The organism is Paenibacillus dendrobii (genome assembly GCF_009807035.1).
Classification (GTDB): Bacteria; Bacillota; Bacilli; order Paenibacillales; family Paenibacillaceae; genus Paenibacillus_AQ; species Paenibacillus_AQ dendrobii.
This window is the reverse complement of sequence record NZ_WUBI01000002.1, coordinates 57,672-115,013: the sequence shown is the minus strand read 5'-3', so window position 1 is coordinate 115,013 and position 57,342 is coordinate 57,672. Positions and strand designations below refer to the sequence as shown.

Sequence of the window (57,342 nt, the reverse complement as noted above, 5' to 3'; positions counted from 1 at the left end):
GACCGGCGAAGGCGGCAAGCCATATCTGCAGGCGCTCGCCAATGTTCCGGCCAACGTGGACATCATGTGGACGGGAAAAGGGGTCGTAGCCCCTGTAAATACGACGGATATGCAATGGGTGAAGAACCTTACCGGACGCGATCCTTTCATGTGGCTCAACTGGCCCGTAAACGATTATAAGGATTCGCGGCTCATGCTTGGCAAAGGAGAAGTGCTTGTTCCGGGTACGCACAACATTTCAGGCGTCGTATCCAACCCGATGGGCTGGGCGGAGCTGTCGAAAGTGGCTTTGTTCGCGGTAGCGGATTACACCTGGAACGTGGATGATTTCCAACAGGACAGCAGCTGGCTGAATTCCTTCAAATACGTCGCTCCCGAATCTGCATCCGAGCTGAACACGATTTCCTATCATTTGAGCGATCCCTCGCCGAGCGGCCATGGACTTCAGGTGGGCGAGTCCGAGAATATCCGCGCGGATTTGGAGGATTTCCTGGGCAAATATGCGAGCGGCCAGCCGCTTCAGGCAAGCGGCACGAAGCTGATCAACGACTTTGACCAAATTTTGGGCGCGATCCAGGGCTTTACGGCCAAATCGCAAAATCCGAAAATGCTGCAGGAGATCGATCCCTGGCTTAAAAGCCTGAAAGGCGTAGCCTCTTCCGGCCAGGCGGCCGTTCGTTCCGCAATGGCTCTGGAGGGCGGAAATACGGCGGCAGCCTGGGAGGAGTTGTCTAAAGCCTCCTCAGAGCTGGCGGATTCCAGGACGTATACGATCAAAAAGCTCAACTCTCCGGATGTCACAGTAGAGGCAGGCGCCAAACGGCTCGTGCCATTTGCACAGCAGCTGATCAACAAGCTTGATGCCCAAATCTATACTTCAATGGATCCCGATTACGCTATCCCGGTTCCGGTAACCTCTTATGGCTCGCCTTCCGACATCGGACGGATGATCGACGGCGATCCGGCGACCTACATGTATGTACAGACCGTTCAGAAAAACGGCGACTGGTATGGCCTTGATTTAGGTAAAACGGTGAAAATCCGCGATGTCTCCATCCTTCAAGGCAGAAACGATACCGATCATGATATTTTCCAGAAGGGAATGCTTGAAACTTCGGTAAACGGCGCCGATTGGATGCCGATTGGCGAAGAGCGTTCCGGCTTCAACATTGCGGCAGCCGGTCTGGACGTCGAGGCGCGGTATATCCGTTACCGCTTAACGCATGCGGGCATCCCTGGCGGGAAGCCGGATCTGTGGACCGCGGTGAGGGAGTTTACGGTCAATGCATCTATGGGCAAGGCCGGAATCTACACGAATGTCGCGGAGCTGCAAAACCGGACAGTCTCGGCGTCTGATACTTCGGCCGAGCTAAGCGGACTGACCCAAATTACTTTAAAGCCCGGGCAGTATGTCGGTATCCGTTTGAAGTCGATCGAGCAAATTGACGAAATGACGATTGCACACTCCGGCACGGGGATCGCTGTGGAGTCATCACCGAATGGCACAGAATGGGAGGCTGTACAGACAGGCGGGCCATATGGAAGCGCTGCTTACATTCGGCTCATCAACAACGGGGCGGCCGATACCACCTTTGATTTAAGCCGATTATTCGTCAAATTGGCCAAATTTGTTCCGGCATCGGTCAGCCATAACTATGCGAGCGTCTATTCCGGCGCAGCCGGCAATCTTTATGACGGCAAGCTCGATACGAAAACCTGGTTCGGGGACGGGCAGGCCAAGGGAAAATATGTGCAGGTGGATCTCGGAGGCATGGTTGACGTTCAGAATGTTGCTGTCGTCATCGGAGACGGCGAGGGAGATTATTTCCGCAAGGGCGATTTGCAGCTCTCCCGCGACGGTCAGATTTGGGAAACGATCCACACGTTCAACAATCCGGGAGACCGGACCTTGAGCTTCCCGGATCATGAAGTTCCTTACCGTTATAAAAGAGTGGCGCTCACAAACGTCAAGCAGGCCCGGTATATCCGGTTAATCTCCACCGAAAATAACAATGCCTGGCTCGCATTAAATGAGATCATCGTGAATGAAGGCATGGAAAAGCCGGGAAGCGGCAGTCCGGCCATCGGTTCTCAGCCTTCCGGCAAAAGCGGTTTTGAAGCCGGCATGGCCATCGACCGCAAGCTGTCCACCTTCTTCATGCCTGCTGCTGAGGGGGCTGGTTCCTTGACTTACAAGCTTGCGTCAGGTTCGAAGCTGGAGAAGTTGATCATTCTGCAGGGCCCTTCGAATATCTCAAATGCCGAGGTGCTAGTGAGGGATGAGAAAGGCTGGCATACGGCAGGCACGCTTTCGCAATCATACAATGTAGTGGACATGACGGGCTTTGGCCGCATTTTGGAAGCGAAACTTCAGTGGAACGGCAGCGTGCTACCCCGGATCCACGAGATGATTCCCGTTTTGTCGGGCACAGGCGGGGAAGTGGAGCCTGCGGAGGAGAACGCTACGTCGCTTGCCGGACCGGCTTCATTGAAAGCGGGGCAATCGTTTTCCGCAGATCTTGGCGTCAAAAATGTGAAGGGAAGCATGTATGCTGCAGATCTGAAGCTGACGTACGACCCTGCCCTTGTCGAGTTTGAGTCTGCAGCTTCTTCGAAAGACGGCTTTGAGATATTGGAATCCACACACGATATACCGGGGGAATTCCGGATGATCGCGGCAAGCTCCGGAACTGATCATGCGGTTACCGGTGATATGCAGCTGCTGACCTTAGCATTCAAGGCCAAGGACGTGCAACAGTCCTCGGCAGGCAGCATCAAGTTGATACGATCGGTCCTTGGCGATGCCGAGGGGAAGGAGTTAGAGGCTTTGCCTTCCACCTATTCGTTTGAAGTTACTCCAGGCAGTTCGGAGCCTGGCGTGCCCGGCGACGTGAACAAGGACGGCAAAATTTCGATCGGAGACCTGGCGATTATCGCGGCCAACTATGGCAAAAACGCGCAGAGCCCGGATTGGCACCAGGCTATGAGAGCTGACGTGAATGGTGACGGCACGATCGACCTGCTGGATCTGGCGTTCGTGGCCCGCAAAATCGTCGGATAATAGGGCGGATACGCGACCTGGCTTGACGAAACCGCATAAATCATGCTTATTTAAATGTAGTGCCTTTACACGGGGCACTACATTTTTTTAATATAGTAGTAGTAAAAAGTTTGCGTTTAGAACTGAAGGTGCTTTAACAAAGTGAAGGTAGCGGAGGGGACGGAATCGTTCTGTAGAAGCGTAGCGTTCGCTTTTGTCACCTAAATTCATCATTATAAAACATTCATCTGGGATAGCACCCATGCTTTAGCGCGAAGCCTAAACAAACGATTGCTTATTTTTATGGACGGAGGATAGGCCGTGAACACAGTATTATACAAGCTGGAGACATTTGAAGGTCCGCTCGATCTACTGCTTCACCTCATAGACAAAGCGGAAATCAACATCCAGGATATCCCCGTCAGCGAGATTACGGACCAATACATGGAGTATTTGCACAGCATGCAGGAGCTGGAGCTGGATATTACGAGTGAATTTCTGGTGATGGCTGCCACATTGCTTTCCATTAAATCCAAGCTTCTTTTACCGAAGCCCCCGGTTTTCGTTATGGACGAATTTGATTTTTATGAGGAAGAGGATATTGATCCGCGGGCAGAGCTGATACAGAAACTGATCGAATACCGGAAGTACAAAGGCATTGCCAAACATCTGCAGGAGAAAGAGATGGAGCGAAGCCTGCTCTATGCCAAGGAACCAGAGGATTTGACGCCGTGGGTACCTGCGATGACGGAGAATCCGGTAAAGGGACTTCATGCCGCCGATCTTGTGGCAGCCTTCCAGAAGGCCCTGCGTAAAGCGGTCAAGCGGACGAGCTACACCCGGATACAGCGGGATGAAATATCGGTCAAGGACCGGATCCGGCAAGTCGTGAATGTGCTGGAACAGTCGGGCAAGGGCGGCAAAGTGCTGTTTTCCCGGCTTCTGCACGAAGATATGATGAGGCATGAGATCGTCGTCACGTTCCTGGCTATTTTGGAGCTCATGAAAATGAAGCAAATTTTATGCTACCAGGAGAAGCTGTTCGACGATATCGTAATGGAATGGAAAGGGGGAGAGCAGCTTCATGGACTTTCCGAAGTTGAAATCGATTATTGAGGGGCTGCTGTTTCTTGCGGGCGATGAAGGACTTAGCATCAAACAGATCGCCGAGATCGTGGATCACCGGGCTGAGCTTGTAGCGGACGCGCTGACGGAAATGAAGGAGGACTTTGAACGGCAGCAGCGGGGCATCCAGGTGATGCAAATCGCGGGGAGCTACCAGCTGACGACGCTCGGGGACCATGCGGCATACTACGAGAAACTCGCCTATTCACCTTCCCGTTCCTCTCTTTCGCAGGCTGCGCTTGAAACCTTGGCTATCGTGGCTTACCGCCAGCCGATTACGCGCGTGGAAATCGAGGAGATCCGCGGCGTGAAGTCGGAGCGTGCGATACAGACGCTGGTTCATAAGGATTTGATTGAAGAGACGGGACGGGCAGAGGCGATCGGACGACCGATACTGTACGGCACCACCAAATCCTTCCTTGATTATTTCGGTCTGCCCAATCTTCAGGCGCTTCCGGAACCGCAAATGTTCGAGAGCACGGAAAATCTGGAGGAAGAAACGCAGCTGCTGTTCGAAAAGCTGGATGGCAGACAGCTTACAATCGATGATGTGAACTAATACATGAAATCCCCAAAACCGGTGATCTATTTTGAATAGATCGCCGGTTTTTTATTTCATACCAAACAGGAAAACACATGCGGCAATGGAAATCCGAATCTTTTCCAGCCATGTATGCCATACTATGACCGAAGGTTATATCTGGGGGGCTTTAATGTGTGGATTGCGTTGGCTATTATAGCCGTTATTCTCCTATTGATTGCCGCTGCCGCCATGTCGAACATCATCTGTACCTTCCATTTCAGCAAAGAGGGACGGGATGACAAGGCTTTGGTCGACATCCATATGCTTTTCGGAATGGTCCGGTTTCATTATGAGATGCCCAAGCTCGTATTTGAAAATATGAAAAAAGGCTTCCTTCTCAAACTTGAAAAAAGCAATAATGTTCATCGGAATTCGGGTAGCACGACTCACACGCGTATTAATAAGAAGAAGGCGGAGCTGTGGGTTCATGATGTCCGCATCTTGCTAAAGTCGACGGTTGCCTTTAAAAAATGGCTGCAGCATACGTTCTCCCATGTGCGGATTCACGACTTGAATTGGTCGACGAGTTTCTCAACGGGAGAAGCCGAATGGACAGCCGTCGCGACAGGGGTGCTGTGGAGCCTAAAAACGACATTGGTGGGCTGGTTATCCTTTCAGGTTCGCATGAAGAGCACGCCGCGCCTGTCCATTATTCCTGATTTCCGCGATGAGATGCTTTTTTCCACGGAATTTAACTGCGTTGCCAGGCTTCCTATGGGGTATGCCATGTTTGCATCTTTCATTCTGCTGTTCCGGATATTGAAAGTGGAGGGCGGTCTAAAAAGGTGGTTCCGTTTATATCGTCATATGAAGGGCAAGGGGCAGAAAGTTCCAAGCGTATGACAAGGTGCAGAGTACAACCCTCCTACATACTCGAAATGAATGTGGGTAAACTAATTTGCGAAATGACCTTATTTAGTTTCATGAAGGAGGAAGCAGCATATGTCCGATCATCCAATTCAAGGCCTCATGCAGACCGCTATGGAAAACATCAAAGGCATGGTCGATGTGAATACCATTGTGGGCGATCCCGTTCAAACGCCTGATGGCAGCGTAATTCTTCCGATCAGTAAGGTGGGCTTTGGCTTTGCGGCTGGAGGTAGCGATTTTAATGGCGAATATGCCGGTAAGGACGCGACAGCAGGCGGTCAAAACCATACGGACCTGAAGAACTCCATGCCTTTTGGCGGCGGTAGCGGCGGTGGCGTATCCATTCGCCCAATTGCATTTCTTGTCGTGGGTAAAGAAGGCGTGCATATCGTGCCGCTGGATAATCAAACCCATCTGTTTGAGAAGCTGATTGACTCTGCTCCAATGATGGTGGAGAAAATTCAATCCATGTTCCAAACCGGAACGACGACAGCAGCAGGTATAAAAAGCACCCATGCTGAAGTCGATGATCATCCGAACCCTACGTTTTATTGACACTTGCCCGTCCCCTTCAGCCGGAAGGGGATTTTTTTGCGTGAAAGAACGCAGGGCATATCAAGCGAAAGACAAGCATATACTTGTACAAGATTTTCAGAATACCGGAGGAAAGATAACCATGTGGATAAAATCAATGACCCGCTGGATCGTAGCTGCCGCTATCATGCTGACTTGCTGCGTTCCGGCTTCTGCTCAAAGCAGTCAAACCCGTCCCGAGCTATACACGCACGCGCAGGCTGCAGCCCTGATGGATGTAACCTCCGGGCGATTGCTGTATTCTAGCCATGGCGATGATGAATTGCGTATAGCCAGTTTGACCAAAATTATGACGGCGATCGTAGCTATTGAGCACGGCGATTTCAAAAAGCCGGTCAAAGTCAGCAAGAATGCTTTCGGAAAAGAAGGCTCATCGATTTATTTGAAGATGGGTGAAGAGATGACGCTGGAGAATATGCTGTACGGCTTGATGCTAAGGTCGGGAAATGACGCGGCCACGGCGATTGCTGAGCATGTCGGCGGATCCGAAGAAGGCTTCGTGTATCTGATGAATGAAGAAGCGAAACAGATCGGCATGTCACATTCTCATTTTGCCAATCCTCATGGGCTTGACGCGGAAGGTCATTATTCTTCGGCCAACGATATGGCCAAGCTCACTGCGTACGCGCTCCATAATCCTGTGTTTCGGGATATTGTCAAAACGCCGACCAAAAAGGCTCCGAATCCGAATGAATCCTGGGATTACAAATGGGATAACAAGAACAAGATGCTCAGATTGTACGATGGAGCGGATGGCGTGAAGACCGGTTATACGAAAAAGGCATTCCGTTGCCTGGTCAGCTCGGCAACCCGTAACGGTCAGCAGCTGGTCGCCGTCACACTGAATGATGGGGATGACTGGAACGATCATGGTAAAATGCTGGATTACGGCTTTGAATATTTCCCATTGACTTCATTAATGGAGAAGGGCGAAGCCGTCAAAGGATATGATCTGGTCGTCAGCAATACCTTCCAATATCCATTCAGTAAGGGGGAGCAGGAAGGTGTCGAAAAGAAGCTGGTGCTTCGCCAGCCTGCTAGAGATGGAAGCGCGGATATCAATTTCGGACTGCGCGGGGAAATCCAGATCTATCTAGGGGGCCAGCAAATCGGTACGGTCCCCGTATATCAGAAAGGAAGTTTTCTCCCTGAGGAGAGGGCAAGAAATCCGGTGCAAAATACAATGTCTCCTGTGCATCCATCAACTTTTGCCGGAGCATTGGCTGAAGTGATCAGGGAGCTGTTCCTTCAGCATAACGGATAGCAGGTCATGGGAGATACGGGAGAGGAGCATGTGAAATGATCAATGTCATTTGGCTGGCGCTGATTGTCATCGGATTTGGCTTTGCGGCCGCTCAAGGGAATATCGAGACGGTAACCTCGGCCGCGTTTGACGGGGCCAAAACCGGAGTTACCGTGTGCTTCGGCTTGATCAGCGTGCTGGTATTCTGGCTCGGAATGATGAAATTGGCAGAGGAATCGGGCCTGCTGCAAAAAATAGCAAAATTGATGGGCCCCATTGTCCGATTCCTTTTTCCTGACGTTCCGCGAAACCATCCGGCAATGGGATACATTCTGTCCAATATGAGCGCGAACCTGCTGGGTCTCGGAAATGCGGCTACACCGATGGGGATTAAGGCCATGCAGGAGCTGCAAACGCTGAATCCGGACAAAACAGCAGCCAGCCCGGCCATGTGTACGCTACTGGCCTTGAATACGGCCAGTATTACGTTGATTCCGACAACGTTGATCGCTATAAGGATGAATTATCAGTCAGCGAATCCGACAGAAATTGTAGGTACAACGCTAGCGGCAACCATGGTGGCGACCCTTGCCGCGGTAGCGGCGGACAGGTGGTACCGAAGGAAATTTCTGAACAGGCGTCCCAAACCTCCGATTCCAGCGGGGCCGGCGGCAGCTTTGCAGCCGGACGCGCAGGATATGAAAGGATGATTCCGGATGACTGCCATCATTAATATGATTTCAGCGTGGGCGATCCCTGTATTGATCGCCTTCATTCCGCTTTTTGCCTTTACGAAAAAGGTTCCTGTGTATGAATCCTTTGTCGTGGGTGCAAAAGAAGGATTCCAGACTGCGGTTCAAATTATACCCAATCTTGTGGGTATGATGGTCGCCATTAGTGTATTCAGAGCTTCGGGAGCGCTGGATTTTTTCGTCGGATGGACAGGCCCTTTTTTGCACCGGCTTGGCGTGCCTAGCGAGATTCTTCCCCTCGGACTTTTGCGTCCCTTAACGGGAACGGGTTCACTCGCTTTCGCAACAGACCTGATTTCCGTTTATGGACCTGATTCCATGATTGGCCGCATGGCATCTACGATTCAGGGCAGCACGGATACAACGTTATATGTATTGACCGTATATATGGGAGCTGTGGGCATACGAAACGGCAGATACTCGCTGAAGGTCGGCCTGTTTTCGGATGTCGTTGGTTTCATCGCTTCAATCGCGGTATGTCTTCTCTTTTTCGGTTGACCTGAATCACCGATATATAATCCGTAACGTAATGATGGACACCTCATATACTGTACCACGCATGCATTTGTACAGGGATTGAGGTGAGACCATGACATTTGAAGGCTTTATTATTCATCATTCCTCCTGCACGTCCATCAATGGAGTCGGGTATGATTTCTGGATCAGCGCAGACGGCTTCATAACCTCGGCCCCTTTATTGACGGACCCATCCCACATTCATATTTGTCTGGAAGGCAACTTTAATCGGAGCTACGACCTGCTGGGGGCTGCTGAAAAACAGCAGCTTTTTATTGCCAGCAAACTCATTATGGAGCTGTCCCGACAATATGACATTTCTCCCCTTTTTCTTTATCCGCACACAAACACCTGCCCCGGAAAAGAATTTCCCTGGAATGAACTTGTGATTTACCCTTCTCACGGGTATCATTAGTTTGAGGTGACCTAATAAACAATGGAAAGATTACAGAAAATTTTAGCTCAAGCCGGCATTGCTTCCCGCCGCAAATGCGAGGAATTGATACTGGCCGGCAAGGTGGAAGTTAACGGGGAAACCGTTACTGCGCTCGGAACAAAGGCGGACCCCGAAACAGATATCATCACGGTGCAAGGCAAACCGATTCGAAACGAGAAAAAAATCTACATTATGATGAACAAGCCGAAAGGTGTCATCACAAGCGCATCTGACCCTGCCGGACGTAAGATCGTGACCGATTATATTAAAGGAATTAAGGAACGGATCTATCCGGTAGGGCGTTTGGATTATGATACCGAAGGCCTTCTGCTCCTGACAAATGATGGTGAATTTGCGAATATGCTGACGCATCCGAAACATCATGTGCCTAAGACGTATCTCGCGACCGTAGAGGGCATCCCTCACGGCAGCGAATTGGACAAGCTTCGCGCGGGAATTAAGCTCGATGACGGTATGACTTATCCAGCGGAAGTCGAATATAAGGATATCGATACCGAAAAGAATGAGGCTGTGATCACCATTACGATTCACGAAGGCCGCAATCGGCAGGTTCGGAGAATGTTCGAGGCGATTTCCCATAAAGTCATTCGTCTGAAGCGCATTTCGTTTGGAGATTTGCTGCTCCAGAATCTGAAACGTGGTTTATACCGCCATTTGAGTGCAGATGAAGTGGAAGCCCTGAAAAATATGGCTAAATCCGGCAAAAAGGGTAAAAGATAGATCGGAAGGTCACACAATATTCATAACCAGCCTCCACAAATATGACATGTTTTCGGTATAATTCTTCATAGGATGTTCAAAATCTGGGGTAGAAAACATGAGATTTGTCATAGTAAAGGAGCATTTGGCATGGGTAAATCAAGAAAGAAAATTCAGATAATTATCCTGCTTTTGATCGTTATTCTGGGCGGGTATGCCATTGTTTCACAAGTGTCGGGTTCAGGCGGCAAGCCTACGGAAGGCAGCAAGGCGCCGAATTTTGAACTTCTTGGCCTTGATGGGAAGGCTCATACGCTGGATGAATACAAGGGGAAGGCAATGGTTCTCAATTTTTGGGGAACATGGTGCGGACCTTGCGTAAAGGAAATGCCGGCACTGCAGGCACAGTGGCAAAAATGGAAAGACAAGGACGTAGTTGTGGTCGGAATTAATGCTGGTGAAGACAAGATGGCTGTTGAAAATTTCGTGAACAGCGTTAACGTGGATTTTCCTATACTTCTTGATCAAAACAAGGATTCGATCGCGAAATATGGCATTTCGCCTCTGCCTACCACTTTCTTTGTGTCCAAAGACGGGAAAATCAACAAAATACATCTGGGTCAGCTGGATTTAGCCACCCTCGACAAACAAATTGAAGAGCTGGTGAAATCGTAATGTTACAAGAAGTAATCGCTTTTAAAAACACCAAATGCGAGTGCGGACACCAGAATCCGGTTGGAACTGTGCTTTGTGAGGCATGCGGAAGACCGCTTGATGTAGAGGACCGTGAGTCTAATGAAGTTCTAGAGATGCGTTATGACGGCATGGCACGGAGATCGCAGCGTGCCAATCCGAATTTCATAGACCGCATCTGGAACTTCTTTTCCTCTGTCAAAATTGCGGTGTACATGATTATTCTGACGCTGATCGGGTCCATGCTCGGCACCATATTTCCGCAGGAAAGCACGTTCCTGAACATTGATCCGTCGACGTATTACAAGGAAACTTATGGTACTTGGGGTCTTGTCTATTACAAGCTCGGATTGACGCATACCTATGAATCCTGGTGGTTTATTTTGCTCCTTGTCATGATCGGGGCATCATTGGTCATTTGCAGCTTGGACCGTGTACTTCCGCTGTACAAGGCACTTACCAAACAAAGAATACTTAAGCACATGCAGTTTCTGACGCGTCAGCGCGTTGTCTATCAAGGACCTGTCGAAGGTACGGCTGAAGATTGGGTGAAGCAGGTATCCGCTCCGATCAAAAAGAAGGGTTATCGTGTATATACTGACGGAAACGCTCTCTTGGCCGAGAAATACCGTTTCAGCCGGTGGGGCCCTTATGTTATCCATATCGGTTTGATCATCTTTCTGCTAGCGGTTCTCGCGCGCGGATTGCCAGGCCTGAAAATGGACCAGCATGTAGCCTTTCCCGAAGGGGAAATCAAACACATACCGAATACTTCGTACTACTTGAAAAACGAGAAGTTTACTGTGGAGTATTATTCACAGGAAGAAATGCCGGAGGAATTCCGCAATCAAGGCAAGATTCTCCCCAAACTGTTTAATACCCAAGCAACGCTGTACCAATGTACAGCCGATTGCGATGATCCGACCAAAGAACCCCAGCTTGAGGAAGTGACCAAGCATAATATTCAGGTCAACGATCCGCTGGATTACAAAGGATTAATGGCATATCAGTTTGATTATGATATGACTCCGGTGCTGCGATCGGTAAGTCCATCATTGGTGGATGCCAAGACAGGCAAGGATTTCGGCAAATTTAAGCTGGATATCAAGAATCCCCAGCGGAATTATACCGTGGGCGACTATAGTCTCGAGCTCAAAGAAAAGTACAATGATTTCGGCTTGGACGAAAATGGGAAGCCTGTTACCAAAACTCCGAATCCGAATGCGCCGGCATTTCTTTTCCTGATCAAAGGTCCGGATCTGCCAGCTGCAGGTGTGCAATATATTTATTTTCCGAAGGAAATCGACAAAGAGCGTTTCCAACAGGACGCAATTAACGCCAAGCTGAACGGAGGAAGTTTTCCGCTGATGCTGGATGTAAAAGGGATGGAGAACGTTGATTTTTCTTTGTCGACATCGTACCTGAACATTCGCGTGGATAAGGTGATGCCGTTTATCTGGATCGGCGCTAGCATCGTCATGCTGGGCTTGGTGCTCGGTTTCTACTGGCAGCACCGCCGGATCTGGCTGCGGATTGATAATGGAACGTTGACCCTCGGAGCTCACACCAACAAAAACTGGTTCGGCATTCGCCGGGAAATCTCGGCGATCTTGAAAAAAATGAATCTGGATGTGGACGAGAAGTCCATGGATAACGGAGGAAACCAAGCATGAAGTTATTGGATTTCAGCAGTGATATGTTTATCGTCGCATTCTTGCTCTATTGCGCGGCATTCATATTATTCGCGATTGCTCTGATGGGCCGTAAATGGAGCAACCGCGACCCGGAAACACACTCGAAGAAATGGGGCAAAATTGCATTTTGGGTCTCATCCCTTGGTCTGATCTTCCATCTGATATTTTTCGTGACCCGCTGGATCGGTGGCAAGCATATACCGGTCAGTAACATGTATGAATTTATGTCATTCCTGTCCATGATGGTGATGGTCGCCTTTACGGTTGTCTATCTCATTTACAAAAAAACGCTGCTGGGCTTGTTCGCCGTACCGATTACGATCATCGTTATGGCATATGCGGCAGTATTTCCGCAGGAAGTGCAGCCGCTGATTCCATCGCTGCAATCTTACTGGCTGAAGATTCACGTTACGCTGGCTGCTGCCGGCGAATCTTTCTTCGCGATCGCTTTCGCTGCCGGGTTTATGTACTTGCTGCGTACGGTCGATTTCAAGAGTAAAGAGAAAAAGGCAAAGAAACAGCAACGCTGGGTTGAAGTCATATTCTTTTCCATCATTCTTGTCATTTCCTTTATCGCTACTGTATTTATTTTCCGCGCCTCAGGTTATGAGTCTGTATTCACGCAGACGAAGGTAACGGGCCAAGAGGGCGCGCAAACGACGATTACGGAAAAGGTATCGTATAAACTGCCGCCGATCGTCGGACCATATCACAGCAAAATCGAAAGCTATGAGCCATTCCTTGGCATGAGTAAACCGCTGTTTAACGCTCCATCCTGGATGAACGGCGTAAATGCCGGACGGAAATTCAACACGATCATTTGGTCGTTTATCACCGGACTCATTCTCTATGGTCTTCTTCGTCTGATTGCTCGCAAACCGCTCGGCAGGGCCGCCTCGCCGTTAATGGACGGCATTGATGCGGACGATCTGGATGAAATCAGTTACCGGGCCATCGCGATCGGTTTCCCGATCTTTACGCTCGGTGCGCTTATCTTCGCGATGATTTGGGCTCAAATCGCCTGGGGCATTTTCTGGAGCTGGGACCCTAAAGAAGTATGGGCGCTCATTTGCTGGTTGTTCTACAGTGCCTATCTGCATCTTAGACTTTCCCGCGGCTGGCAGGGCAGCAACTCCGCGTGGTTGGCCGTTATCGGCTTCCTCGTGGTTATGTTCACGCTGGTTGGGGTAAATCTGGTTATCGCAGGCTTGCATTCCTATGCGGGCGTGGAATAACCAGACCGATTTTTAGAGGCAGTCTTTCTTGCGAAATCAGGAAGCAGCCTTAAGAATGCATATACTTTCTGATCTCTTAAGAAGATCCGTTTCGCATTTGATGTTGAATGTTGAAGCGGATTTTCGCTATAATTGTCCTTTGAGAGTAAGTAGAAGATCTTCGTATGAACATAAAGGGGTTGTTGTCTATGTCAGAGCACGGAAATCGAATACTGGTTGTGGACGATGAAGAACGGATTCGCCGTTTGCTCAAGATGTATTTGGAAAAGGAAGGATATGAGGTTGAGGAAGCGGAAGATGGAGAAACTGCGCTCCGTAAAGCCTCTAATCAGGATTACGGCCTTATTTTGCTGGATTTAATGCTTCCGGGAATGGATGGAATGGAAGTCTGTACCCGTTTAAGACAATTAAAATCGACACCGATCCTGATGCTGACGGCAAAAGGGGAGGAAATCAACCGAGTCCAAGGCTTTGAGGTCGGAGCGGATGATTATGTCGTTAAACCATTTAGCCCAAGAGAAGTGATATATCGCGTAAAAGCGATTCTTAGACGTTCCTCGGCAACCGCATATTTGTCGAAGGATAGTAATTCCAGCAATAATATCGTGTTCCCTCACTTGGTGATTGAGCATGACGCGCATCGAGTTACCGCAAGCGGACAGGAAGTAAGCCTGACGCCGAAGGAATATGAACTCCTGCATTATCTTGCGGTTTCACCTGACAAGGTGTTTTCAAGAGAAGAACTGCTGAAGGATGTATGGAACTACGAGTTCTTTGGAGATTTGCGTACCGTCGATACCCATGTGAAAAGACTCAGGGAAAAGCTGAATAAAGTGTCTCCGGAATCGGCTTCCATGATTACGACCGTATGGGGCGTCGGTTACAAGTTAGAGGTGCCGAAGTAACGTGAACTTCTGGACATCACTGGTTGGTAAACTGTGGGCAACGATCATATGCCTTGTGGCCTGTATTTTGATCATTATGGCCTTGTTCCTGCTCCCGTATATCGACACCAATTTCTCGAACAATTCCGGAGATATTAAACGTCTGTTTACCTATACGGCGATCATTGGTTTTTCGATGACCACTTTTTTTGCCCTATTCCTTCTCACCAAAATTACTCAGCCCATGCAAAAGCTGATCAGTGCAACGGAGGCGATCAGCAAAGGCGAGTACAATACCCGTCTTTCCATCGTCACGAGCGATGAGATTGGTAAGCTGGCCAATACATTTAATCATATGGCTGAGGAGCTTGAAGATAATATCCGTAACCTCAATCAAGAAAAGGAACATCTGGCGAGCGTTCTCCGAAGCATGAGCGATGCGGTGATAACAATCGATAATTCGGGCCATATTGTTTTGACCAATCCGCCTGCACAAAAGCTGATTCCGAAGTGGAAGGATATCGACTGGGATATGGAGCCGACCGATGAGCTGGAAGCTCCTGCCGAAGAGAAGGTACCGAAGCCGCTTCTGGCATTGTTCGAGCGGATGCTTCAGGAAAGTGCGGATGTCAGCTCTGATGTGCATGTCAAACAGGGAGTCTGGTCTGTACATATGGCTCCTCTGTATGCAGATAATGTTATCCGCGGCGCTGTGGCGGTGGTCAGAGACATTACCGAGCAGGTGAAGCTGGAAAAAATGAGACAGGACTTCGTGGCGAATGTGTCTCATGAAATCCGGACTCCGCTTTCGATGATGCAGGGCTACAGCGAAGCATTGCTGGATGGTATGGCTACGTCGCCGGAAGAGAGCCAGGAACTCATTCAGGTCATTCATGATGAGTCTCTTCGCATGGGACGCCTTGTGAAGGATCTGCTTGACCTGGCTCGCATGGAAGCCGGACACACGGATATCCATCGAAGCAAACTTGATGTGAATGAACTGCTCGAACGGGTATTCCGCAAATTCTCGGTCCGGGCCAAGGAAAGCGGAATAGACCTATCCTATGATAAAAAGACATCGGAACTCATTCTGGAAGCAGCGGACGAAGACAAACTGGAGCAGGTTCTCACGAATCTTCTGGACAATGCTTTCCGTCATACGCCTGAGGGCAAACGGATCCGCATTATTGCCGACCGGATTGGGGAAGGCCCTGCTTCCGAACTACAGATCCGTATAGAGGATGAAGGGGCGGGAATTCCCCAGGAGGACATCCCGTTTGTGTTTGAACGGTTTTATAAGGCGGATAAGGCAAGAGTTCGTGGAACATCGAATGGTACGGGGCTCGGTCTTGCTATCGTGAAGAATATCGTAGAGTCCCACGAAGGATCCATACGGGTTACCAGTCAGTTGGGCGAGGGGACCGTGTTCTCGATAAGGATTCCTGTCGAATGCCATAAATGCTGATAGCATGACAAGAAACACCTCATACCGAGGTGTTTTTTGTTGAAGTTCGAAGATAAATCTTGTTCAACGTGGAACAATTCAAAAGCGCATGCCGTAAGGAATCGGCATGCGCTTTTTTTGTGAAAAGCATTATGAGTTTAATAGATCAGGTATTTGCAGAACGGCAGTAAGATCTTAAATATTGTTACAGCGTAATCTCGATTGCAGTGTTCAGCTCAGGCAATGTGGTGAGCTGGGTCAGAACGTCCTTCTGCACGGCTTTATCAACCGTCAGAATCATGATGGCAGCTCCGCCAATAATTTTACGCCCTACCTGCATGGAAGCGATATTGACGTCATTTTGGCCAAGCAACGTGCCGACACTGCCGATGAGACCCGGTTTATCGTTATGGGAGATCAGAATGACGTGACCTTCGGGAGCAATATCGACCGGGAATTTATCGATCTGTACAATCCGCTCTCCGTATCCGTTCAGCAGAGTGCCTGCTACCAGCGTTTCTTCTTGGTTCTGAGTCTTCAGCGTAACCGTCAGCAAATTCGTAAAGCCTTTGGATTTCGAAGCTTTGGTCACAACCACGTTGATATCACGCGATTTAGCGAGATGCATGCAGTTTACGATATTCACTTCGCTGCCAAGATGATGACCTAGGACACCTTTCACGATATAACGAGTCAGCGGAAGTGTATCGACATCCGACAAGTCGCCGGCATAATCGACATGGATTTCATTCACGGCTTGGTTGGCTGCCTGTGCAGCAAAGCTGCCGAGCTTCTCGCCGATCGAGAAGTAAGGCTGCAGGCGGCTCATCACGCTTGCGGCTACCGGAGGCATGTTTACGGCGTTTTTGAATGGTTCGTTACGCAAAATATGAAGGACTTCCTCCGACACGTCGATGGCTACGTTCTCTTGGGCTTCAACGGTTGAAGCGCCGAGGTGAGGCGTCACGATAATTTTTGGATTCGATAGGAACGGATGATCGCTTTGCGGTGGTTCACTTTCAAATACGTCAAATGCAGCACCGGCTACGATTCCTTCGTTGATGGCTTCCACGAGTGCCATCTCATCAATGATTCCGCCGCGAGCACAGTTGACGATGCGCATTCCTTTTTTCATGACTTCAAACTGCGGGCGGGAAATCATATGACGCGTTTCAGGCGTTAACGGCGTATGAACCGTCATGAAGTCCGCGTTACGAACGATATCGTCCACGGATGCCAGCTTGACTTCCATCTTCTCGGCACGTTCCTGGGTCAGGAAAGGGTCAAATGCCAGAATATTCATTCCGAATGCCTTGGCACGTTTGGCTACTTCGCTGCCGATCCGTCCCATGCCCATGACTCCGAGAGTTTTGTTGCGAAGCTCGACGCCGAGAAAGGATTTACGATCCCAATCTCCGCCAACCGTTTTTGCATAAGCCTGAGGAATATGGCGCGCGAGGGCCATCATCATGGCAAAGGTATGCTCACATGTGGTGATGGTGTTGCCGTCGGGAGCGTTAATGACGATAATACCGCGTTTGGTTGCTGCTTCAAGATCAATGTTGTCGACCCCAACTCCTGCACGGCCGACAACCTTGAGGTTGGTACCTGCTGCCATAATCTTCTCAGTCACGCGCGTTTGGCTGCGGACGAGCAGGGCATCGTATTCTCCGATAATGGCTGCGAGCTCATCCTCCCCGAGTCCCGTCTTTTTCTCTACCAGGACATCGGCTGCATCCATCAGCTGCTGAATCCCCAGATCGCTGATTGGATCCGATACTAACACTTTAAACATGGTTTCTCCTCCTCATTCTGTTGGAACACATATATTAGAGGGGTTGTATTGATTAGAATACAATCCCGTAAAACCATTCATTATATCGCTTTGCGAAAATGTCGTATTCCCCGGGCAACGCGTTGATGTATAAAAGGATAAAGATGTAAAGGGATGCGGTTCTAACTCGCAGCAAGAGCAGTCAGGCAGATCATGGGCAAATATAACAAAAAAACTCTCAATCCGCACACTACTTGCGTAGTAAGGGACGAGAGTTGTTCGTGGTACCACCCTAATTCACCGCCGGTTACAATACCGACAGCCTCAGAGGTCTATAATAGACCGAATTTGATAACGGAAATGACCCGGTTGCACCTACTTCAATGTTCAATGCAACTTCTCTGGAACGCTAAGACGGCTTGACTGTCACCGGTTTGCACCTACCACCGGCTCTCTGAAGACTTTCAAGGGTCTTTTTTCCTTCATCGGTTTAACTCGTTAATTTTTTCATAATGTATCACGGCGCCCTAACCCCTGTCAATAGGGAAACTTGTCTCCTTGAATCCCTAGTGTTAAATCTGCTATGATTTTTATGATATATTTAGAAAAATTCTATTAAGAAATGACATTTTATGAGTCGTATAAGAACAGAATCCGGGGATTTATTTTACTACTTCCGTATGCTGATTCAGTCTGAGGAAGATATCCGGCTGCACAGCATTTTTCTTTTGCATATAGTTAATGGTATCCTGAAGAGATAGAAGTGAAACTATGGGCTTTGAGGAAGGCATAACTTCATGGGTTTGGGAAACACGGACAGCCGCGAACTTAGCAGCCTTGTTGAGGAGTCGCAGGCTTTTCAGCGTGTTTATTTTGAGACTGCGCCAGTAGGTTAGAGGCATCGAACGGGGAGGCTTCAGCACCTATTTATTCTCATCTGTGAGATGGGCGAGATGTTAGTCTGTTCCCTGCTTTTCCTCTTTTATTGCATGTTTTGCCGGCTCGTTGTATTTAAGCCAATCGCTCTTGAATTCCCGATACGGCAAAAATACGGTATGATAGAAGTGACGATGAGCTTCTTTTTGTACTCCTGACAAAAAACGCTGATGCCAACACGGTCCATGCGAATATGAACGACAGGTTGAAGTAAAGGTCGAAACGGGAGGGGCGGTTTTTCTTTCTAGCACTCCTTCAAATGGTGATGATCCGCATCGCTTAATAACTAAAGACAGGCAGGCATAATATGAAAAAATTCAAATTCCGTGCGCCCAAGCTCAAGCAGGCCACACCAGAACAGCTGACAGACCGGCTGCTGCTGATCAATCTTTATATCACACAAGGTCTTACACTCATTATCGGATTGATATGGATTTTATTTCAGAAAAGGAATCCCCTGGAATTATTTGTAACGCATAAAGGCGACTATTTCGTGGCATGGGGATTGGGGCTGGCAGCGATCATGTTTCTCATCGACTTTCTGGTGTCCAGAGTTACGCCTGAAGAAGTGATGGATGACGGAGGCATTAACAATATGCTGTTTCAAAACCGTCCGGTTTGGCATATTGTATTCATAGCTGCGCTCGTAGCGGTATGCGAAGAACTGTTGTTCAGGGGCGCTGTTCAGCATTCATTTGGACCTTATTGGACCAGTATCTTGTTCGCAGTTATCCACGTGCGATACTTGAAGCATTGGATCCCGACAGGATGGGTATTCCTGAGTAGTTATGGTCTCGGATATATTTACATACATTCCGGTACCCTGCTGGCACCAGTGGTTTGCCATTTTGCGATAGATTGTATATCTGGATTAGTGATTCGATTTCGGAGGGAATCATGAGTAGTGAATTAAGCAGAGTTGAAACTTATAACAGAAACCGAAAAAAAAACCAATCAAAAAAGCCCCCTCTTTCTCCAGACGAAGAACTGAAGACGAAATCGTCCAAAATTCGCAGAGAAGAGAAGAAATCTACAGCCGCGCCGACGTTAAGCCGGGTACGTTCAATGAAGGAACGAAAAGGCGTCGCAGAACCGGCCCGGGGAGAGAGCGAGCCCAGAGCTTCCCATTCGGCGGATTCAAGTCAGACCTACCGCTCACGATCCGAACGTTATAAGAACGGACATGATGGAAAAGCGGGAACTGAAGAGGATATTCATTCGGCGCCCGCCCGAACCGAAACCTACGGCTCCCATAGAAATGTGATCAGTAAGTATTTCACGAACTCATTATTTTTTCTCTTTCTTGTATTGACAGCATTTCTTGTGTATTGGGGAGTGAAGGGCGCTCCTCCATTGGAGGATCTATGGTAACAGAGGAGATTTTGTTATGGATTGCAGGGATCATTGCGGTATGCTGCGTTGTGATCTTTGCGAGAATGTCCTATGAAGCGAGACTTCATGCCGTAACATCTTCGGATGTTTTATTGGATAGATTGCCGGAGGCCTTTGATGGGAGCCGGATCTTTTTTATTTCGGATATTCATAAGCGCAAGCTTTCAAAAGAATTCATGCAGGAATTTAAAGCCAAGGCCGATTTGGTTATTCTCGGCGGAGATATTATGGAAAAAAACGTGCCTCTGGATCGAGTGAAGGCTAACTTGGAGATTTTATCGGAAATAGGTCCGATGTATGCAGTATACGGCAATCATGATTTGAAGGCCGATCCGGAAGGGGTAGCGCGGTTGATGCGGGAATCCGGCGGGACTCTTCTGAGGGACGAAAATGTACTGTTGGAACGGGACGGAAAGCACATATGCCTTACTGGCATTGATCAGCCGCGGAACAAGCGGGAAGGATATCCGGAGCTGCCGGAATTATGGCAGAGCCATCATGAATTATGCCGGATCGTCGTCGTGCATGATCCCGCGTGGCTCCGGTATGTACCCGATAAACCAGCCGATTTGATCCTAGCAGGACACACGCACGGCGGGCAGATTAGACTGCCATGGATTGGAGCCGTCCGGCTCAATGCATTTTACCGAAAATACGATTGCGGCTGGTTTAGATGGTATCAACCTCATTCTAAGGTGAAGAGACCCCAAATGTTAATCAGCAGGGGATTCGGCAACAGGCGTGTCACGCTGCGATTATGCTGTCCTGCGGAAATGCACCTTATTCAGCTAAAAAAGCACGCGGCAGTTGAGTAATTGGATATCGAAATATCGAAACTTGTATATGCGAAAAAGACACCCTAACCGTAATGAGCGGTGCAGGTGTCTTTTTTGCATTTCGAACCTTTATTTTTATCTCATTTCAAGCTCAATGCTGCGTGGATCAACGAAAGTATACCCTTTGCCCTCCAACTTGGTGAGAAGTTGATCAAGCGCTTCGGTGGTCCATGGAAGCTCATGCATCAATATATTGCTTCCCGCATGCAGCTGATCCAGCACGTTTTGAATGACTTTTTGGGGATTGTCAGTTCCTTTAGACTTCATGGTCCAATCCAATGAGCCGTTGGACCACGTCATGTAGAGCAGACCATTTTCCTTGGCGATCTTTTTGCCGATGTCTCCTCCTTCACCGAATGGCGGGCGGAAAAAGACCGGTGATTCTCCAATGGTGTCCTTCACAATTTTTTGCACGTCTTCGATCTGTTTCTTGACCTTTGCTTCAGGCTCCTTACGCAAGGAAATGTGATCCCAGCTGTGATTGCCGATGATCTGTCCGCGATCGTGAATTAACTTAAGCAGATCCGGATTTTCTTTGACGCGGTAGCCGTTGACAAAGAAAATTGCTTTGGCATGATGCTTGTCCAGCGTATCGATTAAGCTGTTGATCCATTCGGTTTTTTTGGGGCCGTCATCGAAGGTCAGCAAAACGACCTTTTTCTCAGTGCCCTCTTCGTTAGGAACAATATTATAAGCCTTATTCATGTGGTACTTCAATGGAACGGCGGTTTCGTTGTTCTGACCTGAAGCTTCCGGATCTGGGCTGTCTGTCTTCGCTGCATCATCACTCAATCCCGAATTATTGTTATCGGATTCGCCCGCATCTTCGCTGGTGCTTCCGTTTTCCGTTACGGAGTCCTTTGGAGGATCTTGATTGGCGGAAGTCGTTTTATCGCTGCTGTCTTGAGTGGATGCGCTAGGAGCAGCTGTGTCGGTGGTCTTTTCACTTTTTTCGCCGCATGCGCTTAACAACAAGGCAGTTACAAGAAGAAGCGCAGCTGTCTTTTTAACCATTTTTCCATCTCACTTTCCTGTTTTTATGCCGCATGGGAAAGCCCTTTTCCGCGAACAATACACTTGATTTTATCACATAAGGAGGTTGTAATTGTGAATACTTCGTCATTTATAAGCGGTGTGCTCATTGGTGCTGCAGCCACAGCCATTATGTCCAAAAACAAAGGCTCGATCACTTCCGCAATCACTCAAAATGCGGGTAAAATGATGGATATCGGTGCCATAGGTTCCCTCGGAACAAGCAGCGCCGGAGGCCACAGCAGCAACCATCATGCCCAATCGCATTCGAAGGATGAAAGCATGAAGCAGATCAATGAGTTTATCAACAGCAATCCTGATGTGAAAAGAGAAGTGGACATGATCATGAAGGAAACAAATACGGTCATACCTGGTTTGTAAACGAATCGGAAGCCATTAGAATCATTTTCTGCGGATGACGCTTAAAATGATTCTTTTTTTGTCTATTTTACAGCGTGCATTTCTGGTTATATAATGATAACATACTTACATAGAACTATTTTCAGCACACATTAGGGGAGACATCATAATTTGTTATATCATTGCTTGCAGAGGAGGATCCTGTCATGAAAATAGAACGATTGAGCTCAGATAAGATACGGATTTTCCTCACGTTCGACGATCTGAGTGAGCGCGGAATCCAGAAGGAAGACATGTGGCAGGAACTTCCCAAGGTCCATGAGCTGTTCACCGAAATGATGGATCAAGCCTATAACGAACTCGGTTTTGACGCAACCGGACCGCTCGCTGTAGAAGTATTTGCTCTGCCTGCTCAAGGCATGGTCGTCATCGTGACCCGAGGAAAATATGATCATCAGCATTACAGCCACTTAGGGGAAGATGAGCTCCCTGAAGAAGTATATGAAATGGAAGTGACCTTAGAGCAGAGCGATACTATCGTGTATGCTTTCAATGATTTTGAAGTGCTGATCGAAGCTGCGCATGTTCTTGGCGGTCATATTACCGAGGCAGGCCGTCTTTACCATTATAAAGATAAATGGGTGCTGTACATGGATCCTGAACAGATCGATTCCAGCAAGCATCCTTCACTTATAGCTGTATTGGCTGAATACGGGGAAGCTGCTTCTTACACCGAAGCCGTTCTCGACGAATATGGTAAGGTTGTCATGCAGGAGAATGCAATTGCAGTAATTCGTGAGCATTTCAAACGACAGGATTAAAATGGACGCGGTCATCCCATGAACATTCATGTCATGGGATGAATTGCTTTTCAGACGATAAAAACACGGAAAAGGGGGAAAGAAACGGTGCTTTGGTTCTCAGTCATAGCTTCGGCGCTAGCGCCGGGTCTCGCCCTTTTAACGTATTTTTATTTGAAGGACAGATACGAGCAAGAGCCGCTCATGATGGTGATTAAGGTGTTTGTGCTCGGGTTCCTGATTGTTGTCCCCGTGCTGATCATACAGCGGGGGATGACGAACGGCTTTGGGGGCAATCCCTATATAGAGTCATTCGTTATCTCATCTTTCGTTGAGGAGTTCCTGAAATGGTTTGTCCTGTATCATATGATTTACAATCATACGGAATTCGACGAGCCATATGACGGTATCGTATACGCGGTGGCTATTTCACTTGGATTTGCCACAGTCGAAAATGTGATGTATGCCTGGTACAGCCATGCTTCCATTGGAGCGATGTTCCTGCGGGCGCTGCTTCCGGTTTCAGGCCATGCCATGTTTGGCGTGATGATGGGGTATTATTTGGGACGCGCCCGTTTCTCCACCGGAGCCAAAGCGAAGCGTTTCTTAGCGTACTCGATGTTCATTCCATGGTTTTGGCATGGTGTATATGATCTGATTCTAGCGACCATGACCCAGTACTGGCTCTGGTTTATCGTACCGTTGATGGCTTTTCTGTGGTACGGGGGGATGGGGAAAGTATACCGGGCCAACAACCGCTCACCATTTCGTTTTCTCAAACGAGAAGAAGAGGTTAACACCTAAATTTAATGGGCACACTTGATCCTACGAGATTCCAATTTTGGAAAATTCATATGGATGGAGGGTGCCCTTTTTGCGTGTCAAAGTAACGATTGTGTGCAAGCAGTGCGGAGAACGGTTTATTTTAAGAGGAAAAAGAGACCGTGGACGGATCGAGACGGGCTTCAAGCAATGTCTTTGCAACAACAAAAATTTGTTCGATATCGAAGAACTGCCTGTTTAGAACGGCTGAACATCCGCTGACAAGCTTTTTCCTGTAGGGAACCAAATATTCTGAAGTCCTGCCATATGATGCATAAGACTCCTTTCTTCTTGTCAAACTAACAGCAGCAACCATATAAATTGAACTAAAGAATCAAGGAAACGCAAGGCTTATCTTTAGTTCATTTTATATAGTAGATGGATCAAAATCAGTCGTGAGCGCCTCAGGCCTTGGTTTGATCTATTCAGTTGAAGGAAGGAGACTTGAGCAATTATGTACAAGCGACTAAGCGCTGTTTTGTTTCCCATCGTTACCCTCTTTATGATCGGGGCTTTCGTGTGGGGGTATCAAGAGAACCAGGAAAAAAACTCGATTCTGATTAAAGCGGAAAACCAGTACCAACGGGCATTCCATGATTTGTCCTATCATATGGACCGCCTGCATAGTGAGCTTGGCAATACACTTGCGGTCAGTTCTACCTCCAATGCGATGCACCGTAAGGGGCTTATCAATGTATGGAGGTTGACGAGTGAAGCCCAGAATGAAATCAACCAACTGCCGCTAACCATGCTCCCTTTTAATAAAACCGAGGATTTCCTGTCCCGGATTTCAAATTTTTCCTATCAGACCTCCATGCGGAATTTGGACAAGGAGCCTCTGACGGAGGACGAAATGAAGAACCTGAAAGTCCTCTATAAGAATTCGTCTGACATCACTAAGGACCTCCAGACCGTTCAGAGCAAGGTCATTCAGAACCGCCTCCGCTGGATGGATGTGGAGAGTGCAATGGCATCCGAAGATAAGGCTCTGGATAACACGATTATTGACGGCTTTAAGACCGTTGACAAGCGTGTTGGGGAATACCCCGAATTGAACTGGGGGCCAGCCGTATCGAGCATGTACGACAAGCGTTCCGTGAAGATGTTGTCCGGCGTTGCGGTATCCAAAGAGGATATCAAACGCAAGGCAGCCAAATTTGCGGATGCGGGTGCGAATGCATCGATTCAGGTTACTGAAAACGGCAAGGGGACGGATTGGGAATCCTATACGGCTACCGTGAAATCCCAAAACCTGCCGGCTGTCATTTCGATGGATTTTACTAAAAAAGGCGGTCTGTTGATCAGCTATCACGATAACCGCAAAATCGGAAAGAAATCCGTGACGATCAAACAGGCCAAAGAAAAAGCAGACCAGTTCCTGGCCAAAAAAGGCTACAAGGACATGACGGCAGTCACCGCGGATCAATACAGTAATATGGGCAATCTGACATACGTCAGTACACAAGATGGCGTGCTGATCTATCCGGAAAAAATCACGGTTCGTGTCGGTCTGGACAATGGGGAAGTAACCGGCTTCCAGGCAAGCGACTATGTATACGAGCATAAAGGCAAACGCCAAATACCTAAGCCGAAGATGACCATGGATGAAGTCCGGAAGAAGATTAATCCGGAATTCAAAGAAACTTACAGCCGTACAGCGCTTATTAAGGATGATCAATCCAAAGAAACGCTATGCTACGAATTTGGTGGAAATATTAATGGATCAAGATACCGCTTGTACATGGACGCAAACGACGGCTCTGAAAAAGTTGTAGAAGAGCTGAAATCCTCAGATCGGCAGGCGGCTGTAAAATAAATGACTTTTATACCAGCTTAGAGGAAGCCTTTTACGCAAAGAGGCTTCTTTTTTTCGTTTAAAAACACGCTTACCTGTATCCAAAGTCATGGTATAATCAGGATATGCGGTTAATTTATGAGCTGGCGGTGAACTTCTTTGTATCCTAAAATAGGTGACTTATTGTTTATTAGCGTAGATTCGGGAGATGAAAAAGAAGCGGTCGTCCAATATAAATCCCGAATCGGGGATATGGACGAAGATTCGATTCTCATCGAGGTGCCGATGCAGGAGGGAACCGGGCGGCTCAAGCGGCTGTTTATCGGGGACGAGCTATCCATATTCTTTATGAGCGAAGGCGGCATCAAGAATTATTTCAACTCGTATGTCTTTGGTTTCAAAGAAGACATGATACGAATGGTTCGAATTCGTCGTCCGGAGCCGGACTCCATCAGCAAAATCCAGCGCCGCAGCTTTTTGCGCGTTCATGCGGAGCTTGAAGTAGCGGTCAAAACGGACAAGATGCTCCGCTTCGTAGCACGAACCGATGATGTGGGAGGCGGGGGACTATCCTTCTATTGCGATGCCAACCATCGCGTGTCGGAAGGAGATGGCGTGTCCTGCTGGGTTCTGGTTCCATATAAAAATGGAAGCATTGAACATGTACCTTTTAACGGTGAAATCGTCCGGATCAAGGTGCTCGAAAACGGGCGTAAAATCGTGATGGTTAAATTTACGGCGATCGCGGATATGGAACGCCAAAAGCTGATCCGATACTGCTTCGAACGCCAGTTTGATTTCAGACGTTAATGTACGCTTGTTTCAATTGAATCCTTCGAATAAAAATGACGATTCCCGGAAACATTAATAGGAAAAATCCGGGAGTGTATTTTGATGGATGAAAAGGAAAAGATCAGACAGTATCTATTGTTATTTGACCGTCTAAACATGCAAGCGGGTAAATTCACCAAAATACTGCTGATCTTTCTGATCGCGGCATTAATCTTCTTTCAGGCTGCATTGCATATCCGGCCGCTTAGACCGTTTATTTCTCCGGTCGACAGACTGGACGGGATCCCTGTAAAAGAGCGGAATGTCAAGGATTGGCAGGATTGATTTCATGTGTCTTTTTTGCATCACCGTATGTTGTGTGGTATAATTTTCACGTCGCAGGCAAAGCCTGCTTTTTTCTTGAAGAGATCAGAATGTTATGAACCTCTAAGTGAACACTGCATGATCTCACGAGAAAAACACGGCTGAAGGCGGCTCTGACCGCTGTGAAATACGTCAATCAGCGTTTTTCCTAGTATTTAGGGCAAGAGTTTCATGTGAAGTCTTGTCTTTGATCGCGAGAGGAAATCCCGTTAAAACGGTCTATCGTCACTGGGAATGCGGTTGATCAACGTTTTTCATATGCTTATGTTTGAGGAGGAATGCCCCTTTGGATAGGCAGGGGACGAAGAACAACTTGAAGATCAATATTGCAATTGACGGTCCTGCCGGGGCAGGCAAAAGCACGATTGCTCGCTTGGTGGCCAAAGAGCTGTCCTACATATACGTGGACACGGGTTCCATGTACCGGGCAGTAACCTGGTATATGCTGAAGCATGAAATTATGCCGGAATTTTCAGATCTGGTGCTTCAACATGCCCAAAATATGGTGATTGAATTAATGCCGGGTGCCGACGGTCAAAAGGTGCTTGTTGACGGTCAGGATGTTTCACCTCTCATCCGCTCACGCGAAGTAAATGGAATGGTATCGTTCTATGCTCAAATTGAGGGGCTTCGCAAGCACTTGGTAGCACTCCAGCAGCACATGGCTGCGCGCAAAGGCGTTGTGATGGATGGACGGGACATCGGTACAACAGTGCTGCCGGATGCCGAATTGAAAATATTCATGACGGCCAGCGTCAAGGAACGTGCTCTCCGCCGCTTTAAAGAGCTGAGTGATGCGCAAGGATTGACCTTGGAGCAGCTTGAGAAGGATATCGCAGAACGTGATCGTATCGACGAAGGACGCGAAATTTCACCACTGCGCTGTGCTGACGATGCAATTGTGCTCGATACGACGCAGATGGACATCCCTCAGGTTGTAGAAACGATCGTTTCTTATTGCAGAACTCATACGAACTCATAAGGATGGGGAGAACGACATGATTTATGTTTTTTGCCGCGGCGTACTGCGGATTCTCTTTGTTTTGATGTATGGCTTGGAAGCGGTAGGCAAGGAGAATATCCCGGATGAAGGCGGGGTTCTGCTCTGCTCGAATCACAAAAGTCTGCTCGATCCGATTGCTGTCGGGATTAAAGTGCGACGGCAGGTCAAATTTATGGCCAAGGAAGAATTATTCAAAATTCCGGTTCTCGGATGGCTGATCACGCAATTTGGCGCGTTCCCCGTTAAGAGAGGCGGAGTCAGTAAGGACTCTTTCAAAACATCCCTTAAAATATTGCGCGGTGGCGAGATTATGGGGATTTTTCCGGAAGGAACCCGCCATTCCGATAGCGGTGCCGCGAAAAAAGGCGCTGCAAGCTTTGCTCTCCGTAGCGGTGCAGCGGTTGTACCAGCCGCAATCGTAGGTGATTACAAGTTTTTACGGAAAATGAAAGTAATATACGGCAAGCCGATTGATTTATCAGAATTTGCGGCCATGGACTCGGCAGAAGCAGTTGAAGCGGTGACGGGCAAAATTATGTCGCGGATTCACGAAATGCAGAAAACCGGAAAGCCTACGCTGAATTAAAAGGCAACGTGCATGAAGGAAAGCACTTATTGGAAAGATATTAATTAGAATCTATTTGAATGTTTTGAACTCTGCGTCAGCAGGTTTGAATAAATGGTTTTTTTGAATTGAGGAGGGTATTGACATGTCGGAAGAAACAAAGAATCAGGAAGTTGAAGTTAATCAAGAGGAAATGGACCAATTCGTATCCTTGAAAAAAGGGGACACCGTGAAAGGGTCTATCGTCAAGCTGGAAGACAACCAGGCTTATGTAAGCATTGGATATAAATATGACGGTGTGATTCCGATTCGTGAGCTGTCTCCTGTTCATCTGGACAACGCATCGGATGCGGTTCAGGTTGGTCAAGAAGTAGAATGCAAAGTGGTAAGCATCGACGACGAGAAGGAAAAGCTTGTCCTTTCCAAACGCGCGATCGACAGTGAAAATGCATGGGAAGAGCTTGAAAAGCATTTTGAAGCTCAAGACGTGCTTGAAGTGACTGTAGCAGACGTTGTTAAGGGCGGCCTCGTTGCTGACGTGGGCGTGCGCGGATTCATCCCTGCTTCCATGGTAGAGCGTCATTTCGTAGAAGATTTCAGCGACTATAAAGGACGCACATTGCGCGTGAAAGTCAAAGAAATCGACCGTGAAAACAACAAGGTCATTCTTTCCGCTAAAGACGTCTTGGAAGAAGAATTCGAAGCAAACAAACTTCAAGTGATGTCCCAGCTTCAAGAAGGACAAGAAATCGAAGGAACGGTTCAACGTCTGACTCAATTCGGAGCATTCGTTGACGTAGGCGGAGTAGACGGACTTGTTCACGTGTCTGAAATGGCTTGGAATCATGTTGAAAAGCCAGCCGACGTTGTTTCCGAAGGTGACAAAGTGAAAGTTAAAGTCCTCAAAGTAGATCCTGAAAAAGGCAAAATCAGCCTCAGCATGAAAGCTGCTCAGCCTGGTCCTTGGGATTCTGCTGCTGAGAAATTCAACACAGGTGATGTGGTTACGGGCGAAGTTAAACGTCTTGTGACATTCGGTGCATTCGTTGAGCTTGCTCCAGGCGTTGAAGGACTTGTTCATATTTCCCAAATTTCTCATAAACACATCGGTACTCCGCAGGAAGTCCTGAAAGAAGGACAAGAGGTTCAAGTGAAAATCCTTGATATCAACACTGCAGAAAAACGTGTGAGTCTTAGCATCAAGGAGACTGAAGAAGCTCCGGCTGCTGCTCCTAGACCAGAAAGAGCGTCTAAAGGCAACAGTAACCATAAGGATGAGCTTAAGGACAATCCTAACGTATCTCTGAGCAACCAAGGTCTCAGCATTACGCTTGGAGAACGTTTTGGAGACAAACTCAGCAAATTCAAATGATTTTTGCAGTCTCGGAAATGAAAATCGGCGAACCCTTTAAACGGGCTCGCCGATTTTTTTTAAGACGAATATCCCAAGCAAGTTCCGTTAGATGCGGCCTGTGACTTTAAATATTCGTCGAATGAATGATTTTTTATGCAGTATTTTCCACTTATGAGGTTTGATGGATTTCATATTCATGCATATAGAAATGGGACTTATGCGCATGGAATCCCCTTCCTTCGGGAAAAAAGGATTAATGTGAGTATAGTCATATGAAACGTTAGCCAAAATAACTGTTTTTTGCTATGATGATAAGCGTAAGTATTGACAGGAGGAGTGAATATGGCAAGACCCGTAGTAGCTATCGTTGGCAGGCCTAACGTTGGCAAATCAACCATTTTCAACCGTTTGATTGGCGATCGGCTGGCCATCGTGGAAGATAAACCGGGAATTACCCGGGACCGGATTTATGGGGTATCCGAATGGAACGGCAAACCGTTCAGCGTCATTGACACCGGTGGTATCGAAATTGATGGAGACGATGTGATCTTAAAATCCATCCGCATGCAGGCTGAGCTTGCGATTGAGGAAGCGGATGTTATCGTATTTATGTGCGACGCCAAAAGCGGAGTAACGCAGTCGGATGAGGAAGTTGCCCAAATTCTGTTCCGTTCCGGGAAGCCTATTGTCCTCGCGGTAAATAAGGTAGACAATCTCGCCCGACATGACGAAATTTATGAATTCTACAGCCTTGGATTCGGTGACCCGATTGCGATCTCCGGAAGTCATGGAACCGGCATCGGCGACTTGCTGGACGCGATTGTCGACATTCTGCCTGAACTCAATGACGATGAGTATGATGAAGATGTCATTCGTGTAGCCTTAATCGGCCGTCCAAATGTAGGTAAATCATCACTGGTGAACGCCATATTGGGCGAAGAACGCGTTATTGTCAGCGATATTGCAGGTACAACTCGCGATGCGATCGATACGCCTTTCGAAAAGGATGGACAGCGGTATGTCCTTATCGATACCGCCGGTATGCGCAAGCGCGGAAAAGTGTATGAAACGACTGAGAAATACAGTGTCATGCGTGCCATGCGCGCCATAGAACGTGCTGATGTCGTGCTGATCGTTATTAACGGCGAAGAAGGCATCATTGACCAGGACAAGCACATTGCAGGATATGCGTATGAGGCAGGAAAAGCATCGATCTTTGTCGTGAACAAGTGGGATATCGTTGATAAAGATGACAAAACGATGCAGCAATTTGAGAAAAAGATCCGCGATCATTTTCTCTTCATGACTTATGCACCGATTGTCTTTTTGTCTGCGAAGACCAAATCCCGTTTGCATAAGTTGCTCCCGGTTGTGCAGCATGCGGCTGAACAACATACACTGCGCGTTCAAACACATCTTCTTAATGATGTTGTATCGGATGCTGTCGCAATTAATCCGCCTCCAACGGACAAAGGAAGGCGTCTGCGAATTAACTATGTAACCCAGGTGGCTGTGAAGCCTCCGACCATCGTTGTATTTGTCAATGATCCTGAATTGATGCACTTCTCTTATGAACGTTATCTGGAGAATAAAATCCGTGGAGCGTTTGATTTTGAAGGCACTCCGATCAGGATCTTCACGCGGCGCAAATCGGATGAAAGTTAGGGGAGAATAGATTGATTCTACAGATCATAGCCATTGTTCTGAGTTATCTGATCGGCTCTATCAGCTTCAGCGTCGTGTTGGCGAAGCTTCTGAAAGGGATTGATATTCGTCAGCATGGCAGCGGTAATGCGGGGGCAACCAACACGCTTCGGATTTTGGGGAAAGGGCCGGCGATTGCCGTGCTTTTGCTCGACGTTTTGAAAGGAATCGCTGCCGTTTGGCTCGGTAAGTGGCTGGGTGACGGAAATGAGTGGATTCCCGCTCTTTGCGGTATCGCTGCGATCATAGGGCATAACTGGCCGGTCTATTTCCACTTTCGCGGGGGGAAGGGGATTGCGACAACGATCGGCGTCATGGCCACAATGAGCTTTCTTCCGGCTTTGTGCGCCGGCATTATTGCAATTTTGCTGATTGTCATCACACGTTACGTATCTCTGGGTTCGCTTGTTTTCGTAGCGTTGACACCAATCTCGCTGCTGCTCTTTGGTTTAATCTCTGGTTTTAACTGGCCCATCTTTTGGTCCAGCTTGGTTATCTGTTTGTTTGCCTTCTGGAGACATCGAAGCAATATTGTGAAAATTGTTCAAGGTCGGGAAAACAAAATAGGCTCCGGAGGATCCAAAGGAGGAAAGGGAATTGTCAAATAAAGTAGCTGTGCTTGTTGCCGGAAGCTGGGGAACCGCTCTGGCTAGCGTTCTTGCGGCGAACCATCCCAATGTCATCATCTGGAGCCGGAATAGCGAGCAAGTGCAAGAAATAAATGAAAAGCACATGAACAGCCGCTATTTGCCGGATGCAGATTTGCCTCCAAATCTGAAAGCAACAACGGATATGGAGGAAGCGGTCTCCGGTGCGGGAGCCGTATTGATCGTAGCACCTTCCAAGGCGATGCGCGAGGTTGCCCGGTCCTTTAAGGCATATTGGCATAAGGATATGTTATGTATACACGCAACAAAGGGTTTTGAAACGGAAACCATGAAACGGATGTCCACGGTTATTTCCGAAGAGTTGGGATGCAAAGAGGGAGACCTTGTCGTTCTCTCCGGACCGAGTCATGCGGAGGAAGTGGTGCGCCGTTGTCCCACGACGGTGGTTGTTGCATCCCTGAACCAAAAGGCAGCTGCTGCTGCACAGGATCTCTTTATGAATGCGGATTTCCGAGTATACACCAATCGTGACATGCTCGGCGTGGAACTCGCGGGAGCACTGAAAAATATCATTGCACTTGGAGCAGGCATGTCGGATGGTCTCGGTTATGGGGACAATGCCAAAGCGGCACTGCTCACCCGGGGACTTGCTGAAATGACGCGCATTGGAGTAGAGATGGGAGCCAATCCGCTTACGTTCTCCGGACTTGCCGGCATAGGAGACCTTGTTGTTACCGCTACCAGCCGGCACAGCCGCAACTGGCGTGCGGGTTCGATGCTCGGACAAGGAACGAAGCTGGACGAAGTTCTGGGGTCCATGGGCATGGTGGTGGAAGGGATTCGGACGACGAAGGCGGTTCACACGATTTCCGAGAAATACGGTGTTCAGATGCCTATAGCGGCACAGCTGTATCAAGTGCTTTTTGAAGACAAAGATCCTAAGGTTGCCGTGGAAGCGTTAATGGGACGCGATCCCAAGACGGAAATGGAATCCATGAAGCTCGAAACTTGGGAACAATGGCATAGCTGATGCTTTTCACCTTTCAAGGCCATTCCTCATATATATAGGTTGAGGACTGCCGGAGGAGGGGAGAAGATGAGCAAAAATATTTCCAAGGATGTGCTGAATGTTGTCAACAAGAAGTCAGGGAAGCACATCTCGGAAAATGCCGTTAAGAAGCTTGCTAGCACTGTAAAACCTTCTACTATGCAAAATGAGACCCAGCTCCGCCAACTGATCAAGCAGGTGTCCGCGATGGCCAATGTTCCAGTCAGCGAAGATACCATACAGGATATCGTCAACGCGGTCAAAAAGAGTGGGATGAATCCATCAAACATGGAATCGCTGATGAAACTTATGATGAAGAAATAAAGCATGCATATTGAAGTATAAAGGGCAGTAAAGTCGGGCGAAGCCTCGCGGCTTCCGAGACTTTATGCTCTTTTTTTAAGATATAAGACAGGACAAGCCTTGTAGGGGATCTGACTGCGCGATAAAGCCTCCAATAAAGGCGGTCTGCCTCTTGAGAGTTACACCTGTCGACGTTTTTCTTATGATAAGAAAGTGGACAGGTTTCATGCTATAATACATTTATATACATCGTATAGAATGGAGAATCAGAGCCTATGGATCCGATGACGAAAATGTGGGTTTCCCTGATTGCCATGTTGGTAATGGGGTTATCCGTGTTTTTAATTACATTTGCACGTACCAAAACGACTGGAGTGCTTCGGGGCACTTTATCCTTTGTGGCGTTTATCATTATGGTGGTCGGATTTCTCGGGGGAATGGCGGCGTTAATGTGATGAACCGTTTCCGAATGCTTTTTGAAAAGAAGAAACCGGTGAGTGAAGCCAAGCCTTTAGAAGAATTCGGAACCAATGAGCTGGAAGCCACAATGCAGCTTAAGGGAAGAACCATCGAGAAAACCGTGGTTCCAGAACCGGGTAAAACCATTCTACAGCATGCCAAGGATCATGAAATCGATTGGCAGCATATGTGCAAGCGCGGCACTTGCGCCCGTTGCAGATGCCAGGTTTTGGTGGGAGCCGAGTTTCTGGAGGAGCCTACGGAAGCGGAGCACCGCCGACTGGATCCGGAAGAGTTCGATGATGGCTTTCGCCTGGGTTGTCAGACTGTCGTGAAAATGCCGGGTAAAATTATAGCGCAGAACAAAACCTATTTCTAAACGGATGGATAGGAGAGTGGGCCATGCAGATCACATCCGAATTACAGCATGCGCTGAAGCAGGTGTCCGAGACGCTGAACGAAGCCGGAACATGCTGGCTGATCGGCGGTAGCTGCGGACTTCTGCTCCAGAATGTGCATCTGGACGCAATGCCAAGAGACATAGATGTTTATACGGACCAAGTCCATATGGCAGAGCTTCATCATCTGCTCCAAGACCGGGCCGTTGACGAGCCCGTGTTAAGTGAGACGGAAAGATACCAGTCGATTCTCAGCCACTACAAGGTGGAGGATTACATGATGGAGTTGGTAGGAAGTTTTAAGGTCCGCACTCAAGGAAGCCATTATGAAGTCTGGGTGGATGAACAGTTGTACCCGCAAGCAGCAGAAGTGAATCTGGAGGGTTCCATCTTACCTTTAATGCCTCTGGGACATGAGCTGGTCTTTAATGTGCTCAGGGAGAGAACCGACCGTTACAATGCTATCGCGCAAGTGATGCGTGCGGACCTCTCTGCTCACCTACCGCTTCTAGGGCAAATCATGGCCAGCAGCAGCTTTTCGGAGAAGCATATCCGTATATTGGAGAACCTATTAGGATGGAGTCTTTCCGGCAATGCAGAAATCGGTTCTCCGCAAGGTTTCTTGCGAGAGGAGCCGCAGCAGAAATGAATCACGAAATTATTTTCAATCCTACCGGCAAAAAAGCTGTGGTCAGCCACGGCACGTCTGTGCTGGCTGCCGCTCACAGAGCAGGAGTACATATCCCTACGCGCTGCGGGGGGAAGATGGGATGCCTGATGTGCAAAGTTCATGTGGATGAAGCGGCAGGAAAGCGGTTATCCCGTCCTGCCGAATCCGAAAAGCGCAAGCTTGGTTCGCTAATACAACAAGGCGTCAGACTGGCATGCCAGTCCAAGATCGAGGGAAACCTTACCGTATCCGTGCCGGAAGATAAACTCAAGGCTGCCATCCGGAAACAGTTGGAGGCAGCGCGTCAGGAGGATGAGGATGAGCTGTGGTAAGACAGTCTTAGCCCTTTACCCTTACACATAACTTAGATGATATAAAGGATGATCATAGTGACTCAAGCTCATATTGTCAAACGTTCCGGAACCTTTCGGAAAGCCGCGGCAGCTGTCATGGTAGTGCTGCTTGCGGTCAGCTTGACCGGGTGCTTGTATCCGGATGAGAAGAAGACGGAAAACAGGGTTTCGTACCGTGAAAGTGTCAAGCGGGTTCAGTCGGCCATTGAAGATTTTCAGAAGGATCAAGGCTTGCTGCCGATTCTAAACGCGGATGAAAATACACCGAAGTATGAAAAGTTCCGCATTGATCTGGATCAGCTGCAAAAGCGCGGTTTTATCGATGAAATACCGACCACTGCATTCGAGAAAGGCGGCAGCGGCTATTTCCTGATACAGAACGAAGAAACGAATCCGACCGTTAAGGTGATGGATTTGATTACGGTACAAAAGGTCAATGACGTTCAGCGTGCGGTCAATCGATACAAGAGTGCTCATGGAGGGAAGCTTCCTGCAGGCGAAGAAGTATATCCGGGCATTCATGTCGTTGATCCGACACTTGCGGATACGAAAAATATCTTGCTTAAAAGCGTTTATTCAGGCCAGGATATGAATTTTATCATGGATCAGGCAGGCGTGGTCTATGTCGATTATGCTTTTGATATCATGCAGTTAATCGATAAGGAAGGGCTTAAGCCAACCAAGGAAGAGGATTTGCGAGATGAGCTCGTGAAGTCTTCTGATTATGTCCCTGTAAAATCTCTCCCATATCAATGGTCCGGAGATTCGCCGGTTGCGGTGGAATCCATATCGCAGCACTCTTAATATGATACCCATCGGAAGCTGTTCTCTTGAAGTGCGTTTGCACAATAGAGGATGGCTTCTTTTTTTAGATATTATCCATTGCTATACATAGATGAACTCCTTCCTGCATATACCTGAGATGGATGACGAGGCCGGCAAAGCTTGGATATATGAATGGGCAAAGCTGCGGAATGAGGGCCAGATCCGCTTTGAATCCATTCATATAGGTTATGAGATTTTGCAAAATACCCGTCATATTGTTTTTGATAGGTACATAATATGATACTAGTCCAAATGCCTAAAGCGAGTATCGCCGCTTTGCCGTTTCCGATCCAATTCTGACCCCGGCGGCGGACTACTGACGACATTGTATGGCTCAAATCCGTTGCAATGGCTCGAGGCTCCAGATGGAACACGAAGCGGATGCTCTTAAGCATTTTTCCTTCGGAGTAAATGAGGAGGGGATCTCTTTTGGAAAAAGTGGACATTTTTAAAGACATTGCCGAACGCACCGGCGGGGATATTTACCTGGGTGTCGTCGGCGCAGTCCGAACAGGCAAATCAACGTTCATCAAGCGGTTCATGGAAACCATCGTGCTTCCGAATATCGCCAGTGAAGCCGACCGTGCCCGTGCGGTTGATGAACTGCCGCAAAGCGCGGCTGGCAAAACCATTATGACAACCGAGCCCAAATTTGTACCCAATAACGCGGTGCAAATTAAAGTGGCAGAAGGACTGGACGTCAATGTGCGTCTGGTAGATTGTGTAGGCTATGCGGTTGAAGGCGCGAAGGGATACGAAGACGAGAATGGTCCTCGCATGATATCCACCCCATGGTTTGAGGAGCCTATCCCATTCCAGGAAGCGGCGGAAATCGGCACGCGCAAGGTGATCCAGGAGCATTCCACGCTTGGCGTGGTAGTTACGACAGACGGCTCGATTGCCGAAATCCCCCGGAATTCCTACGTGGAGGCGGAAGAACGCGTCATAGCGGAGCTTAAGGAAGTCGGCAAGCCGTTTGTACTCGTCATCAACTCGACACGTCCACGCAGCGAAGAAACGCTTCAGCTTCGGAATGAACTCGCAGAGAAGTATGATATTCCGGTTATGTCGCTCAGCGCCGCAACGATGACTGAGGATGATGTGACTGGGGTTCTCCGTGAAGTGCTTTACGAATTCCCGGTTCATGAGGTGAACGTGAATCTGCCGAGCTGGGTCATGGTGCTGAACGAGAAGCACTGGCTTCGCAACAACTATGAAAATTCCGTCCGTGATACGGTGAAGGATATCCGCAGACTCCGCGATGTCGACCGTGTGGTCTCTCAATTCATGGATTACGAATTCATTAATCGGGCTGCACTCAGCGGCATGAACATGGGGCAAGGTGTGGCCGAGATCGACCTGTTCGCTCCGGATGAGCTGTATGACCAAATCCTGATGGAAGTGGTCGGCGTTGAAATCCGCGGCAAGGATCATCTGCTTCAGCTGATGCAGGAATTCTCGCATGCCAAACGGGAATATGACCGCTTCGCAGAGGCGCTTGAGATGGTCAAGACGACGGGATACGGCATCGCAGCACCATCTTTAGCTGAAATGTCATTGGATGAGCCTGAGCTTATCCGCCAGGGCACCAGATTCGGCGTGAGACTGAAGGCTACGGCACCATCGATCCATATGATTCGTGTAGACGTGGAATCCGAATTCTCGCCAATCATCGGTACGGAAAAACAAAGCGAGGAGCTTGTCCGCTACCTCATCCAGGATTTCGAGAACGACCCGATCAAGATCTGGGATTCAGACATCTTCGGCCGTTCCCTGCATTCGATCGTCCGCGAAGGCATTCAAGGCAAAATAGCCATGATGCCGGACAATGCAAGATACAAGCTGCAGGAAACGCTAGGAAGAATCATCAACGAAGGATCAGGTGGACTCATAGCCATCATCTTATAGAAATGGCGCAGCCAAAAGCCGCAAGGGAGGATTTCCCTTGCGGCTTTCTGCTGTGTCCCCAGTCTGCACAGTTAAGCGGGTCAAAAAAGGGTGGATTTACGTAAATTCCGTCCGCTTTTTACGAATTAAGCCGTTCAGGAGCTTAAAACTCTTGAAATTCTAGTTGCGCTGTATTACTATAAGTTTGTCCGCGCCTGCGGCTGTACTGTCTTTATGGCGATTCTATCTGTATTATTAGCAGATGAACGTATATTTTTCTGCAAAACGGAAAGAGTGAGTAACAACCGATTCAATCATTGGGGAGGTGAAATAGAAATGAATAAATCCGAGCTGATTTCCCAAGTATCTGAAACGGCAGAATTGTCCAAGAAGGATGCGACTAAAGCGGTTGACGCTGTATTCGAATCCATTGCACAAGCTCTGCAAAGCGGAGACAAAGTTCAACTCGTTGGATTTGGCAACTTTGAGGTTCGCGAACGTTCTGCACGCAAAGGACGCAACCCGCAAACAGGTGAAGAAATCGAAATCCCTTCGAGCAAAATTCCTGCTTTCAAACCAGGCAAAGCGCTCAAAGACGGTATCAAATAAGATTTCTACATATACCATATGTAAGCAAGAAAAAGACCGTGATGAATCTTCAATGGATACTGTTCATTTTTTGTCAGTACAAATTGGAGATACCTGCGAGTCTGTTCGGTTCGCCGGATGGATCTGCAGGCTGTTCACGGCCTTTTCTTTTCTATTTGGGCTCTTCCTGGTCTGTATAAGCAATGAGTACAACGGGCTCGCCAGCCGCTTCGCTCATTTGCTCTTCAAATTCACGGAGCTTGGTTACCGTTTTCTCATCGAGCTTTGCGGGTTCGTAGTTCATTGGTTAATCACTCCTTTTTAAAAATAAATACTGTGTAAGTATGCCATACGGACTTGGAAATTATTAAACTTATGCAAACAAGGGCATGAATGATCCATAGAAGGGAGGATGCAGCATGGAAAACGTCAACAATACGGATTACATCGTCGTGAAAGCCAAAGAAAACGGTGTGCAGGTCATCGGCTTGACCCGGGGCCACGATACCAAATTTCATCATACGGAAAAGCTCGACAAGGGCGAGGTTCTGATTGCACAGTTTACAGATCATACGTCGGCGATGAAAATCCGCGGCAAAGCGGAGGTTCAAACCAAACATGGGATCATCGAAAGCGAAAGCTAGAATGCAGGCATAGCCTGCTTTTTTTCGTTGTGCATTGAGGTATGGACTCCGAGGATGAAGATTAAACTATAGGATACCAACAAGCGAGGGAGGTCAATTTTGATGAACCGCTTTATCCTGGCAGGTGCCGCACTCGTTATCACTGTAGGAACGGCGCTTCTGCTAACTCAAATCGGCAGTCTTCATACCTCGGTAACAAGCCAAAAGCAGGCCATGCCTGTTATTTTGCATCAACCCGGGTGGGAGCTCAGCAATGACAATATTGTGGATGCCTTGGATTCACTTCCTCTGACCATGCAGATCCATAGAGTGGAGTGGAACGAGTCGGCCCTGTCCATAGATCTTATCGTGACGGCTCCGGATACCAAGCTATCGGAAATATACCGAAATATCGCGGACCTTTTGTCGTTCAGTTTTTCCGGCACGCTCAACGTGAAGCAGGTCAAACTCCGGCTTGTTGCCGAAGACAAGTGGGTGGGCACGCGGCATCTTTTGCTCGCTGCGGATGCAAGAAGGGAAGACTGGGATGACAACGTATTTTGGGAGCTGAGACGCGAGGGTGAAGCTCCAATCTCGGATACGCTCAAACAGCGGCTGCACGTGATTGAAACGCTATTGTGGAAAAAGCAGTTCGGAGTGCTGCAAAATGGGTAAAAAGAACATGACCGATCTTCTCTCACGGGTGTTTATCCACGGTCAGGAGAGCTTAGTGACGTGATTATAGAACCGTTTACTCTTCAGCGGAAAACGACCTTAAGTCAATCTAAAAAAGAAGACTAGCACCCGTGCGTGGCGAAAAGACATGTGATATAATAGAAAAGATTGTGAACAAAAGTTCTTGTTCGTGGAAATGAAAGTGATCCAAGAAAGAAAAAGGCTCGGAGGCTGACGATGAAACCGTACCGCGTACCCCAACTAGCAAAGAAATATGTCGAATACGACATGATACAAAAACATACGGAGCTGCCGCCTTTTCCTGACGCCCGTGTTCAGCTGTTATATATTTTTCTGAATCAGGGAACAAGCAAGCCTTCCGTTCACAGCGAGCTGTTCTCGCTGGTTACATCCCTGGTGCAAATAGGTATAGATACGCATGAAACGATTGATACGCAGGAGGGCAAGCCGGGCGAAGGATTTATGCGCTCCCGTCAGCTGAAAGTACTCGCAGGAGATTATTTCAGCAGCCGGTTCTACCAGCTCCTGTCCCAAAAAGGTCAAATCGAGGCTGTATCCCGTCTCAGCCAAGCGATTTGCGACGTGAATGTACTCAAAATGAACCTGTATGGCAAAATGAAGAGCCTGTTATTGTCAGCGGAAGACTACTTGCGGCAAACGGTGCAGCTGAATATGCAGCTGTTTCTTTCGTTTACTCCACTGCTCGAGGAATCCCTGCGCGAATTGTGGAATAATCTTTTGCGGGATGTCAGCGAATGCGAGACCGTCGTTAGAGAAATGCAACGGAGCATTAGTGAACCGTACATGTACAGTTATTCTTACTGGCATATCCTGGATATCGCCAGCGAAGAGGATAAGCAGGCACTGAGAGAACGGAAAATCGACAACAAAGACTGGAAAAAGTTGATGCTGAAATATAAGGCAGGGGAGCATATGGCTGATAGGCTGCGTCAAGCGGTGAACGGAGTTCAGTCCATCCTCAAAAGCGTCAAGGGGGACAGCCGCTTCCGTGAGATCGGGCAAGTTCTGGAGCCTTTCCAGCGGCAGCTTCATGCATCCGGATCAGCTGTCGGAGAAGGGTAGGGTTACTTGATGAATATCAATACTTCTGATAAGACCAAAGCACATACGGAAGAGCAGTACGATCATGTTCAATCCGTGTTTGAAAGCATAGCTTCCAAGTATGACATCATGAATGACATTTTGAGCTTCCGCAGACACAAAGCCTGGCGCAAGTTCACGATGAAGCAGATGGCGATGAAACCGGGAGATACGGCCGTGGATCTGTGCTGCGGGACCTGCGATTGGACGCTGAGCATGGCTGAGGCAAGCGGTACGGGCCAAGTGATTGGCCTGGATTTCAGTCCAAACATGCTTAAAGTCGGAGAGAACAAGGTACGTGCCAAGCACAAGGAGGACCAAATCACCCTGGTTCAGGGGAATGCTATGGAACTTCCGTTTGAGGACAACCGTTTTGACTATGCAACCATTGGCTTTGGTCTGCGGAATGTGCCTGATTTGGAAAAGGTGCTCCAGGAAATGAGACGAGTCGTTAAACCTGGCGGCATGGTGGTTTGTCTGGAGCTGTCCAAGCCAACTTGGCAGCCCTTTAAAGGCATTTATTATTTTTATTTTCAAAAGATATTGCCAAGCTTGGGCAAGCTTTTTGCCAAAAGATATGATCAGTATAAATGGCTGCCGGATTCGCTAGCCCTTTTTCCAGGAAGGGAGGAGCTGGCAGCAATATTCCGGAATGTTGGTTTAGAGCATGTCAAGGCCTATCCCCTGACTGGCGGCATCGCGGCATTACATATTGGGATTAAGGAGAATCGGCATGTTTAAGAAAATCGGCGTTTTTTTGGAAATGATCAAGATCGAGCACACCTTGTTTGCGCTCCCGTTCGCATTTATGGGTGCCATTTTAGGATCGGTCGTGGTGAACGCACATCTGCCATCCTGGGCACAAATTGGTTGGATACTTATGGCGATGTTCGGCGCAAGAAGCGCGGCGTTTGGTCTGAACCGGATGATCGATCAGGTTATTGACAAAAAGAATCCGCGTACTGCTGGCCGTGCGATTCCGGCAGGACTACTGAAAAATGCGGAAGTTATCGTATTTACAATCATCTCGTTTATTTTATTATTCTGGGCGGCTTACGAACTTTCGCCTCTTGCGTTAAAGTTGCTGCCAGTCGCGGTATTCATGCTGGTCTTCTACTCTTATACCAAACGTTTCACTTGGCTATGTCATCTGGTACTCGGTTTAACGCTGGGACTGGCTCCGCTGGGCGGCTGGGTCGCAGTAACAAACAGTATCGACTGGACTGCAGGTTTGCTTTATGTAACGGTTGCTTTCTGGACGGCAGGCTTTGATATTATTTACGCGATTCAAGATATGGAATTTGATAAAAACGAGGGACTATATTCTATTCCCGCTCATTTCGGTCTTCATAAATCCCTGTTGATTGCGCGCTATTTTCATGTCCTGACGGCTATTGGCTTCGTTATTCTGTTCTTTATTACAGACCTTAGCTGGTGGTATTTTGCCGGAATGGTGATCTCTTATATTATCTTATTCTACGAACACTATATTCTGTCTCCAAAAGATATGAGCAAGCTGCAAACCTCGTTTTTTACCATGAACAGCGTTCTCAGCATTGCAGTATTTGTCTTTACGCTGATTGACCTGGTGGTGCAGTTCCATTGATACATACGGAAAGTGAAAAACGCGGCTGGGTCGTTGGCATTACAGGGGCAAGCGGCTCTGTGTATGGTATCCGTCTGATTCAGGTACTGCTGGAACAAGGCTATCCGGTGCATATTGTGGTTTCCAATGCCGGCTGGAGGGTGCTGAGCGAGGAGCTTGGCTGGAGTGTCGGCAAAAAGGAACAGGTCCTGAAAGAGCATTTTGGCGGACTGCCTGGGAAGCTGCAATATCATCCCGTGGCGGACATCGGGGCAACGATTGCAAGCGGCTCCTATCAGGTAGAGGGAATGGTGATTGCTCCTTGCTCGATGGGCACCTTATCAGCCGTTGCAAATGGGACTTCCGATAATCTGATGACAAGAGCAGCGGATGTCATGCTTAAAGAAGGGCGGCAGTTGGTGCTGGTTCCCAGAGAAACACCGCTGCATGCCATTCATTTGGAAAATATGCTAAAGCTCGCCAGGCTGGGTGTTCGTATCATCCCGGCTATGCCGGCTTTTTATTTTCATCCGAAGACGATCGAGGATTTGGTTGATTTTCAGGTCGGCAAAATCTTGGATAGTCTGAGGGTTGAACACCAGCTGTTTACCCGCTGGAACGGAGGAGAGGCTGCTTCCAGGCTCCCGGATGGCAAATGACGTTTTGCTCCATGTGATTTATGCTGTACATGTATGCTATGATTTGACTGATATTGATGCGAACAAAGACTTTAGACTCGAATTCTGCTGTTGCTGAAGGGAATGCGGATTGAGAATACGCTGACACGGGTGAAGGAATGAAAAGATTAGACATATTCGGCTTACTGAAAAAAGATATGAATTATATTGAAGATGAGCTATTTCGATCGATTGAAGGCGAGCATGAGCTGCTAAACGAGACGTCCATGCACCTTCTTAAGGCTGGCGGCAAACGCTTGCGTCCTGTTTTTGTCCTAATGGGTGGCAAATTCGGCTCTTATGATCTGGAGAAGTTGAAGCATGTAGCCGTTCCGCTGGAACTGATACATATGGCCTCGCTGGTGCATGATGATGTGATCGATGATGCGGATACCCGCCGCGGGGAACTGACGGTTAAGTCCAAATGGGATAACCGCATCGCTATGTATACAGGCGATTACATTTACGCCCGTGCCCTAATGATTGCTGCGCAGCTGGAGAATCCTCTGATTCATCAGGTACTGTCCAAAGCAATGGTCGAGATGTCCATCGGCGAAATGGAACAAATCCGAGATTTTTTCAATACGGAACAAAGCGTCCGCCGTTATTTGCTACGGATCCGCCGTAAAACGGCCCTTTTGATCGCGATCAGCTGCCAACTCGGTGCAATCGCTTCGGATGCCGATCGGAAAACCGCCAATTTGCTGTACCGTTACGGCTACAATGTCGGAATGGCATTCCAGATTCAGGACGACTTGCTCGATCTATGCGGAACCGAGAAGCAGATTGGTAAGCCTCCCGGCAGCGATATGAGACAAGGAAACATTACGCTTCCGGTTCTTTACGCCCTGCAGGATGCGGAATTGAACGGTCCGCTCTTGAGAGAAATCAGCTACATCCGTGAACGTAACGGTGAATGTGATGTTACCGGAGCCATTAAGCTGATCAAGGCAAGCCGCGGCATTTCCCAGGCAGAGAAGCTGGCGGACCGCTATATCAAAAAAGCACTGGAAGCGCTTGAGAGGCTGCCGGATAACCGGACCAAGAAAAACTTAAGGGATATCGCACACTTTGTAACCAAACGGTCCTATTGATGGCTGTTTAGTAACAACTCGTCAGTCTGATGTATCTGTAAAGAGATGAATCAAATCTTACCTTATGTCTTGAATCAGAATAGGAGAGTGAGTTTATGGAACGAACTTTTTTAATGGTCAAGCCTGATGGCGTACAGCGCGGTTTAATCGGAAGGATTGTTGCAAGATTGGAAGACAAGGGCTTCAAAATGGTAGCAGGCAAGCTGCTCCAGGTGTCGGAGGAGCAGGCCAAACGGCATTATGCAGAGCATGAAGGAAAAGATTTTTATGATAATCTGGTGCGATTCATTACATCCGGTCCTGTGTTCGCCATGGTTTGGGAAGGCGATGATATCATTGCGCTATCCCGTATTCTGATGGGCAAAACAAATGTAAATGAGGCGCTGCCGGGCACGATTCGCGGCGATTACGCTTCTCATACACCTCATAATCTGATCCATGGATCCGACTCACCGGAGAGCAGCGCGCGTGAAATTGCGAATTATTTTGAAGCGCATGAACTGGTGAATTACGACAAAAGCATTTCGCCGTGGATGTAAATAACCCGTTATCTCTGTCCGGAGGTGCTCCAACCGGAGAGCATCTCCCGGATCCGGACTATTTGGCTTTTATTCAACATATCAAGCAAAGCACCGGCATTGATCTGTCGGAATACAAGGAAGCCCAAATGAAGCGACGTCTGACGACACTTCGTGTGAAGAACGGTTACCCGACTTTTGCTTCATTTTATGATGCGATTACCAAGGACAAAGCGCTTTTTTATGAATTTTTGGATCGGATGACCATCAATGTGTCTGAGTTTTGGCGCAATCCCAATCGTTGGGAGGTTCTCAGGGACGTCATTCTGTCTGAACTGACCTTGGGAGGGAAACGACGCCTGAAGGTATGGAGCGCTGCCTGTTCTACGGGTGAAGAGCCTTATACTTTAGCGATGATTCTTGACGGTAAAGGGGTGCTTGGCGATACTTCGCTGGTAGCCACAGATATTGATGAAGGAGCAATAGCCAAGGCGAAGCAAGGTCTATACATGGAGCGTTCCTTGAAAGATGTGCCGCCCGATGTGGCTTCAAGGTATTTTACGCAAGAAGGGTCCATGTATAAATTCAGCGAACAGCTGAAGAAAAACGTTCAGTTCCGCAAGCAAAATCTGCTGCTGGACCGTTTTGAGGATGCTCATGACCTGATCGTTTGCCGAAATGTTATGATCTATTTTACAGAAGAAGCCAAAAACAAGCTGTATCACAAGTTTGCCTCAGCCCTTCGTCCGGGCGGGTATTTATTTGTCGGCAGCACAGAACAGATATTTACGCCAGGTCAGTATGGCCTTGAGCCGACGGAAACCTTTTACTACCGAAAAAAAGCCTGATTATTCATTCCGTGGGTATAATTAGCCCCGCTTGTTACGATACTAGGATCAATACGAAGGTTTGGAAAAGTGGAGGTCTAGTTTCAGTATGGATAAGCGCAAGGTCATTACGGCTTACCGCCGGGGCTTTATTACGATTCAGGAATGTGGACAGATTCTGGGCATCGAGGATATCCGATTAAGCCAGATGGTACAGGATTCGGTTGAAAGTCTGAGGGAAGACAATCAGCAGGCAGACAGATTATCCCTTAAGAGCAGCAACGCTGAATAAGACGCCGTCCCTTCAATTTGTGAGGGACCGGCGTCTTTTCGATTTACGGACGCATTCCTTGTCAAAGCAAGTGAGCTATACTATAATGAGCAAAGATATCTTCGGATTTTAGCCAATTACCGTTTAACAGTTTAAAGGGGGAAAGCACATGAGTATTCGTTACTTAACAGCCGGGGAAACGCATGGTCCCCAGCTTACTGCTATTATTGAAGGTCTGCCAAGCAATCTTACATTGGATTTTGAAGCATTGAATTTTCAACTGCAGCGCCGTCAAAAAGGACATGGTCGCGGACGCCGGATGCAAATTGAGAAAGATACGGCAAGAATCGTCGGCGGCGTACGCCATGGCGTAACTACCGGTGCACCGGTGGCAATCGTTGTGGAAAACAAGGACTGGGCGAGTTGGAGCCAGATCATGAATGTCGAGCCGATTGAGGGCAATGATGAGGAGAAACGCCGCGTACATCGTCCTCGTCCTGGACATGCCGATTTGAACGGTGGCTTAAAATATAATCTGAAGGATCTCCGGAACGTGCTGGAACGCTCCAGTGCCAGAGAGACTGCCGTCCGTGTGGCTTGCGGGGCGATTGCACGCCAGTTTCTTGAAGAGTTTGGCGTCAAGATCGGCGGACAAGTTATCCGCATCGGGGAGATAGAAGCCCCAGCCAACCAGTTGTCCGTTGATGAACTGAACGAGAAGACCGAGGCTTCTTCCGTGCGGGTGGTCGACCCGGAAACGGAACAGAAAATGGAAGCTTATATCGATCAAATTAAAAAAGAAGGCGACTCCGTCGGGGGCGTTGTGGAATGCGTTGTTGAAGGCCTTCCTGTAGGTCTCGGAAGCTATGTCCAATATGACCGTAAGCTCGATGGGCGCATTGCGCAGGCAGTCATGTCGATCAACGCGTTTAAGGGTGTTGAGATTGGCATCGGATTCGAAGCGGGTGTTCTTCGAGGCTCCCAGGTTCATGATGAAATCATTCATGAAGACGGCCGCGGATACTACCGCGCAAGCAACCGTCTTGGCGGGTTTGAAGGCGGTATGACCAATGGTATGCCTGTCGTGGTGCGCGGTGTGATGAAGCCGATCCCGACATTGTACAAACCGCTGAGAAGCGTGGACATTGACACGAAGGAACCTTTCACGGCACAAGTAGAGCGCTCTGACGCATGCGCCGTGCCTGCTGCAAGCGTCGTGATGGAACATGTCGTCGCCTGGGAAATTGCCAAGGCGTTTCTTGAGAAATTCGGCGGTGATTCCATGGATGAAATTCATGCCAACTATAACAACTACTTGGCACAAGTGGAGAAATATTAATGATGAGAACCGTACATGTTGAATTGGGAGAACGCTCGTATCCGATCTATATCGGCTCCGGTCTGCTTCCGCAGGCCGCGGCTTATCTGATAAAACATGGGTTGTCTGTGAAAAGTCCGCATCTGATTGTCACGGACGATAAAATTGCACCGCTTCATCTGGAAACCTTGAAGTCTTCCCTGGAAGGCGCAGGATTCCGTTTCGTGATCTCCATCGTTAAATCCGGGGAAAGCTCCAAATCATTGTCAGTCTACGAAGAAGTCATGACTACGGCGATTCAAGGCGGGCTGGACCGCAATTCCTCCGTCATTGCTCTTGGAGGCGGCGTGGTCGGGGATTTGGCCGGGTTCGTTGCCGCTACATACATGCGAGGTATCTCGTTTATCCAGATGCCAACGACGATTCTTGCACATGACAGCAGTGTGGGTGGGAAGGTCGCCGTTAACCACCCGCTAGCCAAAAACATGATTGGCGCCTTCCATCAGCCGGAACTCGTACTGTATGATCTTGATACGCTGAAGACGCTTCCTGCCCGTGAGGTTTCTGCCGGGCTGGCTGAAATGGTAAAACACGGACTTATTAAGGACAAAGAATTTGCATACTGGTGTAAGGAGCATGCTAGCGAACTGCTCTTGCTTGACCTCGACGCCCTCGGATATGGCCTGGAGCGCGGCGTAGCCATTAAGGCAGAAGTGGTGTCTCAGGATGAACGTGAGGGAGGTCTTCGTGCCATTCTTAACCTTGGCCATACTATTGGTCACGCCATTGAAGCTGTTGGCGGATACGGTGAATTTTTGCATGGAGAAGCCATTTCCATCGGGATGGCCGGTTCGGCCCTTTTAGCCGAGGCACTCGGACGCGGAGAAGGCATATATACCGAAACAACCGCAATGCTTACCTCTCTGAAATTGCCGGTCGTTCTGCCGGATCACTTGAATGAGGATGATTTGATGGCGGCCATGATGCACGACAAGAAATTCAAAGAAGGTACTCTGGTATTTGTGGTACCGGACTCAATCGGATCTGTCAGCATCGTAAAGGATATTCCGCAGACATTGGTCAGGGATATTCTGAAACAGCTTAGAAAGGGAGGAAAAGTAAATGTATAACAGAGGCATACGCGGTGCGACAACTGTAGAGCGCAATGACGAGCGTGAAATTCTCGACGAAACGGTCGTCTTGATGCGTGAGATTGTAGAGCGCAACGAAGTGAATCCAGAGGATATCTGTAGTGTGTGGATTACGCTGACGCAGGATCTGGACGCTGCTTTTCCGGCAAAAGCCATCCGGCAGTTGGAAGGCTGGGAGCTGGTTCCTTTAATGTGTTCCGTTGAAGTCCCCGTTAAAGGAAGCCTGCCGCGTTGCATTCGCCTGATGGTTCAGGTGAACACGGAAAAGAGTCAGAGCGAGATCAAGCATGTATACATGAATGAAGCAAAGAAACTTCGTCCTGACCTTGCCGCTCCGAAAGCCTGACTTTTTTGAATCGCGTGCTTGCCAAGACAAGGGTGAATCCTGTATAGTGTACGTAACATAGAATGACAGAAGCGAAGATGTAGCTTGTGAACATTCTATAATGCATTGTTCGAATGAAGCGGAATCGCTTGTTTTCGAGCTATGTCCTTAGATTGAATCGAGATGGAGATCTTGGTTAATCTAAATAGCTGAGTAGAGTTTAGAAGAGCTGAGTTGAGTATAGAAGAGCTGAGTCCATATGCGTAGCGCAAACTTTGGAACGTCTGGCAACAATGTATACAGTTGGTTTGCATTTCTTATTCCGTGAATACAGGGAATTAGGGAATACAAATGTCTTCTGTTATATCATGATTGCTGCGGCGACTCTGTCCATATACTTAATGAACCTGAAACCTCTACTTCGGTAGAGGTTTTTTTGTTTTACCACTGTAATGCGAATGGATACAAGGGAGGGAACAAACAATGATGAATCCGAGTGTGGAGCAGGTCATGAAGCTTTCCCGCGAGTATAATTTGATTCCCGTCGTTAAACGGCTGCTTGCGGATATGGAAACACCGATACGTATTTTTCAGCGTTATGCTGAACGAGATTGCGCATTTTTGCTTGAAAGTGTGGAGGGAGGAAGCCAGTGGGCGCGTTACTCCTTTATTGGAACCGATCCTTTCATGATGATATACGGCAAGAAAGGCGAAATCGTACTGGAGAGAAATGGCGGTAAGGAAAAGATGAACGGGAAGCCGGTTGAAGAACTGAAAGCCCTGCTCCGCCGCTATCGCAGTCCTAAGGTGGAAGAGCTTCCTCCGTTCACGGGCGGCGCAATCGGGTTCTTCGGTTACGATCTGCTGCAATATTACGAGAAGCTTCCCGCTCATGCGGTGGATGACCTCGGCATGGATGACATCCGGTTCATGTTTTGCGATACGGTGATTGTCTTCGATCATGTGAAGCAGCAAATTTTACTGGTCGGCAACATTCATGTGAAGGAGGGGGATACGGATGACGATATCCGCCGGAGCTACATGGATATGGACCGCAAACTGGCGGAAATTGCCGAACAGCTGCAGACGCAAGGCCCACGCGAAAATGTCAACGGACGGGCAATACCCGCAGATATCGAGCTAGGCGAGATCAAATCCAACATGACGAAAGAACAGTACATGGCGAACGTGGAGCAGGCGCAGGAATATATCCGGTCGGGAGACATTTTTCAAGTCGTATTGTCCCAGAGATTTCATATCGAAACAGAAGTTTCTCCACTCCATGTCTATCGTGTACTGCGCACGCTCAATCCTTCTCCTTACATGTATTATCTGAAAATGCACGAGGAGATCATCGTAGGCACATCTCCCGAAGCGCTCGTGAAGGTTGATGGCGACAAGGTCGAAACAAGGCCGATCGCCGGTACCCGTCCGCGTGGTTCTGACGAGGCAGAGGATCAACTCCTGGCCAAGGAACTGCTTGAAGACGAAAAGGAGCGTGCTGAGCATCTGATGCTCGTCGATCTGGGACGTAATGATCTGGGGCGCGTTTCGCAGTTCGGAACCGTAAAATGCGACATGTTCATGGAGATTGAACGGTATTCTCATGTGATGCACATGGTTTCCAATGTATCCGGCACACTCCGGGACGACAAGGATTTCTTCGATGCCTTTCTGTCATGCCTGCCGGCTGGGACCGTATCGGGTGCGCCGAAGCTGAGAGCGATGGAAATCATCGCCGAGCTGGAACGGGAAGCCAGAGGAGCATACGCCGGGGCTATCGGATACCTCGGTTTTAACTCCAACATGGATTCCTGCATTACGATCCGGACGATTATATTCCGTAAAGGAAAGGCGTATGTGCAGGCTGGGGCAGGAATTGTCTGGGACTCGGTGCCTGAGAAGGAATACGAGGAGACGGTGAACAAGGCAAAGGCGCTATTGAAATCGATCCGAACCGCAGAAGCGATGTTTCCACCGGTCATTCAGGAAGAACAAGAGCAGCTAAACCAGGATTATTTTTATGAATATACGCCATAAACACAGAGGAGGAGAAGAAGATATGAGTATTAGCGGATTTATTCCAGCTTGTTTGAACCGTTTGATTGGGGGCCAGGATTTAACGCGCGAGGAAGCGCGCCAGTTGATGTCGTCGATCATGGAAGGCGAAGTTACCCAGTCACAGATTGGTGCGCTGCTGATGGCGCTTCGCATCAAGGGAGAGACGGTAGAAGAAATCACGGGTTTCGCCGAAGCGATGCGGAATGTCGCCAGCTCGGTCCAAACGGATCGTGAAAAGCTGCTGGACACCTGCGGGACTGGCGGATCCGGAATTCACAAATTCAATATTTCAACAGCTTCGGCCATTATTTCTTCTTCCGCCTCTGTGCGGGTGGCCAAACACGGAAACCGGTCGGCGTCAGGTCGTGCAGGAAGCGCGGATGTACTGGAAGCGCTGGGTGTGAACATTCATCTGAGCAGTGAGCAGGCTAAGCGCTGTCTTGATGAGATCGGCATCTGCTTTTTATTCGCGCAGCTCTATCATCCTTCCATGAAGCATGCCGCAGGCCCGCGCAAGGAGTTAGGGATACGTACTGTTTTCAATATGCTGGGACCACTGACCAATCCGGCAGGAGCCGATCGCCAGCTGCTTGGTATATATGACCGTAACCGGACGGAGACCATTGCCGAGGTTCTAAGGGAGCTTGGCTCCAAGCGTGCACTCGTGGTAACCAGCCATGACGGTCTCGATGAAATTAGCATTTCGGCGCCGACCCAGGTTTCCGAGCTGCGCGGGGGAACGGTTCGGACCTATGATATCCATCCGCATGACCTTGGGCTTGATGTTCATCCGCTTGAGTCTGTTCTCGGCGGAGATGCGCTGCAAAATGCAAAAATAGTGGAGTCCGTCCTTCAAGGCGTAAAAAGTCCTTACCGGGATGTTGTGCTGGCCAATGCGGGTGCATGTATTTATGTCTCGGGGTTATCGGACACAATCGCTGAAGGTGTTCATACAGCAGCACAGGCCATCGACAGCGGCAGCGCATATTCCAAACTTCAACAGCTGATTCAAACGACGGGAGAGCTGAGTTATGTATCTTGATCGCATTGTGGAAACCAAACGTGAAGAAACAGCCAAGATGGCTGAACATTTTTCGATAGAAGAGGCAAAAGACAAAATATCTCAAATGCCTGAAACCAGAGGCTTTGCCCGCGCTTTAACGTCTGGAAGGCACCGGGATATGGGACTTATAGCAGAAGTGAAAAAGGCATCTCCTTCAAAAGGATTGATCCGTCCTGATTTTAATCCAGTCGAAATCGCACTTTCATACGAAGAGGCGGGAGCAGACTGTTTGTCGGTACTTACGGATGCTCCATATTTCCAAGGCAGCGGAGAGTATCTGAAGGCAGTCCGCGAAGCTGTGAATCTGCCGCTGCTCCGCAAGGACTTTGTCATTGACGAGCGTCAAATATACGAAGCGAGGCTGCTGGGAGCGGATGCGATACTTCTCATTGCAGCGATCCTGACTCCTGAGCAAATCAAGTCGTTTATGACAACGGCGGCTTCGATCGGTCTTGATTCCTTGATCGAGGTTCATAGTCTTGACGAGATGAAACAGGTGCTTGAGCTAGATCTCCACGAAGGAGCGTTAATCGGAATCAACAACCGTAATCTGCATACGTTTGAAACATCGCTTTCTGCTACGGAAGAGCTTAGTAAACTGGTTCCTGTTGGCGTGCCCGTCATCAGCGAAAGTGGAATTTCTGGCATTGCCGATATGGAATTTTTGCGTAATACAAGTGCATCAGGCGTTCTTGTAGGCGAGTATTTTATGAGGCAAAAGGATATTACTGCCGCGGTTCACACGTTAATGGGACCATTGCCGAAGGAAGGCGGCGTACATTTGCATGGATAATACGAAAGTAAAAATTTGTGGACTTCAGGGCGTTGAAGTGCTAAAATCAATGATAAACATGCCGGTGGATTATATCGGTTTTGTATTTGCCAAAAGCCGGCGACAGGTCTCTGCCCGAACGGCTGCCTCTATGGCTGACGTGATAAAGGATTGGAAGGCGCCTGTCGTACCGCGTAGTGTGGGTGTGTTTGTCAATCCGGAAATGGATATGCTCGAGGATATCATGTCGGAGATCAGACTGGATGTCATCCAGCTTCACGGCCAGGAAAGCCCAAATTTTTGCCGGGATATTAAGGAACGTTTTCAAGTTGACCTGTTCAAGGTCGTTTCAGTCGGCCAACAGCATCAAGCCGATGGGAACCCCGTGGCCTTTCAGGATTACGCGGGAGTGATCGACGCATTGCTGCTGGATACGTTTGAACCGCAATACGGAGGTGGGTCTGGATCCACATTCTCTTGGGAGAAAATTCCTGAATATCAGGAATGGACCCGAAGCCAAGGCATTCCGCTGATTGTTGCAGGGGGACTTAACGCCTCGAACGTAGCGGGACTCATGCGGGATTATGCTCCGGATGGGGTTGATGTATCTAGTGGTGTTGAGACGAACGGGGCTAAAGATCTCGAAAAAATAGAAGCTTTTGTGGAAAGGGTGAAGCAGGCATGACTCAACTGCCGGATCAAAATGGACGTTTTGGCGAATTCGGAGGCCGGTTCGTACCGGAAACTTTGATGAACGCACTGATACAATTGGAGGAATCCTATAAGCATTTTTCACAGGATCCTTCCTTTCAGGAGGAGCTTTCATATCTGCTGAAGCAGTACTCCGGAAGAGAAACTCCGCTTTACTATGCGGAAAGACTCAGTAAGCATTTGGGCAAAGCGAAGATCTATCTTAAGCGAGAGGATCTGAACCATACAGGCGCCCATAAGATCAATAATGCTTTGGCGCAGGGTGTACTGGCCAAAAGAATGGGTAAAAACAAAGTTATTGCCGAAACGGGAGCAGGCCAACATGGCGTAGCGACAGCTACCGTGGCGGCTCTTCTCGGTATGGAATGTAAGGTCTTCATGGGCGAAGAGGATACCAAGCGTCAAGCGTTGAATGTATTCCGGATGCAGCTGCTAGGGGCTGAAGTTATTCCGGTTTTGTCCGGTTCGCGGACATTGAAGGATGCAGGCAATGAAGCCCTTCGCTACTGGGTCAGCAATGTGGAAGACACCTTCTATATCCTGGGCTCTGCCGTCGGACCGCATCCATATCCGATGATGGTGCGCAATTTCCAGCGGATTATCGGTGATGAAACGCGCCGCCAGATTCTCGAAGCTGAAGGACGGCTCCCGGATCATATCGTCGCAGCGATCGGCGGAGGCAGCAATGCAATCGGCATGTTCTATCCTTTTATTGAGGATGAAGAAGTGGCCCTGGTCGGCGTGGAAGCTGCAGGCAAAGGCGTTGAAACCGCATTTCATGCGGCAACCATGAGCAAAGGAACCAAAGGTGTGTTCCAAGGCTCCATGAGCTATCTGCTTCAGGACAAGTTCGGTCAGGTTCAGGAGGCATTTTCGATCTCAGCGGGACTCGATTATCCAGGCGTTGGACCTGAACATTCATATTTGAAGGAAGTTGAACGGGCAAAATATGTTCCTATTACCGATCAGGAGGCGCTTGATGCGCTGCAGCTTCTGTGCCGTACGGAAGGCATTATTCCGGCCTTGGAATCCTCGCATGCGGTCGCCCAGGTCGTGAAGATGGCCCCGGGTCTCAGCAGTGATGACATTGTTGTGATCTGCTTGTCCGGACGAGGGGACAAAGACGTGGAATCCATTATGGCCTACACAGGAGGGAAGCAGGCATGAATCTGATCGATCAGACATTTAACCGTTTAAAAGAAAATGAGCAGACCGCACTTATTCCTTTTCTGACCATTGGAGATCCTGATCTGGACACGTCGGTTGAGATCATAGCCGAGCTGGAAGCTGCCGGGGCGGACATTGTTGAGCTTGGAGTACCTTACTCCGATCCGCTTGCCGACGGGCCTGTCATTCAGCGGGCTTCCCAGCGGGCTCTGAAGCATCAAGTGAACATTGTATCCTGCATGGAAGCTGCCGTAAAAGCTAGGGCTGCCGGTGTGAAACTTCCGTTCATCCTGTTTACTTACTATAATCCGGTGCTTCAATTCGGTTTGGATCGTTTCTTTGACGAAGTGAAGAGACATGATATCAGCGGACTGATCATTCCGGATTTGCCGGTAGAGGAATCTGCCGAAATAACGAAAAGGGCCGAGGCTGCCGAGATTCATGTCATACCTCTGGTAGCACCGACCTCCCAAGCAAGAATCAAAAGCATCGTGGCGGGTGCCAAAGGTTTTGTATACTGCGTATCTTCGCTGGGTGTGACAGGCGAACGTTCCAGCTTCTTTGACGGCGTAGAGGGATTCATCGGGCAGGTCAAAGAATATACGGATATTCCTGTTGCCGTAGGTTTTGGTATCTCGAACGGCGAGCAGGCAGCGAGATTTGCGCGTATCTGCGATGGGGTGGTCGTAGGCAGCGCCATCGTTCGCCAGATCGAAGAAGCAATACCATTACTGCAAAATACAGACACCCGCCAAGAGGGACTTTTGCAAATACGCAAGTTTGTGGCACAATTAAAGTAGAGTGAACTAAAGTTTGCTATTCCTTGACCTGAAACTACGCACTGTGCATGCTTTCTTTAGTTCATCTATGTCAAAGCATAAATTTGCCGAAAGTGAGTGGTTATCATGAAACCAAAATCCCATATTGTCAATCTTCCCGTGTATCAGCCTGGGAAACCGATTGAAGATGTAAAAAGAGAACTGGGCCTTGATGAAGTCATCAAACTGGCTTCGAATGAGAATCCGTACGGAGCGTCTCCCAAAGTAAAAGAGGCGATTCTGGCAGAGCTCGAGAATATCAGCATTTATCCCGATGGCGGAGCGGTCGAACTGACTGCTGATCTTGCGAAGACTCTTGGGGTGAACACCAATCAAATTATTTTTGGTTGCGGATCTGATGAGATCATTGCTCTGCTAGCACGAGCTTTCTTCGTGCCTGGGGATGAAACCATCATGGCAGATCAAACCTTCTCGGTATACAAAAGCAACGCGGATATCGAAGGGGCTGTCAGCATCGAAGTGCCGCTGGTTCATGGAACCCATGATCTGGATGCTATGCTGGCGAAGGTCAATGAACGTACGAAAATGATCTGGGTATGCAATCCGAACAATCCGACAGGTACGATTTTGTCCGAGCAAGCGTTGACCGCTTTTCTGGATAAAGTTCCCGCGAATGTATTGGTTGTCTTGGATGAAGCCTATTGTGAGTATGTTACGGACCCTTCATACCCAAACAGCATTCCATATCTCGAAAAATATTCGAATGTTGTCATTTTGCGCACGTTCTCCAAAATTTACGGTCTTGCTTCGCTCCGGATCGGCTATGGCATCGGGCAGCCTGATGTCATTAAATTGATCAACCAGGTTCGCGAACCGTTCAATACGACACGGGTTGCGCAGGCGGCTGCTAAAGCAGCGTTAAAGGACCAAGAGTACATTGCAAGTTGCCGCAGAGCTAACGCTGCCGGAATTCTACAGCTTCAGGGAGAGTTTGACCGACTTGGGCTTGAATATTTCCCTGCACACGGCAATTTCATTATGGTGGACGTACGTAAACCGGCAGGAGAAATATTCGATGCATTGCTCCGCAAAGGCATCATCATCAGAGCGGGTCACAGTAAATACCCTACTCATATCCGGGTGACCGTAGGTTCCGAGGAACAAAATAAAGCATTTATTCATGCTCTTGACCAGGTATTGGAAGAACAAAAGGCTCAAGTGTAATAGGATGCGAATAATCAAGTGAGGTAACATGACTACGAAAATTGCTATTTTCGGAGTGGGACTCATCGGCGGTTCTCTGGCGCTTTGTTTCAAAGGCAAGCCAGGGATTACCGTCGTGGGCCATGCCCATCGTCCTGTCTCTGCAGAAAAATATATCAGCCGTGGTGTTGTCGATGAAGCCACGCTGTCCATAGAGGAAGCGGCACTTGATGCCGACTTCATTTTTTTGTGTGTACCGGTAGGCAAATTGGATGAGTATTTAACGAAACTCAGCACATTGCCGCTAAAAAAAGGCTGCGTCATTACGGACGTGGGGAGCACGAAAGCGAGCATCACATCTGCGGCAGCGAAGCTACAACTTCAGGATGTCTACTTTGTTGGCGGCCATCCTATGGCGGGGTCGGAACGTTCAGGAGTCGAAGCGGCGACGCCGCTGCTGTTCGAGAACGCGTATTATGTATTGACGCCTCCTGCCGATTTACCGGATGAGGTGTATGAATCCCTTGTGCATTTGCTGACGTATACGCGTGCTCAGATTGTGAAGGTTAATCCGGTCGAGCATGACAGAATTGTTGGCGCCATCAGCCATCTCCCGCATATTATTGCGGTTGCGCTGGTCAATCAGGTGTGTGATTACAACGAAACCAACTCTCTATACCGCAGGCTAGCAGCGGGTGGTTTCAGGGATATTACGCGGATTGCTTCCAGCGATCCGGTCATTTGGCGTGATATATTGCTCAATAATCGTGAGATTATGCTTCAAATGTTATCGGATTGGAACGAAGGGATCGAATCCTTTGTTCAAATGCTTGAGGCTGAAGATGGGGATGGCATTACCGAAGCGTTTGCCAAAGCCAATGATTTCCGAAGCGAGCTTCCCGAG

The 57,342-nt window shown here is 48.5% G+C and carries 64 protein-coding genes and 1 other annotated feature (2 of these 65 running past the window's edge); of the genes, 59 read left to right on the top strand and 5 right to left on the bottom strand.

The window, feature by feature from the left end; genetic code table 11:
• From GRF59_RS14205 to GRF59_RS14170, 8 genes are all read left to right on the top strand, one after another.
• Positions 1–3,061, top strand: partial view of a beta-N-acetylglucosaminidase domain-containing protein gene (locus tag GRF59_RS14205; protein WP_160498384.1) — the 3' portion only. The gene continues 1,058 nt to the left of window position 1, outside the view; the window shows 3,061 of its 4,119 coding nt (coding positions 1,059–4,119); its start codon lies beyond the left edge, outside the window; it ends in the stop codon at positions 3,059–3,061.
• Between the two features lie 300 nt (positions 3,062–3,361).
• Complete coding sequence (locus GRF59_RS14200; protein ID WP_160498383.1) at positions 3,362–4,156, top strand: segregation/condensation protein A; 795 nt, start codon at positions 3,362–3,364, stop codon at positions 4,154–4,156.
• Positions 4,125–4,724 (top strand): SMC-Scp complex subunit ScpB, encoded by a 600-nt coding sequence (scpB, locus tag GRF59_RS14195; RefSeq protein WP_160498382.1) that lies wholly within the window; start codon positions 4,125–4,127, stop codon positions 4,722–4,724. Before GRF59_RS14200 ends, scpB begins: the two co-directional genes overlap by 32 nt.
• Before the next feature lie 156 nt (positions 4,725–4,880).
• On the top strand, positions 4,881–5,591 hold the full coding sequence (locus GRF59_RS14190) for a DUF2953 domain-containing protein (protein ID WP_160498381.1): 711 nt from the start codon (positions 4,881–4,883) through the stop codon (positions 5,589–5,591).
• A 99-nt stretch (positions 5,592–5,690) separates the two neighbouring features.
• The gene (gene ytfJ / locus GRF59_RS14185) at positions 5,691–6,173 is read left to right on the top strand and encodes a GerW family sporulation protein (protein ID WP_160498380.1); all 483 of its coding nucleotides are present in this window, start codon (positions 5,691–5,693) and stop codon (positions 6,171–6,173) included.
• A 166-nt stretch (positions 6,174–6,339) separates the two neighbouring features.
• A complete protein-coding gene (locus tag GRF59_RS14180; protein ID WP_237391875.1) occupies positions 6,340–7,476 on the top strand; it encodes a D-alanyl-D-alanine carboxypeptidase family protein in 1,137 nt (378 codons plus the stop codon).
• 35 nt (positions 7,477–7,511) lie between these two features.
• Positions 7,512–8,165 (top strand): nucleoside recognition domain-containing protein, encoded by a 654-nt coding sequence (locus GRF59_RS14175; protein ID WP_160498379.1) that lies wholly within the window; start codon positions 7,512–7,514, stop codon positions 8,163–8,165.
• 6 nt (positions 8,166–8,171) lie between these two features.
• Positions 8,172–8,705, top strand: coding sequence for a spore maturation protein (locus GRF59_RS14170; protein WP_160498378.1), 534 nt, complete (start codon positions 8,172–8,174; stop codon positions 8,703–8,705).
• A gap of 196 nt (positions 8,706–8,901) precedes the next feature.
• Here GRF59_RS14170 and GRF59_RS30010 read toward each other — a convergent pair whose 3' ends face one another.
• The gene (locus GRF59_RS30010) at positions 8,902–9,033 is read right to left on the bottom strand and encodes a hypothetical protein (RefSeq protein WP_272914992.1); all 132 of its coding nucleotides are present in this window, start codon (positions 9,031–9,033) and stop codon (positions 8,902–8,904) included.
• Between the two features lie 126 nt (positions 9,034–9,159).
• Here GRF59_RS30010 and GRF59_RS14165 point away from each other — a divergent pair, with 126 nt between their 5' ends.
• The 6 genes from GRF59_RS14165 (at position 9,160) to GRF59_RS14140 (ending at position 15,850) form a co-directional block, all read left to right on the top strand.
• Positions 9,160–9,900, top strand: coding sequence for a pseudouridine synthase (locus tag GRF59_RS14165; protein ID WP_160498377.1), 741 nt, complete (start codon positions 9,160–9,162; stop codon positions 9,898–9,900).
• A 129-nt stretch (positions 9,901–10,029) separates the two neighbouring features.
• Positions 10,030–10,554 (top strand): thiol-disulfide oxidoreductase ResA, encoded by a 525-nt coding sequence (gene resA, locus GRF59_RS14160; protein ID WP_160498376.1) that lies wholly within the window; start codon positions 10,030–10,032, stop codon positions 10,552–10,554.
• Positions 10,554–12,245 (top strand): cytochrome c biogenesis protein ResB, encoded by a 1,692-nt coding sequence (gene resB / locus GRF59_RS14155; RefSeq protein ID WP_160498375.1) that lies wholly within the window; start codon positions 10,554–10,556, stop codon positions 12,243–12,245. The genes resA and resB overlap by 1 nt, the downstream gene beginning before the upstream one ends.
• Positions 12,242–13,501 (top strand): cytochrome c biogenesis protein CcsA, encoded by a 1,260-nt coding sequence (gene ccsA / locus GRF59_RS14150; RefSeq protein ID WP_160498374.1) that lies wholly within the window; start codon positions 12,242–12,244, stop codon positions 13,499–13,501. The genes resB and ccsA overlap by 4 nt, the downstream gene beginning before the upstream one ends.
• A 188-nt stretch (positions 13,502–13,689) precedes the next feature.
• The gene (locus GRF59_RS14145; protein WP_160498373.1) at positions 13,690–14,406 is read left to right on the top strand and encodes a response regulator transcription factor; all 717 of its coding nucleotides are present in this window, start codon (positions 13,690–13,692) and stop codon (positions 14,404–14,406) included.
• A 1-nt stretch (position 14,407) separates the two neighbouring features.
• Positions 14,408–15,850 (top strand): ATP-binding protein, encoded by a 1,443-nt coding sequence (locus GRF59_RS14140; RefSeq protein WP_160498372.1) that lies wholly within the window; start codon positions 14,408–14,410, stop codon positions 15,848–15,850.
• A gap of 184 nt (positions 15,851–16,034) precedes the next feature.
• On the opposite strand, the gene serA is transcribed toward GRF59_RS14140, so the two are convergent.
• Both serA and GRF59_RS29770 read right to left on the bottom strand, forming a co-directional pair.
• On the bottom strand, positions 16,035–17,624 hold the full coding sequence (gene serA / locus GRF59_RS14135; RefSeq protein WP_160498371.1) for a phosphoglycerate dehydrogenase: 1,590 nt from the start codon (positions 17,622–17,624) through the stop codon (positions 16,035–16,037).
• Between the two features lie 240 nt (positions 17,625–17,864).
• Positions 17,865–18,098 (bottom strand) — a binding site (T-box leader).
• A gap of 461 nt (positions 18,099–18,559) precedes the next feature.
• The gene (locus GRF59_RS29770) at positions 18,560–18,700 is read right to left on the bottom strand and encodes a hypothetical protein (protein ID WP_237391828.1); all 141 of its coding nucleotides are present in this window, start codon (positions 18,698–18,700) and stop codon (positions 18,560–18,562) included.
• Between the two features lie 146 nt (positions 18,701–18,846).
• Here GRF59_RS29770 and GRF59_RS14130 point away from each other — a divergent pair, with 146 nt between their 5' ends.
• Genes GRF59_RS14130 through GRF59_RS14120 form a run of 3 tightly spaced genes read left to right on the top strand, consistent with a single transcriptional unit; the run spans position 18,847 to position 20,746 of the window.
• Entirely contained in the window at positions 18,847–19,440 is a 594-nt protein-coding gene (locus GRF59_RS14130; RefSeq protein WP_160498370.1) for a CPBP family intramembrane glutamic endopeptidase, read from the top strand.
• Positions 19,437–19,910, top strand: a complete 474-nt coding sequence (locus GRF59_RS14125; protein ID WP_160498369.1) for a hypothetical protein — start codon at positions 19,437–19,439, stop codon at positions 19,908–19,910. Before GRF59_RS14130 ends, GRF59_RS14125 begins: the two co-directional genes overlap by 4 nt.
• Positions 19,904–20,746, top strand: coding sequence for a metallophosphoesterase (locus GRF59_RS14120; protein WP_160498368.1), 843 nt, complete (start codon positions 19,904–19,906; stop codon positions 20,744–20,746). The genes GRF59_RS14125 and GRF59_RS14120 overlap by 7 nt, the downstream gene beginning before the upstream one ends.
• 96 nt (positions 20,747–20,842) lie before the next feature.
• On the opposite strand, the gene GRF59_RS14115 is transcribed toward GRF59_RS14120, so the two are convergent.
• The gene (locus tag GRF59_RS14115; protein ID WP_160498367.1) at positions 20,843–21,781 is read right to left on the bottom strand and encodes a polysaccharide deacetylase family protein; all 939 of its coding nucleotides are present in this window, start codon (positions 21,779–21,781) and stop codon (positions 20,843–20,845) included.
• Between the two features lie 93 nt (positions 21,782–21,874).
• Here GRF59_RS14115 and GRF59_RS14110 point away from each other — a divergent pair, with 93 nt between their 5' ends.
• The 21 genes from GRF59_RS14110 to GRF59_RS14020 all read left to right on the top strand — a co-directional run bounded on the left by GRF59_RS14110 (position 21,875) and on the right by GRF59_RS14020 (position 38,517).
• Positions 21,875–22,180, top strand: a complete 306-nt coding sequence (locus GRF59_RS14110; protein WP_160498366.1) for a hypothetical protein — start codon at positions 21,875–21,877, stop codon at positions 22,178–22,180.
• A 185-nt stretch (positions 22,181–22,365) separates the two neighbouring features.
• Entirely contained in the window at positions 22,366–22,980 is a 615-nt protein-coding gene (locus GRF59_RS14105) for a genetic competence negative regulator (protein ID WP_160498365.1), read from the top strand.
• Between the two features lie 87 nt (positions 22,981–23,067).
• The gene (gene prsW, locus GRF59_RS14100) at positions 23,068–23,763 is read left to right on the top strand and encodes a glutamic-type intramembrane protease PrsW (protein ID WP_160498364.1); all 696 of its coding nucleotides are present in this window, start codon (positions 23,068–23,070) and stop codon (positions 23,761–23,763) included.
• Between the two features lie 70 nt (positions 23,764–23,833).
• A complete protein-coding gene (locus GRF59_RS29410; RefSeq protein WP_202128689.1) occupies positions 23,834–23,983 on the top strand; it encodes a hypothetical protein in 150 nt (49 codons plus the stop codon).
• Positions 23,984–24,235: 252 nt separating this feature from the next.
• Positions 24,236–25,597: a germination protein YpeB gene (gene ypeB, locus GRF59_RS14095; protein ID WP_160498363.1), complete on the top strand. Its 1,362-nt coding sequence runs from the start codon at positions 24,236–24,238 to the stop codon at positions 25,595–25,597.
• Positions 25,598–25,735: 138 nt separating this feature from the next.
• Positions 25,736–26,386: a flagellar brake protein gene (locus tag GRF59_RS14090; protein ID WP_160498362.1), complete on the top strand. Its 651-nt coding sequence runs from the start codon at positions 25,736–25,738 to the stop codon at positions 26,384–26,386.
• An 84-nt stretch (positions 26,387–26,470) separates the two neighbouring features.
• On the top strand, positions 26,471–26,692 hold the full coding sequence (locus GRF59_RS29405) for a hypothetical protein (RefSeq protein ID WP_202128758.1): 222 nt from the start codon (positions 26,471–26,473) through the stop codon (positions 26,690–26,692).
• A 325-nt stretch (positions 26,693–27,017) separates the two neighbouring features.
• Positions 27,018–27,713, top strand: coding sequence for a (d)CMP kinase (cmk, locus tag GRF59_RS14085; protein ID WP_160498361.1), 696 nt, complete (start codon positions 27,018–27,020; stop codon positions 27,711–27,713).
• 16 nt (positions 27,714–27,729) lie between these two features.
• Positions 27,730–28,320 (top strand): lysophospholipid acyltransferase family protein, encoded by a 591-nt coding sequence (locus GRF59_RS14080; RefSeq protein ID WP_160498360.1) that lies wholly within the window; start codon positions 27,730–27,732, stop codon positions 28,318–28,320.
• 124 nt (positions 28,321–28,444) lie between these two features.
• Positions 28,445–29,671 carry a 30S ribosomal protein S1 gene (rpsA, locus tag GRF59_RS14075; protein WP_160498359.1) on the top strand — a complete coding sequence of 409 codons (1,227 nt, stop codon included), beginning with the start codon at positions 28,445–28,447 and terminating at the stop codon, positions 29,669–29,671.
• Between the two features lie 324 nt (positions 29,672–29,995).
• On the top strand, positions 29,996–31,318 hold the full coding sequence (gene der / locus GRF59_RS14070; RefSeq protein WP_160498358.1) for a ribosome biogenesis GTPase Der: 1,323 nt from the start codon (positions 29,996–29,998) through the stop codon (positions 31,316–31,318).
• Between the two features lie 11 nt (positions 31,319–31,329).
• Positions 31,330–31,965 carry a glycerol-3-phosphate 1-O-acyltransferase PlsY gene (gene plsY / locus GRF59_RS14065; protein ID WP_160498357.1) on the top strand — a complete coding sequence of 212 codons (636 nt, stop codon included), beginning with the start codon at positions 31,330–31,332 and terminating at the stop codon, positions 31,963–31,965.
• Positions 31,955–32,995, top strand: coding sequence for an NAD(P)H-dependent glycerol-3-phosphate dehydrogenase (locus tag GRF59_RS14060; protein WP_160498356.1), 1,041 nt, complete (start codon positions 31,955–31,957; stop codon positions 32,993–32,995). Before plsY ends, GRF59_RS14060 begins: the two co-directional genes overlap by 11 nt.
• Positions 32,996–33,061: 66 nt before the next feature.
• Entirely contained in the window at positions 33,062–33,337 is a 276-nt protein-coding gene (locus GRF59_RS14055) for a stage VI sporulation protein F (RefSeq protein WP_160498355.1), read from the top strand.
• A gap of 254 nt (positions 33,338–33,591) precedes the next feature.
• On the top strand, positions 33,592–33,771 hold the full coding sequence (locus GRF59_RS14050; protein ID WP_127602835.1) for a DUF2768 family protein: 180 nt from the start codon (positions 33,592–33,594) through the stop codon (positions 33,769–33,771).
• 14 nt (positions 33,772–33,785) lie between these two features.
• On the top strand, positions 33,786–34,154 hold the full coding sequence (locus tag GRF59_RS14045; protein WP_341480073.1) for a 2Fe-2S iron-sulfur cluster-binding protein: 369 nt from the start codon (positions 33,786–33,788) through the stop codon (positions 34,152–34,154).
• A gap of 23 nt (positions 34,155–34,177) precedes the next feature.
• Positions 34,178–34,822: a nucleotidyltransferase domain-containing protein gene (locus tag GRF59_RS14040; RefSeq protein ID WP_160498354.1), complete on the top strand. Its 645-nt coding sequence runs from the start codon at positions 34,178–34,180 to the stop codon at positions 34,820–34,822.
• Positions 34,819–35,175 carry a 2Fe-2S iron-sulfur cluster-binding protein gene (locus GRF59_RS14035; RefSeq protein ID WP_160498353.1) on the top strand — a complete coding sequence of 119 codons (357 nt, stop codon included), beginning with the start codon at positions 34,819–34,821 and terminating at the stop codon, positions 35,173–35,175. Before GRF59_RS14040 ends, GRF59_RS14035 begins: the two co-directional genes overlap by 4 nt.
• Before the next feature lie 48 nt (positions 35,176–35,223).
• The gene (locus GRF59_RS14030) at positions 35,224–36,000 is read left to right on the top strand and encodes a hypothetical protein (protein WP_160498352.1); all 777 of its coding nucleotides are present in this window, start codon (positions 35,224–35,226) and stop codon (positions 35,998–36,000) included.
• 450 nt (positions 36,001–36,450) lie between these two features.
• Positions 36,451–37,929 (top strand): stage IV sporulation protein A, encoded by a 1,479-nt coding sequence (gene spoIVA / locus GRF59_RS14025; protein WP_160498351.1) that lies wholly within the window; start codon positions 36,451–36,453, stop codon positions 37,927–37,929.
• 315 nt (positions 37,930–38,244) lie between these two features.
• A complete protein-coding gene (locus GRF59_RS14020; protein ID WP_136606198.1) occupies positions 38,245–38,517 on the top strand; it encodes an HU family DNA-binding protein in 273 nt (90 codons plus the stop codon).
• A 151-nt stretch (positions 38,518–38,668) separates the two neighbouring features.
• On the opposite strand, the gene GRF59_RS30005 is transcribed toward GRF59_RS14020, so the two are convergent.
• Positions 38,669–38,800, bottom strand: a complete 132-nt coding sequence (locus GRF59_RS30005; RefSeq protein ID WP_272914991.1) for a hypothetical protein — start codon at positions 38,798–38,800, stop codon at positions 38,669–38,671.
• Positions 38,801–38,915: 115 nt separating this feature from the next.
• Here GRF59_RS30005 and mtrB point away from each other — a divergent pair, with 115 nt between their 5' ends.
• The 21 genes from mtrB to GRF59_RS13915 all read left to right on the top strand — a co-directional run.
• Positions 38,916–39,140: a trp RNA-binding attenuation protein MtrB gene (mtrB, locus tag GRF59_RS14015; protein ID WP_160498350.1), complete on the top strand. Its 225-nt coding sequence runs from the start codon at positions 38,916–38,918 to the stop codon at positions 39,138–39,140.
• Between the two features lie 102 nt (positions 39,141–39,242).
• Complete coding sequence (locus tag GRF59_RS14010) at positions 39,243–39,794, top strand: hypothetical protein (RefSeq protein WP_160498349.1); 552 nt, start codon at positions 39,243–39,245, stop codon at positions 39,792–39,794.
• 237 nt (positions 39,795–40,031) lie between these two features.
• A complete protein-coding gene (locus GRF59_RS14005) occupies positions 40,032–40,898 on the top strand; it encodes a heptaprenyl diphosphate synthase component 1 (RefSeq protein ID WP_160498348.1) in 867 nt (288 codons plus the stop codon).
• 9 nt (positions 40,899–40,907) lie between these two features.
• Positions 40,908–41,657, top strand: a complete 750-nt coding sequence (locus GRF59_RS14000) for a demethylmenaquinone methyltransferase (RefSeq protein WP_202128688.1) — start codon at positions 40,908–40,910, stop codon at positions 41,655–41,657.
• On the top strand, positions 41,650–42,522 hold the full coding sequence (locus tag GRF59_RS13995; RefSeq protein WP_160498347.1) for a UbiA-like polyprenyltransferase: 873 nt from the start codon (positions 41,650–41,652) through the stop codon (positions 42,520–42,522). Before GRF59_RS14000 ends, GRF59_RS13995 begins: the two co-directional genes overlap by 8 nt.
• Positions 42,519–43,160, top strand: coding sequence for a UbiX family flavin prenyltransferase (locus tag GRF59_RS13990; protein ID WP_160498346.1), 642 nt, complete (start codon positions 42,519–42,521; stop codon positions 43,158–43,160). The genes GRF59_RS13995 and GRF59_RS13990 overlap by 4 nt, the downstream gene beginning before the upstream one ends.
• 137 nt (positions 43,161–43,297) lie before the next feature.
• Positions 43,298–44,272: a polyprenyl synthetase family protein gene (locus GRF59_RS13985; protein ID WP_160498345.1), complete on the top strand. Its 975-nt coding sequence runs from the start codon at positions 43,298–43,300 to the stop codon at positions 44,270–44,272.
• A 95-nt stretch (positions 44,273–44,367) separates the two neighbouring features.
• A complete protein-coding gene (gene ndk / locus GRF59_RS13980; protein WP_160498344.1) occupies positions 44,368–44,811 on the top strand; it encodes a nucleoside-diphosphate kinase in 444 nt (147 codons plus the stop codon).
• Positions 44,802–45,638: a CheR family methyltransferase gene (locus tag GRF59_RS13975; RefSeq protein WP_341480071.1), complete on the top strand. Its 837-nt coding sequence runs from the start codon at positions 44,802–44,804 to the stop codon at positions 45,636–45,638. The genes ndk and GRF59_RS13975 overlap by 10 nt, the downstream gene beginning before the upstream one ends.
• 88 nt (positions 45,639–45,726) lie before the next feature.
• Positions 45,727–45,909 carry a hypothetical protein gene (locus GRF59_RS13970; protein WP_160498343.1) on the top strand — a complete coding sequence of 61 codons (183 nt, stop codon included), beginning with the start codon at positions 45,727–45,729 and terminating at the stop codon, positions 45,907–45,909.
• 148 nt (positions 45,910–46,057) lie between these two features.
• Positions 46,058–47,227, top strand: coding sequence for a chorismate synthase (gene aroC / locus GRF59_RS13965; protein WP_160498342.1), 1,170 nt, complete (start codon positions 46,058–46,060; stop codon positions 47,225–47,227).
• Between the two features lie 2 nt (positions 47,228–47,229).
• Complete coding sequence (aroB, locus tag GRF59_RS13960; protein WP_160498341.1) at positions 47,230–48,336, top strand: 3-dehydroquinate synthase; 1,107 nt, start codon at positions 47,230–47,232, stop codon at positions 48,334–48,336.
• Positions 48,329–48,703: a chorismate mutase gene (gene aroH, locus GRF59_RS13955; RefSeq protein ID WP_160498340.1), complete on the top strand. Its 375-nt coding sequence runs from the start codon at positions 48,329–48,331 to the stop codon at positions 48,701–48,703. The genes aroB and aroH overlap by 8 nt, the downstream gene beginning before the upstream one ends.
• 462 nt (positions 48,704–49,165) lie before the next feature.
• Positions 49,166–50,722: an anthranilate synthase component I gene (trpE, locus tag GRF59_RS13950; RefSeq protein ID WP_160498339.1), complete on the top strand. Its 1,557-nt coding sequence runs from the start codon at positions 49,166–49,168 to the stop codon at positions 50,720–50,722.
• Between the two features lie 22 nt (positions 50,723–50,744).
• Complete coding sequence (trpD, locus tag GRF59_RS13945; RefSeq protein ID WP_160498338.1) at positions 50,745–51,785, top strand: anthranilate phosphoribosyltransferase; 1,041 nt, start codon at positions 50,745–50,747, stop codon at positions 51,783–51,785.
• Positions 51,775–52,599, top strand: a complete 825-nt coding sequence (trpC, locus tag GRF59_RS13940; protein ID WP_160498337.1) for an indole-3-glycerol phosphate synthase TrpC — start codon at positions 51,775–51,777, stop codon at positions 52,597–52,599. The genes trpD and trpC overlap by 11 nt, the downstream gene beginning before the upstream one ends.
• Positions 52,592–53,263, top strand: a complete 672-nt coding sequence (locus tag GRF59_RS13935) for a phosphoribosylanthranilate isomerase (RefSeq protein ID WP_160498336.1) — start codon at positions 52,592–52,594, stop codon at positions 53,261–53,263. Before trpC ends, GRF59_RS13935 begins: the two co-directional genes overlap by 8 nt.
• The gene (gene trpB, locus GRF59_RS13930; RefSeq protein ID WP_160498335.1) at positions 53,260–54,456 is read left to right on the top strand and encodes a tryptophan synthase subunit beta; all 1,197 of its coding nucleotides are present in this window, start codon (positions 53,260–53,262) and stop codon (positions 54,454–54,456) included. The genes GRF59_RS13935 and trpB overlap by 4 nt, the downstream gene beginning before the upstream one ends.
• Positions 54,453–55,256: a tryptophan synthase subunit alpha gene (trpA, locus tag GRF59_RS13925; RefSeq protein WP_160498334.1), complete on the top strand. Its 804-nt coding sequence runs from the start codon at positions 54,453–54,455 to the stop codon at positions 55,254–55,256. The genes trpB and trpA overlap by 4 nt, the downstream gene beginning before the upstream one ends.
• Before the next feature lie 105 nt (positions 55,257–55,361).
• A complete protein-coding gene (gene hisC, locus GRF59_RS13920) occupies positions 55,362–56,459 on the top strand; it encodes a histidinol-phosphate transaminase (protein WP_160498333.1) in 1,098 nt (365 codons plus the stop codon).
• 28 nt (positions 56,460–56,487) lie between these two features.
• On the top strand, positions 56,488–57,342 hold the 5' portion of the coding sequence (locus GRF59_RS13915; protein ID WP_160498332.1) for a prephenate dehydrogenase. It continues 240 nt past the right edge of the window; 855 of the gene's 1,095 nt are visible here — the first part of the coding sequence; the start codon lies at positions 56,488–56,490; its stop codon lies off the right edge, out of view.

Excerpts from the sequence above, each read along its gene's own strand:
- scpB (WP_160498382.1), top strand. The coding sequence starts at position 4,125 with ATGGACTTTCCGAAGTTGAAATCGATTATTGAGGGGCTGCTGTTTCTT.
- ytfJ (WP_160498380.1), top strand. The coding sequence starts at position 5,691 with ATGTCCGATCATCCAATTCAAGGCCTCATGCAGACCGCTATGGAAAAC.
- GRF59_RS14180 (WP_237391875.1), top strand. The coding sequence starts at position 6,340 with ATGCTGACTTGCTGCGTTCCGGCTTCTGCTCAAAGCAGTCAAACCCGT.
- GRF59_RS14175 (WP_160498379.1), top strand. The coding sequence starts at position 7,512 with ATGATCAATGTCATTTGGCTGGCGCTGATTGTCATCGGATTTGGCTTT.
- GRF59_RS14170 (WP_160498378.1), top strand. The coding sequence starts at position 8,172 with ATGACTGCCATCATTAATATGATTTCAGCGTGGGCGATCCCTGTATTG.
- GRF59_RS14165 (WP_160498377.1), top strand. The coding sequence starts at position 9,160 with ATGGAAAGATTACAGAAAATTTTAGCTCAAGCCGGCATTGCTTCCCGC.
- resA (WP_160498376.1), top strand. The coding sequence starts at position 10,030 with ATGGGTAAATCAAGAAAGAAAATTCAGATAATTATCCTGCTTTTGATC.
- resB (WP_160498375.1), top strand. The coding sequence starts at position 10,554 with ATGTTACAAGAAGTAATCGCTTTTAAAAACACCAAATGCGAGTGCGGA.
- ccsA (WP_160498374.1), top strand. The coding sequence starts at position 12,242 with ATGAAGTTATTGGATTTCAGCAGTGATATGTTTATCGTCGCATTCTTG.
- GRF59_RS14145 (WP_160498373.1), top strand. The coding sequence starts at position 13,690 with ATGTCAGAGCACGGAAATCGAATACTGGTTGTGGACGATGAAGAACGG.
- serA (WP_160498371.1), bottom strand. The coding sequence starts at position 17,624 with ATGTTTAAAGTGTTAGTATCGGATCCAATCAGCGATCTGGGGATTCAG.
- GRF59_RS14130 (WP_160498370.1), top strand. The coding sequence starts at position 18,847 with ATGAAAAAATTCAAATTCCGTGCGCCCAAGCTCAAGCAGGCCACACCA.
- GRF59_RS14125 (WP_160498369.1), top strand. The coding sequence starts at position 19,437 with ATGAGTAGTGAATTAAGCAGAGTTGAAACTTATAACAGAAACCGAAAA.
- GRF59_RS14120 (WP_160498368.1), top strand. The coding sequence starts at position 19,904 with ATGGTAACAGAGGAGATTTTGTTATGGATTGCAGGGATCATTGCGGTA.
- GRF59_RS14115 (WP_160498367.1), bottom strand. The coding sequence starts at position 21,781 with ATGGTTAAAAAGACAGCTGCGCTTCTTCTTGTAACTGCCTTGTTGTTA.
- GRF59_RS14105 (WP_160498365.1), top strand. The coding sequence starts at position 22,366 with ATGAAAATAGAACGATTGAGCTCAGATAAGATACGGATTTTCCTCACG.
- ypeB (WP_160498363.1), top strand. The coding sequence starts at position 24,236 with ATGTACAAGCGACTAAGCGCTGTTTTGTTTCCCATCGTTACCCTCTTT.
- GRF59_RS29405 (WP_202128758.1), top strand. The coding sequence starts at position 26,471 with ATGGATGAAAAGGAAAAGATCAGACAGTATCTATTGTTATTTGACCGT.
- GRF59_RS14080 (WP_160498360.1), top strand. The coding sequence starts at position 27,730 with ATGATTTATGTTTTTTGCCGCGGCGTACTGCGGATTCTCTTTGTTTTG.
- rpsA (WP_160498359.1), top strand. The coding sequence starts at position 28,445 with ATGTCGGAAGAAACAAAGAATCAGGAAGTTGAAGTTAATCAAGAGGAA.
- der (WP_160498358.1), top strand. The coding sequence starts at position 29,996 with ATGGCAAGACCCGTAGTAGCTATCGTTGGCAGGCCTAACGTTGGCAAA.
- GRF59_RS14055 (WP_160498355.1), top strand. The coding sequence starts at position 33,062 with ATGAGCAAAAATATTTCCAAGGATGTGCTGAATGTTGTCAACAAGAAG.
- GRF59_RS14050 (WP_127602835.1), top strand. The coding sequence starts at position 33,592 with ATGGATCCGATGACGAAAATGTGGGTTTCCCTGATTGCCATGTTGGTA.
- GRF59_RS14045 (WP_341480073.1), top strand. The coding sequence starts at position 33,786 with ATGCTTTTTGAAAAGAAGAAACCGGTGAGTGAAGCCAAGCCTTTAGAA.
- GRF59_RS14040 (WP_160498354.1), top strand. The coding sequence starts at position 34,178 with ATGCAGATCACATCCGAATTACAGCATGCGCTGAAGCAGGTGTCCGAG.
- GRF59_RS14035 (WP_160498353.1), top strand. The coding sequence starts at position 34,819 with ATGAATCACGAAATTATTTTCAATCCTACCGGCAAAAAAGCTGTGGTC.
- GRF59_RS14030 (WP_160498352.1), top strand. The coding sequence starts at position 35,224 with ATGATCATAGTGACTCAAGCTCATATTGTCAAACGTTCCGGAACCTTT.
- GRF59_RS14020 (WP_136606198.1), top strand. The coding sequence starts at position 38,245 with ATGAATAAATCCGAGCTGATTTCCCAAGTATCTGAAACGGCAGAATTG.
- GRF59_RS30005 (WP_272914991.1), bottom strand. The coding sequence starts at position 38,800 with ATGAACTACGAACCCGCAAAGCTCGATGAGAAAACGGTAACCAAGCTC.
- mtrB (WP_160498350.1), top strand. The coding sequence starts at position 38,916 with ATGGAAAACGTCAACAATACGGATTACATCGTCGTGAAAGCCAAAGAA.
- GRF59_RS14010 (WP_160498349.1), top strand. The coding sequence starts at position 39,243 with ATGAACCGCTTTATCCTGGCAGGTGCCGCACTCGTTATCACTGTAGGA.
- GRF59_RS14005 (WP_160498348.1), top strand. The coding sequence starts at position 40,032 with ATGAAACCGTACCGCGTACCCCAACTAGCAAAGAAATATGTCGAATAC.
- GRF59_RS14000 (WP_202128688.1), top strand. The coding sequence starts at position 40,908 with ATGAATATCAATACTTCTGATAAGACCAAAGCACATACGGAAGAGCAG.
- GRF59_RS13995 (WP_160498347.1), top strand. The coding sequence starts at position 41,650 with ATGTTTAAGAAAATCGGCGTTTTTTTGGAAATGATCAAGATCGAGCAC.
- GRF59_RS13985 (WP_160498345.1), top strand. The coding sequence starts at position 43,298 with ATGAAAAGATTAGACATATTCGGCTTACTGAAAAAAGATATGAATTAT.
- ndk (WP_160498344.1), top strand. The coding sequence starts at position 44,368 with ATGGAACGAACTTTTTTAATGGTCAAGCCTGATGGCGTACAGCGCGGT.
- GRF59_RS13970 (WP_160498343.1), top strand. The coding sequence starts at position 45,727 with ATGGATAAGCGCAAGGTCATTACGGCTTACCGCCGGGGCTTTATTACG.
- aroC (WP_160498342.1), top strand. The coding sequence starts at position 46,058 with ATGAGTATTCGTTACTTAACAGCCGGGGAAACGCATGGTCCCCAGCTT.
- aroB (WP_160498341.1), top strand. The coding sequence starts at position 47,230 with ATGAGAACCGTACATGTTGAATTGGGAGAACGCTCGTATCCGATCTAT.
- aroH (WP_160498340.1), top strand. The coding sequence starts at position 48,329 with ATGTATAACAGAGGCATACGCGGTGCGACAACTGTAGAGCGCAATGAC.
- trpE (WP_160498339.1), top strand. The coding sequence starts at position 49,166 with ATGATGAATCCGAGTGTGGAGCAGGTCATGAAGCTTTCCCGCGAGTAT.
- trpD (WP_160498338.1), top strand. The coding sequence starts at position 50,745 with ATGAGTATTAGCGGATTTATTCCAGCTTGTTTGAACCGTTTGATTGGG.
- trpC (WP_160498337.1), top strand. The coding sequence starts at position 51,775 with ATGTATCTTGATCGCATTGTGGAAACCAAACGTGAAGAAACAGCCAAG.
- GRF59_RS13935 (WP_160498336.1), top strand. The coding sequence starts at position 52,592 with ATGGATAATACGAAAGTAAAAATTTGTGGACTTCAGGGCGTTGAAGTG.
- trpB (WP_160498335.1), top strand. The coding sequence starts at position 53,260 with ATGACTCAACTGCCGGATCAAAATGGACGTTTTGGCGAATTCGGAGGC.
- trpA (WP_160498334.1), top strand. The coding sequence starts at position 54,453 with ATGAATCTGATCGATCAGACATTTAACCGTTTAAAAGAAAATGAGCAG.
- hisC (WP_160498333.1), top strand. The coding sequence starts at position 55,362 with ATGAAACCAAAATCCCATATTGTCAATCTTCCCGTGTATCAGCCTGGG.